Below are 55604 nucleotides of genomic sequence, written 5' to 3' on the forward strand. Positions count from 1 at the left end.
GGTGGTGGGGCGGCGGGCTGGGGCGGGGGGGGGGGGCCCGGGGGGGGGGGGGGGGGGGGGGGGGGGGGGGGCCGCGCGGGGGGGGGGGGGGGGGGGGGCCGCCCCCCCCGGGGGGGGGGGCGCGGGGGGGGGGGGGCCCGCCCCGCGGGCCCGGCGGAGCCGAGGCAGCGTCAGAACGCCTCTTCGAGGAAGCCGGTGAGGCCGGCCCGCACCCGGGCGAGCAGCTCGTCCAGGTCCTGGTCGGTGTACACCAGCGCGGGCAGCAGCTGCACGCAGCCGGGCCCCGGGTGGACCAGGGCTCCGGCCTCCCTGATCCGGCCCACCACCTCCGGCACCCGCGACTGGTCCAGCGGCGTGCCGTCCGGCCCGGTCAGGTGGACGGCCCGCAGGCAGCCCGCTCCGGTGGTGGAGCCGACCAGCGGCACCTCCTCGACCAGGCGGGCCAGCTCCACGTCGAGCCGGGCCGAGACCTTCGCGCTGGACGCCACGGCGTCCAGCCTGAGCGTCTCCGCCACGGTGGCCGAGATGACGGCCCCGGCCACCGAGCTGCCGGCCTGGGTCTCGGCGTGGCCCAGCAGCGCCCCCCGGGCGTCGAAGACCTCCGCGACGGCCCGCGAGACGATCAGGGCCGAGGCCGCGATGGTGCCGTTGGTGAGCCCCTTCGCGGTGACCAGGACGTCCGGCTGCTCGGGCCAGCTCCGGCTGGCGAAGACCTCCCGGCCCAGCCGCCCGAAGCCCGTGGAGACCTCGTCGACCACGATCAGGAACCCGTGCTCGCGGCGCAGCCGCAGCAGGGCGGCGATGTACGCGTCGGTCAGCGGGAGCGCCCCGGTGCCGAGCACCGGCTCCACCACCACGGCGGCGATCCGCTGGCCCAACTGCTCCATCAGAAGCTCCAGTTCGGCCACGTCGTTGGGCTCGACGTGGCGCACCAGCCGGCGGTCGACGCCGTACATCCGCTGCCCGAGCTGAGCATCCGTCAGCGCGAAGGCGCCGAAGGTCAGGCCGTGGAAGCCGCCGTTGAGCCCGACCACGCCGCGGCGCTCGGCATGGCCGGTCAGCGACTGGTGGTGCCGGACCAGCTTCATCGCCATGTCGTTGGCGGCGCCGCCGGAGGTGGAGAACAGCACGCGTCCGTAGTGCTCGGCCCCGGCCAGCTCCACCAACTCCCGGGCCGCCTGGCGCGCGTGGACGTTCTCGTACCCCCAGGCGGTCAGGTAGGAGGCTTCGCGCAGCACCCGGGCCGCGGCCTCGGCGATCGCCTCGTTGCCGTAGCCCAGGTTGGTGTTCCACAACCCGCTGGTCCCGCACAGGCGTTCGCTGCCGTCGGCGAAGCGGATCCGCACGCCCCGCGCCGAGACCGCGCACAGGTCCTCCCGGCCCTGCCGGTCCGGCGGCAGCATCAGCGGCCAGAGCTCTTCGGTCGTACGGGTCATGCCGTGCCCTCCTTCACGCTTCACGAGACCTTCTCGTTCAGGTAGTCCGAGCGCTGGAAGTCGGCCCCGTCGGTGAAGGCCCGGGAGACGTCGACCGCCCACATGTAGGTGCCCCAGAGGTCGGCGCCGCGGAAGGCGGTCCGGTCGCACCCGGCCTCGCGCAGGTCCGCGTGCCGCAGGTCGGCCCGGCAGAGGCTGGCCTCGGTGAGGTCTGCCTTCTGCAGGCTGGCGCTGAACAGGTTCGCCCCGTCCAGCACCGCTCCGGTCAGGTCGGCCCCGGACAGGTCCGCCTTCTCCAGGTCGGCCCGGGAGAGGTCGGCGTCGGCCAGGTCCGCGCCGGCCAGGCCGGCCCCGCGCAGGCCGGCCCCGGAGAGGTCGGCGCCGCGCAGGTCGACCCCCGATCCGTGGGCCCGCAGCAGGGCCCACCCGTCCACGATCAGCAGGTCGGCCGGCCCGAACTCCCGTGCGCCGGGCCGGATCAGCAGCAGGGTCCGCAGGCCCGCACCGTCCGCCCGCAGCTCCACGGCCGTCCGGTGCAGCCGCCCGGCGGCGACCGCGGCCGCGGCCAGGGCCGGGGCTCCGGCCGCGCCCAGCTCGGCCGCGTCCACCGCTGCCAGACGGTAGTCCCCGGCCGGGCCCGGCACGCCGCACGCCTCGGCGGCGACCTCCAGCAGGGTCCGCCGGCCCGCGCCCTCCACCGCGCTCACCGGTCCGCGCCGACGAGGCCCGGACGGACGAGGGGGTGGACCGCCCTCCCCGGGTCAGGACGCTCGTTGAAGAAGAAGATGTGGGTCAGCCGCGCGTTCTGCGGGCCGTCGCCGCAGCCGCCCAGCGGGGCGTGGTAGAACTCGCTGCCGCGGAACAGGACCAGCCGGTTGAACACCGGGCCGACCCTGGTGGTCTCCTCCCACTTCGACAGGTCCGCCTTGTCGGGGCGGACCACCGCGTCGTCGAACTCGGACGCGTCGGCGAAGCCCAGCGCCCGGGCCTGACGGTCCGTCGGCGGGGTGTCGAAGCCGGTCGCCCGGTGCCGGTAGAAGGCGGTGCCGGTCTCCATCGGCGCGTCCGGGGTGAGGTACACCATCCCGGCCCAGTCGGCGGCGACGTCCGCGTGCACCTTCGGCGTCCGGCCGGACTCGGCGGTGATGAACCGGAATCCGCCCCAGGTGAAGCGGGCGGTGTCCACGTAGAGGCCGGAGCCGATCAGCTCGCTGAACCGCAGTTCCAGGCTCTTGGTGTTGAGCCGCAGCCGGCTCGCGTAGCCCGGGTAGTCGGTCGGCCCGATGTCGGCGTACCGGGAGGTGAGGGCCCGTTCCCGGACCGCCTCCGGCCGGGAGTAGAAGTCGTCGACGATGATGATCTTGCTGTTCACAGCTGCCCCTCCGATCCGTTGCCGGGACTGTCGAACCGGTGCACCAGGGCGAGCCCGCCGTGCGCCGGATCGCTGCCGGAACCGTACGTCGCGCGGTGCGGGAGGACCGCTCCCTCGAACAGCACGAGCCGGTTGTGCCTCATCGGTACGTACATCGTCTCCTCCCAGTCCGGCTCCCGACCGGGCTCCGCCGGTCGCTGCCGGAGGAAGGAGATGCCTCCCTCGCAGTCCTCGGGACGGGTGAGCCAGACCACGGCGAGCCACCGCGAGGCGCTGGTGCGCGGCGCGGAGTGACGGCCCGTCACCTCCCCCGCCCACTCGAAGCGGCTCGTCACCCGCGGCCGGCCCTCGGCCGGCCAGGCCAGCAGCCCCGCGAGCAGCCCGGCCGTCTCCGGATCCGCGGGCACCTCCTCGGTCCGCGCGTCATGCCCCTCCCGGCCGTCGCCGGCCAGCCAGTGGCCCGCCGCCAGGGCACGCTCCCGGACCGCCGCCGGATCCCGGAGGAAACCGTCCACGACCTCGATCGACTTGCGCATCACACCGCTCCTCCTGACCGGGGCCCGTGCGCCCCCTCCTTGTAACTGACCGCCAGCCCGTTCTCCGTGCCGACGAAGGCCGAGAACAGGCGCGGGCTCCCGGACACCGCGCGGTTGTACGTGTGGACGGCCCGCCGCTCCCGTTCCCCGGCCTCCGCCTCGCCGTCCACCGGGCCGTCGGCGGCCTCCCGGCTGAAGTCGCCCTGGAGGAACACGTCGTCGGCGATCAGCAGACCGCCCGGTTCGAGGGCGGGGAAGGCGAGCTTGAGGTACCGGGGGTACGACTTCTTGTCCGCGTCGACGAAGACCAGGCCCACGCTCTCCGGGGCCAGCCCGGCCAGGTGGTCGGCCGCGTCCCCCACCACCACGTCCACCCGGTCGGCGACCCCGGCCGCCGCGAGGTTGCGCCGGGCCAGGTCGGCCGTCCGGGGGTCCGACTCCAGTGTGGTCAGCCGGCCGCCGGGGGGCAGTCCGCGCGCGATGTGGATGGCCGAGTACCCGAAGTAGGTGCCGATCTCCACCGCTCGGTGCGGCCGCTGAACGAGCGTCAGCAGCTGCAGCACGCGCGCCGCGTTGTCGTCGACCTGCATCGGGACCAGCCCGTGGCCCAGCAGCGACCCCCGGAGCACCTCGTCCAGCACGGGTTCGCGCGGCCCGCGCAGGCCGCGCAGGTAGCCGCTCGGGATCGTGGTCATCCGCGCTCCCCGTCCGTCGCCCCGTCCGGCCGCCGGTAGAAGCCGAACACCGCGTCCAGGCCCGGCTCGACGCTGGGCGCGTCGTGGTCGAAGCAGGCGGAGAAGTCCGGCGCCCCGGCCGGACTCCCACCGTCCCCGTCCTCCAGGAACGGCGCGAACCGCTCCGCGCTCTCCGCCGCGCCCCAGAGGTAGCTGAAGTAGGCGCCCGGGTTGGCCTGGAGCATCGGCCAGGTGAAGTAGCCCGGGAAGTCGCCGGGAGCGCAGAACCGCGCGACGCCGAAGCGCTCGTCCAGGTCGGCGAAGGCCTCCGCGAGGCCGGTCCCCGGGCGGCGGTGGACGCCGAGGTCGAGGGCGGCCGTCACCGAGCGGTCCACGTGGGTCCGCCGGTACTCCAGCCGCTTGACCTGCCGGCTCACCGCCAGCCCGGCACGCTCCTGCTCGGTCAGCGAGAGCGAGCGGTCGAAGTCGGGGTGGTAGACCCACTTCTCGAACCACATGCTCAGGTTCTCCAGCCGCTCCAGCGGCAGGTACTCCAGACCCGACTGGTTGGGCAGCCGCTTGCGGATGAGCAGGTGGTTCACCGCGTGGCCGAACTCGTGGAACAGGCTGTGCGCGTTCTGGAAGTTGATCCGCCGTCCGCCGTCCGGGGCCCGCTGGAAGCGGCAGGACACGTAGGCGACCGGCAGCTGCACCACGCCCGGCCAGTCCGTGCGGTTGCGCACCCCCAGGGTCTGGTTGGCGCTCTTGGGCCGCTCGGCGCTGTCCCACAGGTCGAAGTTGATCCGGCCGACCTCCCGGCCGCCGGAGCTCACCTCCACCGTGGTGACGTGCGGCCTGGCGTCACCGACCCGGCGCACCTCCAGCCCGAACACCCGCCGGGCGACCTGGAAGGCGAAGTCGAGGCACTCGTCCAGCGGGACCAGCGAGGTCCGCCGCCCCGCCACCAACTCCCGTACGTGGCGGCCGAAGTGGTCGGTCGGACGCGCGAGCGGCCCGAGGGCGCCGCGGATCTCCTGCTCCAGCCGGTCGTGGTCCTCCAGCGCGCGCAGGAGATAGCCCTCCAGGAAGGCCTCGGCCGTCTCCTCGGTGACGCCGCAGAGCCGGAAGGTCCGGGCCGCCGCGCTGCGGTGGCCCAGGGCGGCGGCGGCGCGTCCGCGCAGCGCCACCATCTCGTCGACCGTGCCGAGCAGTTCGGGCAGCCGGCGGTCCCGGAGCACCGTCCACGCCCTGGTCAGCTTCTCCCTGGTCGTGGCGCTCGCGGTCCCGCTCACCAGCGTGTAGAACGCGGCCGCCGGCCGGACCGCGCCCGCCACGCCCAGCCGATCCAGCAACTGCCGCTGCTCGTACTGGACTTCGGCCAGCAGCACCCTCGCGGCCGTCTGGAGCTCGTCGGCCGCCGGGTCCGGCCGTCCGGAGCCGTCCTCGGCCCACTTGGCCTCCAGGTACCGGACGTAGGCCTGCCGGGACGCCTCGGCGTCGGGGTGCGCACAGCTCAACTCCCGGAGCCTGCCCAGCAGCCGGGCGTCCAGCGCGGGGTCCGCCTGGAATGCCTCCCGCCAGGGCAGCAGGGCCCGGTGGTCGACGTGCACCTCGTTGGAGTCGAGGTAGAGGAAGACGTAGGAGACGTTGTCGAGGACGGCCGCGACCTCCACGAAACCGGCCTCGGTCAGGGCCGGTGCGTCCAGGAGCTCGTTCAGCCGGCTCATCATCAGGGCGAGCGAGGCCTCGGTCTCCACCAGGCTCTCGTGCTGCGGTGCGGTGACCGCTTCCACGGCCATACGGGTACCTCCCGGTCGGTTCGGATCGGTCGCGGCCGGGCTCACACCAGGGATCCGGAGGAGCCGCCGTCGAGCCGGCAGAGCATGCCGTTCGCGGCCGGGCCGAGCCCGGCGATGTACTGCAGGCTCTGGAAACAGGACTCCAGGTCGATCAGCGAGTCGACGACGAAGCTCGGGTTCGACCTGCGCAGGTAGGCTCTGGTGATCTCCGCCTCGGTGACGCCGCGCCGCTCGGCGACGGCCCGCAGCTCGGCGAGCTTGCGCTCGTCCGCCAGCGGCCCGAGCAGCAGTGTCGCCACGCTCGCGGAGCGTCCCCGGCAGGAGGCGGCCAGCGTGGTGGTGAGCACCCGCAGGGCCGCCTTGCCGGCCGCGTAGACGCCGGAGTGCTCGTTGGCGTGGTAGACCGAGTCGGAGTTGACGACCACGCAGGTGCAGCGGTCCGCCGGGTCGAGCGACCGCAGGTGCTCCGCCAACAGGCGGTACGGCGCCAGGGCGTTGACCCGGAAGAGCCGCTCCAGCTCCGCCAACTCCGGTGGGTCGTCCGACCGTTCGCCGTAGGTCACGGCGTTCATCACGATCAGCTCCGGTGCGAGCAGGGCGAGTTCGCCCGCCAGCCGGGCCACCGAGGCCGGATCGGCGAGGTCCGTCCGCAGGTATCCGAAGCCACGTCCCCGGGCCTCCTCCTCGAACGGCCGGCGGCCGGCGCCGGTGACCTCCCACCCCTCCTCGGCGAGCCGGGTCGCCAGGTGCAGGCCGAGGCCCTGGCCGGCGCCGATCACCATCGCGCGTCTCATCCGCCCACCTCGCTCCCGGCCTCTACCGCTGCCCCCGCCAAGCGGTCGTACAGGTCGAACAGCGCGCCCACGTCCGCCGGAGCGCTCGGCAGGCCCGGGTCGAAGCAGGGCGCGAGCGCGGCCGTGCACGCGGCCGGGCCGATCCCGTCCAACGGCCGGTCGTACAGCGGCCGGAACAGCTCCGCGCCGACCACCGCGCCCCGCGCGTAGGCCAGCCCGGCGGCGCCGGGCCGGGCCCGGAACAGCGGCCAGGTGAAGTGGCCGACCACCGCGTCGAAGTCGCAGGCCGACGCCAGGCCGAAGCGCTCGTCCAGCTCCCGGTAGGACTCGCGCAGACCACCGGCGCGCCGGGTGTGCACGTCGAAGTCGACGGCGGCGACCACGGCGCGCTCGGCTACCGACCCCAGGAACTCGAGCGCCTTCAGCCGCCCGCAGAGCGCCAGGAGCTCCCGCTCCCGGGCCGGGAGACCGGTCCTGGCCGCGAACCCGGGGTGGTGAACCCACTTCTCGTACCAGCAGCTCAGGTCCTCCAGCCGCTCCAACGGGAGCTGGTCCAGGCCCGACCGGCTGGGCCGCGGCGGCCGGGCCAGTACATGCGTCAGGGCGTGGCCGAACTCGTGGAAGACGCTGTGCACGGCCTCGAAGGTGGCCAGGCGCTCGCCGTCCGGCCCGGACTGGACGCGGCACAGGACCCGGCCGGTCGGCACGATCCGCCCGCCCGCCCGGGGCTGCCCGCCCGCCGGTCCGCCCGGCCGCGCCGAGGCGGAGCCGGTCTCCAGCAGGTCGAACACGACCTCGCCGCACGCGCCGTCCGGGCCGCCGACCGCCATGGTGACGCCGGGCCGGCCCGCCCGCCCACCGGTGGACGGGGTCGGCGTCAGGGTCACGCCGAGGACCCGCCCGGTCACCTCCCGCAGGTAGTCCAGGCAGGCGTCGAGCGGCAGCAGCGGCAGACCCTCCGGCGGCACCTGGGCGCGCAGGTGGTGGCCGAAGTGGTCCATCGGACGGTCCGTCACCCCGAGCGACCACGCCACCTCCTCGGCCAGTCCGGCGTGCTGACGCAGCGCCGATTCCAGGAAGGAGTCGAGCAGCTCACCGGCCTGCCGCTCGGAGATCCGGCAGTGCCGCATCGTCCGCGCGGTGACACCGGCGAAGCCCGCCGCCTCCGCCGCGCGGCGACGCCGGTCGATCACCCGGTCGACCGCCAGGGCCAGCCCGTCGGTGTGCCGGTCGCGCTCGCGGTTCCAGGCCCGGTGGAGCTTGCCCCGGGTGACGGTGCTCCCCGAGGTGTTCAGCAGCCGGTGGAAGGCCGGAGCGGGATCGGCCGCGCCGACCTCGACGCCGAGCCGCCTCAGCAGGCCGGCCCTGGTCCGCCGGACCTCCGAGGCGGTCCGGCGGGCCGCCTCCACCAGCGGCCGCTCCCCCGGATCCCCGCGGCGGGTGCCCGCCACGGACTCCGCCAGCCAGTCGGCCCAGCGCCGGAACTCCCGTACGGCGTCCGGGTCGGAGGCCGTCGGCGGCTCCAGCGCCCCCAGCACCCCGGCCGCGGTCTCCGGGTCGTCCAGGAGCTCCGCGAGCCGGTCGAGCAGGGGCGCGCAGTCGTAGTGCCGCTGGTTGCCCTCCAGATGGGCGAGCAGGAAGGCGGCGTTGGCGTACCCGGCGGTCACCTCGGCGTACCGGCCGGCCGGGTCGTCGGAGGGGCCGGCCAGCTCGCGCAACCGGGCGCGCAGGGAGGCGAGTTGCTCCTCGACGGCGGTCAGGGCAGCCGGGACGGCGGTCTCGGTGGTGGTCACGGGGCGCTGCCCCCTCTCCTGGTCGGCGGGAATCGGAAGTGGTACACCGTCCCGGAGTACGAACCGCAGTACATGCTCCCGTCGGGCCCCGCCACCGGAGTGGTGTCCAGGCCCGGGTCGTGCTCCGCCAGGCCCAGCAACTGGCTGGACTCCCAACGGAAGCGGCCGTCCTCGCGGCCGATGGCCAGCACGTTGCCGCGCACCGAGGTCGAGACGAAGGAACCGTCCGGCAGCACGCTGAACGAGGTGTGGTCCCGGGGCGCGCTCGCGGCGGCGGACCAGAGGATCCGCCGGTCCGCCACGTCGACGCCGAACGCGGTTCCGGTCTGCGTGCCCACCGCCAGGACGCCTCCCGAGACCGCCGGGCTCGCGGTGACCTTGCCGTCCAGCCGGACCTCCCCGCGCTGCTCGCCCGAGCGGCTGTCGAGGAAGAGGCACCGACCGTCCACCGGGCAGAGCGCCACCTCGCCGGTGGCGTGCAGGGCGACCGGCGAGGAGCGGACGGCGTGACCGACCGGGGTCCGCCACAGCTCGCCGCCGTCCGGGCCCAGGCAGAGCACCTCCTCCGCACAGGCCACCACCACGGTCCCCTCCCCGGTGGCCACCGGGGAGGCGTACGGGTCGCGGTGGGCGGCGCTCCCGCCGAGGGCGGCGTGCCACGGCCGGGGCAGCTCGCGGTCGAAGACCACCCGCCCGGAGCCGAGGTCCAGGCCGGTGCAGCGGCTGCCGAAGGCGGCCAGCACCACGAGGCCGGCCCCGGGCAGAAGGGTCGGAGTGGCGTACAGCGGTGCACCGGTGACGGCCGACCAGACCGTGCGGCCCCGCAGGTCGAAGCAGACGACCCGGCCGTCGGTGGTGGCCACCAGCACGGTCCCGCGCTCCTGGTCGACGACCGGCGAGGCGTAGACCGGGCCACCGGTCCGCCGCTCCCAGTAGACCTTGCCGAGGTCGCGGGAGAGGAAGCGGACGCGTCCGTCGTAGCCGGCCACCACCGCCCCGGCCCCGGTCACCGCGACCGGTGTGCCGCATACCGGGACGGGCCGCACCGTGCCGTCCGGCGCCCGGTGGGTGAGCCGGCGGTGGCCGCAGACGGCGGGCTCGCGGCCCCAGTCGGACCCGCCCTCCGCCGGGGTGAGCACCAGGACGGACTTCAGCGGGTCATGACGGAACGTCGGCGCGCGCAGCACGAGCGGTCCCGCCTTCCGTGCCGTCGGCGGACGCGGGGCCCTCGCCCGGCTCGGGGCCGTCGGCGAGTTCGAGCCCGCGCCGGAGCGCGGCGCGCGCCGGGTGGGCCAGCCGTTCGGCCAGCTCCAGCGCGCCGGTCAGCACCGTCCGACTGCCCGGCAGCCATCCGGCGAGGGTCAGGTGGTGCTCCAACGCCCTTTCGTCCTCGCCGAGTTCGGCCCGGGTCCGGGCCGCCCGCAGCAGGTGGACGGCGACGTACGGCGGGCCCGCCGCCGCGGCCCGCTCGTAGAGCTCGGCGGCCCGCCGCAACTCGCCGAAGTGCCGGTGGGCGTCCGCGAGTTCGCCGTAGCTGGGCGACCAGGCCGGGTCGAGGGCGATCAGTGCCGCTCCCGCCGCCTCGGCCGCCTCCCGGTCGCGGGTGACGTACATGTGCTCCTTGAGGGAGGACTCGTGGTACGTCTTGACGGTGTTCAGCTCGAAGGCTCCGGGCCGCTCGCCGACCGTCTTCTCGGCCGCCTCGCGGGCGAGTTCCATGGAGGCGCGGGTGCCCGCCCGGTCGGCCCGGGCCGCGGGCAGCATCGCGATGCCCCGGTACCAGGAGGAGACCGTCCCGAGGTCGAGCCGCTCCGGTGCCGCGACCATCGCACCGCCGGTCCGCACGGCCCAGTCGAAGGTCTCCTTCGACACCTCGCGCCGCTTGAGGTACCAGACCACCGCCTGCGTGCAGGCGTCGAGCACCCGACCGTCCGGCACCCGGCCGGTGGCCGCGGCCGCCCGCATCCGGTCGAACGCGCCGGCCGAGCGGGCGCCGTCGTCCGTGCGGTTGGAGACCAGGAAGTCCAGCCAGGCGATCTCGAAGCGCTCCCGGTCGTCGGCCGCCCCGGCGGCCGCCCGCCGGAGCACCCGCTCGGCGGCGGACAGCCGGGAGACGCTGATCAGCGCCGAGGCCAGGTTCACCGCCTCGGTCACCGAGAGGTCCGCGACCGCGTCCGCCATCGCGGCCAGCCGGGTCATGGCCGCGGTGGGCCGGTGTTCCAGCTCCGCCAGCGCCTCCGGGCCGACGCCCTCGAAGAAGGCGACCTCCCGCAGCACCGCCGGCTCGAAGAGCTGGGTGAAGAGGTATCCGAAGCGCGACCAGTCCGCCTCCCGGTAGGAGTCGACACAGGCCCGGGAGAAGATGTCCGCGTCCCGTCCGGTGTCGAACTCCAGGCCCACCAGGGTCTGTTGGAAAGCGTTGCGCTGCACGGTGAGTTGCTCAGGCACGGCGGTCCCCCTGTCCGCTCCGATCCGGTCCGTGGCGGGTCGGGCGGGGGCAGGCCGGCCGAGCGCCTGCCCCCGCCCACAGGTCACGCGAGGTCGAGGATCGCGTCGAGCTCGGCGTCCACGTCCTGAACCGGCGTCAGGAACTCGGTGACGTCACCCTCGGCGGCCTCGGCCTCGAAGAAGACCTCGGCACTCACGAACGGGAAGAAGGCCGGCTTCTTCTCCAGCATGCTGTCCATTTCGTACTCCTCTGCGATGTCGTGCTGACTGGGACTGCCGGAGGACGGCACGGAACGGGTCGCGAACCTCCGCAGGAGGCCGGGATCCCACCCGGCACCGCGCTGAACCCTCCGACGCATGAAACGACCGCACCCATTCCGGAGATCGGAAGCGATCCGGTGGCCCGCACTGCTGACTCGCCTCCCCCATTCGATCGGGGGGGCTGTTATTGCCGTGGCCACTGGTGCTGGGTGGGGCGGTGTGACTGAAGCATCGCACAGACGTCCGGAGTTGGACCACAGCGAAAATCGGGTGACGCGCTTTCAGGCCATGATGATCAGCCATGTCCGGGAATTGCCGCGCACATTGAGTGAGGGATTCCGCAACCGGCCGCCACAGCAGCCCCATTGGGCCCACGAACGGCGCCGCGACCCACTGACCTCGGCGTTCCCGCTCTCCGGCCACCGCCCCACAGTACGATGTCACATGTGACGCGCCTTCGACCCGGCCCGGTGGGGCCTCACGGTCGGTCACCGCGAGGGTGGTGAATCCACCCGGAACGGACCCTCGGCCCGATGGCCGAACAGCGCGCTCACTGGGGGGCGGTCACCGGCCGGCCAGCACAATGGACCACGCCGCGCCGTCGAGCCCCGGGCTCTGACCGGCCGTCATGTTAGGCTCGCCACGCGCGAGTTGATCTCGGGCGGGCAGCAGTACTTCGAACGCGGAGGGGCCGGACATGCGGCAGTGCCACGGAGACACCAGGTCGTCCGCAACTCCCCCCGCCCCTGAGGACTGCTGTGCCCGACTCCACCCTGAACCTCGGCATTCTCGCGCACATCGATGCCGGTAAGACCAGCCTGACCGAGCGCCTGCTCTTCGACCACGGAGTCATCTCCGAGTTGGGGAGCGTCGACTCCGGAAGCACCCAGACCGACTCCAACGAGCTCGAACGCGAGCGCGGCATCACCATCCGCTCGGCCGTGGCCTCGTTCACCTCGGGCGACCTGCAGATCAACCTGGTCGACACCCCCGGCCACCCGGACTTCATCGCCGAGGTCGAGCGGGCGCTGTCGGTCCTCGACGGTGCGGTCCTCGTCGTCTCCGCGGTCGAAGGGGTCCAGGCGCAGACCCGGGTCCTGATGAGGTCACTGCGCCGGCTCGGCCTACCCACCCTGGTCTTCGTGAACAAGATCGACCGTCGCGGCGCGCGGGAGGAGAGCCTGCTCGCGGAGATCCGGGCCAAGCTGGCCCCGTCGATCCTGGCCCTGAGCACCGTGTCCGGCATCGGCACGGCCGAGGCCCGCAGCCTCCCCCGGTCGATGGACCGGGACGCGATGCGCACCGAGGCCGCCGAGGCCCTGGCCGAACGCGACGACGAGCTGCTGGCCCGGCTGGTCGACGGCTCCCGGCCCTCGGCCCGGGAGCTGGAGACGGTGCTCGCCGCCCAGGTCTCGGCCGGCCTGGTCCACCCCGTCTACTTCGGCTCGGCCGTCACCGGCGAGGGCATCGCCGCGCTGACCGACGGGGTGCGCCGGCTGATCGGACCGGCCCGCCGCACCGGGGCGGCCGGGGTGGCCGGGACGGACGGGACGGACGGGGTGGTTGGAGCGGCCGGGGCCGAGCCCAGCGGGACGGTGTTCGCGGTCGAGCGCGTCGGGGCCGGCGAGAAGGTGGCCTACCTCCGGCTGTTCTCCGGCGAGGTGCGCGAGCGTCAGCGCCTCACCCTCTGGCGCCACGAACCGGACGGCACGGTACGGCAGTTCACCCATCGGGTGACCGGCCTCGAAGTGGTCGGGAGCGCGCCCGGGACCGCGAACGCGGCAGGGGCCGGGGCCGGGGCGAGGAACGGGCACCGGCTCGGCGGCGGCAGCATCGGCAAGGTGCGGGGCCTGCCGCAGGTCCGGGTCGGGGACCGGCTGGGTGACCCGGCCGGGCACGCCGGACAGCTGCACTTCTCCCCGCCCAGCCTGGAGACCGTCGTCCGCGCCACCGCGACCGGGCAGGACGCCCGGGTGCACGCCGCCCTGATGAGCATCGCCGACGAGGACCCGCTGATCCAGGCCCGCACCGCCGCCGACGGGGGCACGTCGGTGCTGCTCTACGGCGCGGTCCAGCAGGAGGTGATCGCGGCCCGCCTGCAGCGCGACTTCGGCGTCGAGGTCGAGTTCGAACCCATCCGCCCGGTGTACTTCGAACGGCCCCGCTCCCGGGGCGAGGCGGTGACGGAGTTCGAACGCCGGGGCCCCAACGAGTTCTGGGCCACCGTCGGGCTGCGGGTCGAACCACGGCCGGTCGCCAGCGGCGTGGAGTTCCGCCGCGAGGTCGAGTGGGGCGCCCTGCCGCGGGCCTTCCACCGGGCCATCGAGGAGGCCGCCCTGCAGTCGCTCCGGCAGGGCCTCCAGGGGTGGGAGGTGACGGACTGTGCCGTGACGGTGACCCACATCGGCTACGACGCGCCGATCACCGTGGCCGCCGACTTCCGGCACCTCACCCCGCTGGTCATGATGCGGGCGCTGCGGGCCGCGCAGACCCAGGTCTTCGAACCCTGCCACTCGCTGGAGGTGGAGATCCCGCCCGACGCCCTCAACGGCGTGGTCGGCTGCCTGATCTCGCTCGGCGCGGACATCACCCGCTCCGAGGAGTCCGGGGCCGCGTGGCTGGTCACCGCCGAGCTCCCCGCGCGGCGCGCCCAGGAGTTCGCCCGCGCGCTGCCGGGGCTCTCCGCCGGCGAGGGCGTGGCCTGGTCCCAGCAGGGCAGCGACCGCGCCGTCCGCGGCGAGGTACCGACCCGCGAGCGCCGCGACGGGAACCCGCTCAACCCCGAGGAGTACCTGCGCTACCTCGCCGACCGCAGCCTCAACCGGACCGCGGACAGCCGCAGCTGACGGCCCGGTGGCCCGGTGGCCGCACCGTCCGGCGGCCGGCGGCGTGGTGCAGCCGCCGGCCGCCTCCGCGGCTACACCTCGCCGGCGACCAGGACCGCCAGCCGGTCGGCGCTGGAGGCGGCCAGGACGTCGTGCGCGGTGAGCCGGACCCCGAAGCGGTCGGAGAGCCGCACCGCCAGCTCCATCGCGCTCAGGGAGTCTCCGCCGAGGCCGATGAAGTCCGCCTCGCCGTCCAGCGCGGCGACGTCGAGCACCTCCCGCATCTCCGCCTCGACCGCCTCGACCGCCTCCCGGTCGGGCGACGGGGCCCGCTCCGCCCCGGCCGAGGGCCCGGTGGCCCCGGCCTTGGCGTTCGGTGTCATCGCCAACTCCGCCACCAGGTCGATGCGTTCGGGCACCGCCGGGAGGTCGAGGCGGCCGAGGAGCGCCGCGCGCAGGCCCTGGGCCGTCACCGCCGGATCCCGGGTCGCCACCACCGCGCGCAGCGCCGTCGGCCGGTCCGCGACACCGGTCGGCTCGGCCCGGACGACGGCGTCGTCCACTCCGGGCAGGGCCCGGAGGTGCGCCTCGACCGCGGCGGGCTCCACCCGGAGACCGGCGATCTTCACCTGCCGGTCGGCCCGGCCGAGGACCACGACCGAGCCGTCCGCGAGCACCCTGCCCCGGTCCCCCGTGCGGAACGACCGTACGCCCCGAGCCCCTTCGACGCCCTCGGTGGTCCCGAACGCCGACCCGTCGACACCCGGCCCCGGCAGGTAGCCCTCCGCCACCTGCGCCCCGACCACGGTGATCTCACCGACCCCGCCCGGGCCCACCGCCCGCGTCCCGTCCGTCACCAGGACGGCGGTGCCGGGGACGCCCCGGCCGATCGGCAGGGGCGTGGTGGGGTCGCCGCCGGCGTCGAACTCCGTGACGTCCTGCTGGGAGACGGTCTGCGGCGTCTCGGTGGCGCCGTACGTGTTGTGGATCCTCGCCGCCGGGGCAAGCTCGCGCAGGATCCGCAGGTCCGCGGCGGTGGCCGGCTCGCCGCCGAGGAAGATCCGGGCCACGGCGGGCAGCCCGACCGCCGGGCTCCGTCCGAGACGGCGCGCCGTCGTCGGGGTGAGGAACACGGTCGTGCAGCCCGTGTCGGCGAGCCAGGAGAGCAGCCCTGCGGGGTTCGCCCACACCCGGGGCCGCGGCACGTCCAGCCGGCCGCCGACGGACAGCGGTGTGAGGATCTCGCGCAGCAGCGGATCGTGCCCCAGTCCTCCCAGCAGCGCGAACCGGTCCTCCGGACCGTAGCCGAACTCGGCGATGCTCCAGTCCAGTTGGCGCAACACCGGAGCGTGGGCACCGAGCACCCCGCGCGGGGCGCCGGTCGTGCCCGAGGTGAAGGCGACATAGGCGAGCGGAGCCGCCCCGCCCGCTCCGGGCCGGGCCGCGCCGGTGGCAGCGGCGGTGGCAGCGGCGGCGGCGCCCGGTGAGACCACGTCCGGCCGGGCGCCGCGCAGGGTCTCCCCGTCCGCCCCGAGCCGCAGGACCGGCACCCCGGGGGCCGGCGCCTCGGCGTCCGCCGCCTCCCCGCAGACCACCAGCGCCGTCGGCCCGCTCGCGGTCAGCACGGCGGACCGCTGCGCCGCCGAGGCGTCCTGGCCGACCACCACGAAGGCGGCCTCCGCGTGCAGCACGGCCAGCAGGGCGAGGACCAGTGGACCGCAGCGGTCGGCCAGGACCACCACCCGGTCACCCGGCGCCACCCCGGCCGCCGTCAGTTCGGCGGCCAGTTCCACGACCCGGTCGCGCAGTTGCGCATACGTCCAGCCGCGGTGCTGATCGGCCACCGCGATCCGGTCGGGGAAATTCCGCGCCGACCGGTGGAAATGCCGGTCCATTCCCCTCACGAGCGGACTCGCCGACGATTCATCAGATTCCCCCTGCACCACTTTCGTACATTCCCGCACCAGCATGATCCGACGGCCCGTCAGAATCAAGCACGAAATCCCGCGTTCGCGCCGATCCGGGGACCGGCGCCATCGGCCTCCCGCTCCGGCGGCTGAGCCCGACCTCGGGAGGGCAGGGCCGCCTGCCCGTTCGGGCAGTGTCGGAGGGCGGTCCGCGACCGTCGGCGGTACGGCGTTGACAGCCGAGTTGGTCTAGTCCATTTTGGTGGGACAAGGTCACCTCGCGTACCTCAGCGCGGCTTTGATCAGACGGAGAGTCCCGCAGCATGCAACGAGTCTGCCTCGCCCTGCCCACCATGCGCCCCTGCCCCGAGACCATCGTGGACCTCGCCGAGGAGGCCGCCTACGCCGTCGCGACCTTCGGGGTCGAGGTGCACCTCCTGGTCCTCGACACCACCGCCGCCGAGGCGTTCGCGCAGAACGCCGAGGCCGTGGCCTCGTTGGCCACCGCCCCCGGGGTGTTCGTCCACCACCTGAGCGAGCGTCAGCAGCGGGACTGGCTGCGCGGGGTGGCCGAGCGTTCGGGCTCCGCCGCCGACCCGGAGCTGCTGCTGGAGCTGATGCTGCCGCCGGCCGTCGCGTACGGCTCCTGCGTCAACCGGCTGTTCCTGGGCGCGGCCGCGCTGGGCTGCACCTCGGTGCACCTGCGCAACGACGACTTCGAGTACCAGAGCGCCGACGGGCAGAAGCTCTACCCGATCCACCACGAGCTGCTCTCGGTCGGCAAGCCGGCCGGCGAGGCGGTCGCCGGAGTGACCGTCTCCGAGCTGGACCCGGCCGACGCGGCGATGCCCGTGATGGTGGTCAGCGGCTCGTTCATCGGCGAACTCAACGTGGACATCGGCGAGATCCGCGAACTCGACCCGCAGGTCTACCACGACCTGGTGCGCCTGTGGACCCCGCCGGTCTGGCCGGACGAGGACCGGGACGCGATGGTCGACCTCTCCTTCAAGGGCGTCGGCGCCGAGCCGTTCGACACCGACCGCTCGGTGCTCGGCGTGCCCGACATCTGGAACGTCTACATGTGCAACGTCGCCCTGGACCACCGGGCGTACGAGGTGCTGCCGCTGCTGCCCTCGGTCGACACCCTCGGCTGCGACTACGCGCTGCTGCACGCCCTGGTCCACTCCGGCACGCCCGGCGTCGTCCACAACCGGCACATCGTCAACTACTACACGCCCGAGCGCCGAATCGGCGCCGGTTTCGTCAACTACCAGCTGCGCTTCGTGAAGCTGCTGCTCTCGATGCTGTACCTGTACCCGGTCTACGGCGGGATGATCGACCTCGGGCGCGGGCTGCTGAACGAGCGCGACGAGCTGAAGGTCGAGCCGATCCTGGAGCTGGTGCGCGGTACCTTCGACTGGGACCGGGCCGGGAACGAGCACTGCCTGGACGTCGCGGAGAGCTCCTACCGCAAGCTGGGCGGCCAGTACGCCGAGCTCGCGGACGTGGTGGCCGAGCGGCGGCAGCAGCTGCTGGACGAGGCCCAGGAGGACGCGGAGCGCTGGGCGGTGCTGATCGAGTCCTGGGCCGCGATGGTGGCGGCCACCCGGGACAAGGGCTTCGACGCGGTCGGGGCCACGGCGTGAGCGCGGAGTACCTGATCCGCCAACTCGCCGACGGGGACTGGGACGCCGTGGTCGCGCTGGAGCACGACGCCTACGCGGCCGACGGCCTCTCGGAGGGCCGGGAGGCGCTGCAGTCGCGCGCCCTGGCCTCGCCGGGGACCTGCTTCGTGCTGGAGCAGCACGGCGAGGTCCGCGGCTACCTGCTGAGCCTGCCGTACCCGCCGCTGCGCTGCCCGGACCTGGCCCGGGCGGAGTCCACCGTCTTCGAGTCGGCCAACGTCCACGTGCACGACATGGTGATCGCCGAGGACCTGCGCGGCCGGGACGTCGCGGAGGCTTTCATGCGCTACTTCCAGGCGCGGGCTGCGGAGTTGGGCTTCGAGGAGATCTCGATGGTGGCGGTGCGCGGCACCGACATCCTGCTGCGGCTGATGGGCTACCGCGCGCACCGGGAGGTGGCCGTCCCCGCGTCCTACGGGCGGCGGGCGGTCTACATGTCGATGCCGGTGGGCTGAAGGCCACCGTGCGGACAGGGCCGGGGCCTCCGGGAGGAGGCGCCCCGGCCCTGTCCGGGTTTCATGTCAACTCCGGTGCGCTCCAGATGTGTTGACGGACCGTGAAGGGCCGGCCGAGGTCAGCGGCGACCGCCGCGCGGAACGGGCCCGGCACCGGGACGTCGGCCAGCCACAGCGGCCCGGGGCCGAGCGCGCCCGCGTCGGGCAGGCGCAGCGGCGAGGGGCCGGCGAGCGCGAGGCCGAGCCCCTGCGCCAGCCTGCCGCCGTGCACCTTGACGCAGGCCTCGCGGCGGCACCAGAGCCGGGTGAACTGCTCGGCGGCCTCGGCGGGGGTGGGGGCCTCCAGGACCAACGCCGCGTCCGTGGGCGGGAAGTGGCGCCGGGCGATCCGCGCGCCGACGCCGGGCGGACGGAGCTCCTCGACGTCCACGCCGACCCGGCGCCCTTCGGCGACGGCGAGAACGGCGAGCGCCCCCGACCCGGACCAGTTGACCTGGACCGGGCCGGAGGCGGGCGGGAGCGCGGGGGCGGGTTTGCCGTGCGGGCCGTGCTGCCAGGCGAGTTGGGCCGCCCCGATGCCGGCGCGGTCGGCGACCAGCAGGCGGACGGCGCCCCGGGCGACGGTGAAGCGCGCGCCCTGGACGGGGTCGTGGGCGGCGTCGGCACGGGCGAGCTCACCGGGGTCGAGCAGCCCGCGCAGCAGGCGCACGACGGCCGGGGGCTGGTCGGTGGGGATCACCCACAGGTCGACCGGATCGGCGGCGCTGGACAGAAGTTCGGCGTTCACGGGAGCGTCAGGGTGCTGAGCCGCCCCAGCCGCCGGTCGTGGTCGGCCACCAGCAGCGGGGCGCTACGCCGCGCAAGGTGCTCGGCCAGCAGCGTCCAGACGCCGGTGAAGGGCTGCCCCGGCGGCGCCGTCGCGGCGGCCTCCGGAGCCTCGTCGGAGCGCAGGCCGTCGGCGAGCAACAGCCGGGCGTCGGATCCGAGTTCGCGATGAGCGGCGAGCACCGAGGCCAGCGCCGAGGCGCTGGCCGGCTCGGCCTCCTGGCGGACCCTCAGCCCCGGCCCCTCGCCCTCCTCGCAGACCAGCACCACGGCCCGGTGCTCCTCCGGCAGTCCGACCGGCTCCGGGGTCTCGTAGTGCAGGACGCTCTGCTCGGCGAGGACGACCACGGCACGCCGGCAGCCGCCGGTGCGGTGGTGGGCGGCGGCGATGCGCAGGGCGGTGAAGGCCGCCGCGCTGCCCTGGTCGCAGATCGCGAAGGCCGTCGGCCGCCCGGGGCAGTGGCGGCTGAGATACAGGGCCGAGGGAGCCGCGGGCCGGACGTCGTGGGAGGAGAAGGCCAGGATCAGCAGGTCGGCGGGCCCGTCCTCGGTGAGGACCGCGCCGAGCAGGCCGGAGGCCATCTCCCCGTAGTCGTGGCCGGCGCCCTCGCTCAGCAGGTCCTCGCGCAGCGGCAGGCCGTACGGGCGGACCAGGTCGGCGGTGAAGGTGCGCAGGTCGGGGTGGAGCGAGGCCTTCGAGCGGCCGTCGAACCCGGCGGAGAGCGCCTTGGTGACGCGCAGTCCGCGCGCCGGGGTACCGGCCGGCACCGGGTCAGTCCTCCTCGACGATGTGCCCGACGACGTAGTCGGTGAGCCGGTCGATCGAGCGCAGGTCGTCCAGGCCGAGGCGCTCGACGTTGACCTGGATGTCGAGCGTCTCCTCGATCTCCAGGACCAGTTCGATGGTGCCGACCGAGGTGAGGCCGAGGTCGTCGAAGAAGCAGACGTTGTCGAGGTTCTCCGGGAGCTCGACGGTGAGGACGCGCGGCAGCGCCTCCTCGATTCCCCGCCGGATCCTGGTGCGCAGCTCGGCGTCGACCGGTTCGGCGGTGGTGGAGAGGGCGGAGTCTGACATGGGTGAACCGTCCGTGGTGGGCGTAGGGAGAGCGGGGTGCCAGGGGTCGCCGCGGGCCCGCTGACGGCGCGTCAGTGCCGTAGGACCATGGCCGAGAAGGTGGCGCCGATGCCTGCGGCGGCGATCAGGTAGTGATCGCCCGGCCGGAGCGCTCCGCTCGTGGTGGCGGTGCGGAGGTTGACGAAGGCGTCTGCGGCCAAACTGTGCCCCACTGCGGGCACGTTGTCCAGCATGACCCGCTCCACAGGATAGTCCAGTTCTCGGCAAATCATGCGCCAGGAAGCCTGGTTGACGTTGTGCGGAAGCAGTAGAGAAATCTCGGAGAGGTTTAGACCAGCCTGGTCGACGGCGGCCAGCAGGGTCTCGATCATGGTGGGCTGGTACTCGCGTTGGTAGCGGGTCAGCAGCTCCGGGTCCTCGGCCAGCCGGCCGTCGAACTCGGGGCGCTGGCGCACCACGTAGGAGAGCACCCGGTCCCGGGTGCCGCCGAGGCCGACCAGGCAGGCGGCCGAGGCCTCCGCGCAGATCGAGGTGTCGGGGACGAGCTGGGCGTCCCGGGTGAAGGTCTTCTCCCCCGCCACCACCAGGGCAAGCGCCGAGGGGTCGCCGTCGTCCGCCAGCAGCCTTCCGGCCAGGTCCACGGCCAACAGCGAGGTGGCACAGGCCTGTTGGGTGACGGTGAAGGCGGCGGCGTGGCCGAGGCCGAAGCGCTCCGCCAGCTCGTGCACGGGGTTGAGCGGGTAGGGCACGGTGACCGGCATGCCGCGTGCGTGCAGCAGGTACCGGACCCGGTGTTCGTTGCCGCGCAGCTCGGGCAGGGCCCGGACGGCGGCGTCCAGCAGGTCGAGCAGCGTCCCGTCCGGGTCCAGGCGGACCTGGTCCAGGCCGTGGAAGCGGCGGAAGAGTCGAAGTTGACGTGGGGTCAGGCCGATCCGGGCGCCCACGTCCTCGATCGGTTCGAGTCGCGGGGGGAGATGGACGGCCACTGCCTCCAGTGCGGTCACCGGGCTAGTATTCCCACGCCCGGCAGGTCGCACAAGTGATCAACGACCCGGAGCCCTCCCCCTCCGCCCCCGTGCCGTCGAGCAGGTGGAGGCCCTTCATGCCCGATCCGTGGAGCCCCTTCGTGCCTGATCCGCAGACTTCCTTCGTACACCCCGGACTTGATCCGGAGCTGGTGGCCGCCTTGGTCGAGGCCGCCGACGCTCTGCCCGAATGGGCAGAGTCGGTGGTCCCCGAGGCCCGACTCGACGCCGATCTGGCGCTGGACGAGAGCGAGTTCGCCGTCCTGGACACCCTGCTGCGCGAGCGCTTCGGCGCCGAGCTGGCCGCCCTTCGGGCCGGCCTGGACCTGGACGGGCTCGCCGCGCTGACCGTCGCCGACCTGATGGAGCTGGTGGCGCGGAGCGGGCAGGTGCGCCGATGAGCCGCTTCCTGCTGGTGATGCCCCCGCTGGCCGGGCACGTCAACCCGGCCGCCGGGATCGCGGAGGAGCTGGCCGCGCGCGGCCACGAGGTGGCCTGGACCGGCACCGAGACGGTGCTGGAGCCGCTTCTCGGGCCGCGGGCCCGGGTCTTCGGCACCGGCACCCGGGCGTTCCGGGCCCTGGGCGGCCACGGGCTGGCCTCGGTGCGCTCGCTCTGGGAGGGCTTCGTCGTCCCGTACGCGAAGTTCACCATGAAGCCGCTGGACGCCGTGGTCAGCGAGTACCGGCCCGACGTGCTGCTGGTGGACCAGTACACCCCGGCGGGCGCGCTGCTGGCGCACCGTCACGGACTGCCCTGGGCGAGCTTCGCGCCGGGGGCGATGGAGCTGGGCCGCCCGTACCGGGCCGTGCCGCAGGTGGAGGCCTGGATGACGGGCCATCTGGAGGCGCTCTGGAGGCGGGCCCGGCTGCCGGAGGAGGAGTTCACCGACCCCCGGTTCTCGCCGCACCTGGTGGTGGCCACCAGCGGCCGGGCGCTGCTCGCCGAGGACCTGCCGGACACGCCCCGCTACGCGCTGGTGGGGCCGGTGCTGACAGAGCGTCCGCCGGACCCGGCCTTCCCCTGGGAGCGGCTGGACCCGTCCCGGCGCACCGTGCTGGTCACCATGGGCACCCTCTCGGACGCGGTCGGCGCGGACTTCCTGGCCCGCACCGTCCAGGCGCTGGCCCGGCACGGCGAGGGCATCCAGGCGGTGGTGGCCGCGTCCGCCGGGGCACTGCCGGCCGCCCTTCCGGACAACGTGGTGGTGGTGGAACGGGCACCGATCCTGGAGCTGCTGTCGAAGGGCGCGTTGGACGCGGTACTTTGCCATGGTGGGATGAACACCGTGGGCGAAGCACTGGCCCACGGCGTGCCCCTGCTCCTGGCGCCGATCCGCAATGACCAGCCCTTCGTGGCCCAGCGGGTCGCCGAAGCCGGGGCCGGTCTGCGGGTGCCCTTCACCCGGGCCACCCCCGCGACCATCGCCGAGCGGCTCCGACGGGTCCTCGACGAGCCCTCCTTCCGCGCGGCCGCCCAGCTGATCCGGCGTGAACTGCTGGCCGGCGGCGGCGCGGTGACGGCCGCCGACCGCCTGGAGGCCCTGGCCCCGGCCGCGCCCACATCCCCTTCGCACTGATCCGTTCCACTGTTCACGGGAGTTCTGGTTGATCGAGACCAAGGGGCTTCGCAAGTCCTATCCGTCCGGCAGACGCGGCCGCACCGTCGTCGACGCAGTCCGCGGCATCGACCTGGACGTCCGGGGAAGTGAGATCTTCGGACTCCTGGGCCCCAACGGGGCCGGGAAGACCACCACGCTGCGCATGCTCGCCACCCTGATCCGCCCGGACGGCGGCGAGGCCCGGATCGCCGGGGCCGACCTGCTCGCCGACCCGGCCGAGGTCCGCCGCCGGATCGGCTACGTCGCCCAGGGCGGCGGCACCGCCGACACCGTCACCGCCCGCGAGGAGCTGGTGCACCAGGCCCGGCTGCACGGCAGCTCCAAGGCCGACGCCCAGCGGAGGGCCGAGGGCGCGCTCCAGGCCTTCGAGCTCGCCGAGTTCGCGGACCGCGCCTGCCAGACCTACTCGGGCGGCCAGCGCCGCCGGGTGGACATCGCCCTCGGGGTGATCCACTCCCCCCAGGTGCTCTTCCTGGACGAGCCGACCGTGGGCCTCGACCCGGCCAGCCGGGCGGGCGTCTGGGAGGAGATCCGCCGGCTTCGCACCGAGGGCATGACGGTGGTGGTGACGACCCATTACCTGGACGAGGCCGACGCGCTCTGCGACCGGGTCGCGATCGTCGACCACGGCCAGGTCGTGGCCGAGGGTACCCCCGAGGAGCTCAAACGGGAGGTCTCCGGGGACGTGGTGGTGCTCAGCGGCCTCGACGCCGAGGACGCCGCCAAGGCCCTGGCCGACGCCCCGTACCTGCACCGCACCGAGACACCCGCCGAGGGCGGCCTGCGGCTGTACGTCCGCGACGGCGCCAGCGCCATCCCGCAGCTGCTGCCGACCCTCGCCGAGGCCGGGCTGACCCCCGCCACCGTGCAGCTCCAGCGCCCCAGCCTGGACGACGTCTTCCTGGCCCGCACCGGCCGCTCCATCGACCAGTCCTGACGATCCATGAGGTCCCTTCGTGAAGCTCGCCCGTGACACCTGGCTGGTCTTCCAGCGGCAACTGCTGCTGATGTGGCGCACCCCGATCTGGCTGGTCGTCGGGCTGGTCCAGCCGGTCTTCTACCTGCTGCTGTTCGCCCCGCTGCTCAAGCGGGCGCTGGAGCCGATGGGCGCCACCACCTACGCCCAGGCCTACCAGGTCTACGTACCGGGCCTGTTGGCGGTGCTCTGCATCTTCGGCGGCCTGTACACCGGGTTCAGCCTGCTCGGCGAACTCAAGGCCGGCATCATCGAGCGCTCCCGGGTCACCCCGGTCAGCCGGCTGGCCCTGCTGCTCGGCCGGGCCCTGCGCGAGGTCGCGGCGCTGCTTGCCCAGGCGGTGGTGATCACCCTGCTCGCCCTGCCCTTCGGCCTGCGGGTCGGGCCGTTGAACCTGGCCCTGGCCTACCTGCTGCTCGGCATGCTGGCGCTGATGACCTCGGCCATCTCCTACGGCATCGCCCTGGTGCTCCCCAACGACGCCGCGATGGCGCCGGTGGTCAACACCGTCGCGCAGCCCATCGCCCTGCTCTCCGGCACCCTGCTGCCGCTGGCGCTCGCCCCGCTCTGGCTCCAGACCGCCGCCAAGTGGAACCCCTTCTACTGGGCGGTCGAGGGCATGCGCTCACTGTTCTCCGGCCGCCTCGGGGACAGCGTGGTCTGGCAGGGCCTGCTGGTGGTCACGGTCCTGACGGCCGCGGCCGTCTACTGGTCGGCCCGCCTGTTCTCGGCCCGGGTCCGGTAGCGGGCGTCCCGCAGGGCGGTAGGTTCGTACACCCCGGGGCGGGGCAGGAGATTGGCATGCATCCTTCATCCGGGCGTATCCGAACGCTCCTGGCCGCCCCGGCCGCCGCCCTCACCCTGGTCGCCGCCGGCTTCACCGCGGGTGCCACCCCGGCGTCCGCCGAGGTCTTCTGCGGGTCCCACTCGGTGGACGGCGCCATCTGGACCGAATACACCCAGACCCCCGGCGTCCAGCGGTCCTTGGGCTGCCCCACCACCGACGAACTCGGCACCCCCGACGGCGTCGGCCGCTTCCAGGTCTTCACCGGCGGCTCGATCTACTGGACCCCCGACACCGGCGCCCACGCCGTCTGGGGCCTGATCCGCCAGCACTGGGCCGATCTCGGCTGGGAGCGCGGCTACTTGGGCTACCCCCTCAGCGACGAGCTCACCAATCCCGACGGCTACGGCGTGCGCCAGCAGTTCCAGGGCGGGACCGTCTACTGGAGCCAGTACACCGGCGCCCACGCCGTCCACGGCATCACCGGCTGGTGGTGGGGGGAGAACGGGTTCGAGAGCGGCTTCTACGGCTACCCGACCTCGGACGAGTACCGGGAGGAGTACGTCGGAGGCGTCGAGAGCGGCAACATCGGCGTGCGGCAGAACTTCCAGAACGGCCGCTACATCCTGTACAGCGGCGGCCAGCCCAACGCCTACGAGAGCTGCCACACCGCGTGCGTCGGCTACGGCGGCATCACCAACACGAAGTGGGTGAAGAAGACCGAGGTCTACATGAACCTGGCGGACCAGAACAAGCGCTCCACCCACGTCACCCCGACCGACGCCGCGTTCGCGAGCACCACGCACTCGGACACCGCCTCCAGCGACTCGGCGGACAACTGGAAGCAGGTCTGGTCCAACACCCTCAGGTTCCCGCACGCCTCGCAGGGCGAGCTGAACTCGACCTACGAGCAGTTGTACTGCCACGCCTCGTACTCCTACTCCAACGGCAGCGGCGGCCACTGGGGCGGCGCCACCTGGGACTTGGAGGCCTGGCACTACGAACTGGTCCCCTACGACGCGGGCAAGGCGCTCCAGACCAAGTGCAACTGGGGCGAGTGACCCACCCCCGACCCACGTCCCCCTGCCCTCGGGGCTGTCTCGAGCGGGCAGGGGGACGCCGTCGTCTCCGCTACCCGGACGCCCGGATGAAGTCCGCCAGGCGGGCCACGCCCTCCACGATCTGACGCTCGCTCAGGGCGCTGATGGAGAGCCGTAGGCGGCGCTCGCCGCCGCCCGCCGGGTAGAACGGGGCCATCGGGGTCCAGAGCACCCCGTGGTCGCGGGCGCAGCGCTCCATGGCCGCCTCGTCGGCGGTGAACGGGACGTCGAGCACGGCGAAGAAGCCGCCCTCGGGCTCGTTCCAGGCCACGCCCAGGCGGGCCCGCTCGGCGGCCGGGAAGTGGCGCTCCAACTCCCGCAGCAGCACGGTGAGGTTGGCCGCGTAGTGGGCGGTGGCGGGCGCGTTGGCGGTGCGCAGCCGGCAGTCGTGGGTGAGCAGCATGCCGCCGATCACCGCCTGGCTGAGGGCGGGGGTGTTCACGGTGGTCATGCTCTTGAGCTTGGACAGCTGGTCGGCGAGCAGGCTGGTGGAGCCGTCCGGGGCGGTGACCGGCTGGTCGGCGACCACGTAGCCGAGGCGGGCGCCGGGGAAGCAGGTCTTGGCGAAGGAGCCGAGGTAGACCACCTGGTGGTGGCGGTCGAGGGCCTTCAGGGTGGGCCGTTCGCCGGGCTCGCGGGCGAAGAAGCCGTAGGGGTTGTCCTCGATGACCAGCAAGCCCTCGGCGGCCGCCGCCTCCAGGAGTTCGCCGCGGGCCTCGACGGGCATGCTGGCGCCCGAGGGGTTGGCGAAGTCCGGGACCACGTACAGCGCCCGGGGGCGGCGGCCTTCCGCGCGCAGGCGGCGCGCGGTCGCGGCCAGCGCGGCCGGGTCGCCCTCGGGGACGGGGACGGTGGCGATGTCCAGCAGCCGGGCCGCGCCGGTGACGCCGACGTAGCACGGGGAGCTGACCAGCAGCACGTCCTCGGGCCCGGCGCAGAGCGCGCGCAGCACCAGCAGCATGCCCTCCTGCGCCCCGACGGTGACGACGACCGAGGCCGGATCGACCGTCAGGCCCTCGTCGTTGGCCAGGGTGCGGGCGATCAGGTCGGCGATGATGCCCTTGGTCGGGCCGTACTGGAACAGCGCGGTGCGGACCTGGCTCTCCGTCAGGCCGCGTCCGCCCAGGTGGTCCAGGTAGACGTCGAGGTACTTCGCCACCTGGTCGGTCTCGAAGAAGCCCTCGTGCGGGCGGCCGGGGGCGAAGGAGAGGGCGTTCGGGTAGCGCTCGGTGACCTCGTTGAGGAAGGTCATCGCGTCCAGCAGCGGGTCGGAGAGCGAGCCGTGCAGGTCGGTCAGCAGCAGGGAGTTCATGCGAAGGCCTCCCGCAGGCGGCCGGCGGCGTACTCCTGCGCGGCGCGGCCGTCGTCCAGCGCGCCGGCCATGGCGAAGAAGCCGTGCGGCATGCCCTCGTAGCGGCGGGTCTCGACCGGGACGCCGGCGGCCCGCAGGGCGGCGGCGTAGGCCTCGCCCTCGTCGCGCAGCGGGTCGTACTCGGCGGTGATCACCGTGGCCGGCGGCAGTCCTGACAGGTCGTCGGCGCGCAGCGGCGAGGCCAGCGGGTCCGCCCCGTCGGCCTCGGCCTTCAGGTAGTGGCCCCAGTACCAGGCCACCGAGCGGCGGTTGAAGAGCAGCGGGTCGTCGTGCTCGCGCACCGACGGGGTGTCGGCGCCGTGCTCGGTGTTGGGGTAGACCAGCAGTTGGTGGCAGAGGGCCGGGCCGTCCCCGTCGCGGGCCAGCAGGGTGAGCGCGGCGGCCAGGTTGCCGCCGGCGCTGTCGCCCGCCACGGCCAGCCGGGCGGGGTCGACACCCAGTTCGGCGGCGTGCGCGGCGGTCCAGCGGGCGGCCGCGGCGACGTCGTGGACGGCGGCGGGGAAGGGGTGTTCGGGGGCGAGGCGGTAGCCGACCGCGACGGTCACGCAGCCGACGGAGTTGGTCAGGCGGCGGCAGATCGCGTCACCGGTGTCCAGCGAGCCGAGGGTCCAGCCGCCGCCGAAGAGGTAGAGCAGGGCGGGCAGCGCGGGGGCCTCGCTCGGGCGGTAGACCCGCAGGGTGAGCGGGCCGCCGGGGCCGGGCACGGTGAACTCCTCGACGGCGTGGACCGGTTCCGGGTTCCCGGCGGCGGCCTGGATCGAGGCCAGGTCGGCGGCCCGGGCGGTGGCCAGGTCAAGGGTGTAGAGCGGGGGCGTACCGGCCTCGGCGCGCTGTCTGCGCAGGGCTTCGGCCTGGGGGTGCAGTGGCATCGGTGCTCCAGGGAGTCGCGGGTCGTTCGGTGGCGCGGGTCGGTCAGCGGTCGGCGGGCTAGTGCCGGGCACGGCACTAGGTCACTGCCGTGGGGTCGAGGTCGGCCAGTCGTGGGCGGCCCAGCAGGGCCATGGTGTCGTCGAGTTCGCCGCTCAGCAGGTCGAGCACCCCGGCGACGCCGTCCTCCCCGTCGGCGGCCAGGCCCCAGAGGACCGGACGGCCGATCAGGACGGCCCGGGCCCCGAGGGCGAGGGCGACCGCCACATCCGTGCCCGTCCGGACACCTCCGTCGAGCAGGACGGGCAGGTTCTGCGGTGCGGCGGCGGCCACTTCGGGCAGAGCTTCGAGAGCCGGGAGGGCACCGTCGAGCTGGCGTCCGCCGTGGTTGGAGACCACGATCGCGTCCACTCCGTGCTCGGCGGCCAGCCGGGCGTCCTCCGCCGTGAGGATCCCCTTGAGGACGATCGGCAGGGTGCTGCGCTCGCGCAGCCAGGCCAGGTCCGCCCAGCTCAGGGTGGGGTCGAACTGCTCCTTGGCGTGGCCGGCGATGCCCGAACTCCCCTGCTCCGCACGGTGGCTGGCGGCCATCACGGAGTGGTCGAGGTTGACCGCGCGGACGTGCCCGGGGACGGCGAAGCCGTTGCGGGCGTCGCGCAGGCGGCGGCCGATCCGGGGCGCGTCCACGGTCAGCACCAGGGCGCGGTAACCGGCCGCCTCGGCGCGCTCGATCAGGGCGGCCAGCGCGTCGCGGCGGCGCAGCCAGTACAGCTGGAGCCAGAGCGGGCCGGTGGCTGCCTCCGCGATGGATTCCAGCGTCCGGCTGGCGAAGATCCCGGCGACCATCAGCGCCCCGGCCCGGCCCGCCGCACGGGCGGTGGCGACCTCGCCCTCGGGGTGGAACAGCTGGTGGTAGGCCATGGGGGCGATGCCGACCGGGGTCCGCAGGGGGCTTCCGAGCAGGGTCAGGCCCTGGTCGGTGGCGGAGACGTCGACCAGGGTGCGCGGGCGCAGCCGGGACCGTTCGAACGCGTCCCGGTTGGCGGCCAGGGTCCGCTCGGCGCCGCTGCCGCCCTGGACGAAGTCCCAGAGCTCCTCGGAGAGTCGGGCACGGGCCGCGCGTTCGACGTCGGCGAGTTCGAGTGGCTGCACGGACTTCCCTTCCGGGCAGGCCTCACGCGGGCCGGTCCCGATTCGGCAGCGTAGCGCCGATTGGTATAGACCTTGCCTTGGCTCGATCGTCTGTGCAATCGTCAGAAACCGAACCGGCCCCGTCGATCGAGGTCGGTGTCCATGCAACCAGCCCCTCGTGGAGTGGCGTTGACCGGCTCTTCTTCCCAGACTCCCCTGCCGGCCGGGACCTCGAACACCAAGGCCCCGCGTGGCTGGGTGGATCGATTCCTCCTGGCCGGCCCCGATGACGAGGAGTGTCTGCACTTCGGCACTCCCGTCGACCGCAGGACCCTGCGCGCGCTCGTCGCCGAGCAGGCCGCCCGGCTGACGGCCGCGGGCCTGTCGGCCGGCGGGCGGGCCGCGCTGCGGCTGGCGCCCTCGCTCGGCTACACCGCCGCGCTGCTGGCCTGCTGGCAACTGGGCGCCCAGGTGGTCCTGTTGGACCACCGGCTGACCGACCACGAGGTGGCGCTCGCGGTCGAACGGCTGGCACCCCAGGTGCTGGTGGAGTCGGCGCACCGCTCCGCGGGAGCCGCGCTGCGCGGCTTCGCCGAGACCGACCCCGAACCGATCGCCCTCCCCGGCGGCCGCCCCGCGGCCACCGGCCACGCCCTGCTCCAGCTGAGCTCGGGCTCCACCGGCCCCGCCAAGGTGATCGCCCGCACCGCGGACGACCTGCTGCGCGAGCTCGACTGCTACCGGCGGCTGGAGGCCTTCCCGAAGGCCGGTGAGCGGGTCGTCCTGCTCTCCTCCGTGGTGCACGTCCTCGGCCTGGTCGGCGGGCTGCTCAACAGCCTGTACGCCCACGTCCCGCTGACCGTCCCCGAGCGGATGACGGCGGCCGGGATCCTGGCCGCCGTCGGGCAGGACGACCGCCCCACCACGCTGATCGGCGTGCCGTTCCACGCCGAACTGCTGGCCGCCGCCACCGCTCCCCCGCCGCTGCCGCAGCTGCGCCGGATGATCGTGGCCGGCGAGCTGGTCCGCCCCGGGCTGCCGGCCGCCTTCGCCGCCCGCTACGGTGTGCCCCTGGGCACCATGTACGGGATGACCGAACTCGGTGTCATCGCCACCGACTTGGACGGCAGCCTGTACCCACGGGCCCGTCCGGTGCACGGCACCGACCTGCGCGAGGACGGCGGCGAGCTGCACATCGCGATGGCCGCATCGCCCTACCCGGGCCTCACCGACCCCACCCGCTGGTCGGACGGCCTGCTGCACACCAGGGACGCCGCCGTGGTCGACCCCGACGGCCTGGTCACCGTGCTCGGCCGCCGCGACTCCCAGGTCTCCATCGGCGGCCTCAAGGTCGACCTCACCGAGGTCGAGCAGACCCTGGCGGCCCTGCCGGAGGTCAGCGAGGCCGTGGTGGTCTTCGCCGACGGCGCCATCGAGGCCTACCTGACCACCGGTCAGACCGCGGACCCGTCCGCCGACCAGGAGACGGTCCGCCAGGCGTTGGTCCGCGAACTGGCCGCCTACAAGCGACCCCGGCGGCTCTCCTTCCTCCCGGCGCTGCCCCGCACCGCCACCGGCAAGCTCGTGCGCGACGTCACCGTCCTGCACGAGGCCGCCGCCCGTTCCCTCTGATCCACCGCACCACCGCACCACCGCACCGACACCCCGACACAGCACGAGGAGTACCACCATGCAGGAGCGCATCCACCAGTTCGTCCTGGCCGCCCTCGCCGAGATGAACTACGACGTCGCCGAGGTCACCGGCGAGACCGACCTCGGCCCGGCCGGGCTGGACCTGGAGTCGCTGGCGCTCGCCGACCTGTCGGTGCAGGTCGAGGACGAGTTCGGGGTCAAGTTCGACCTCGACGAGATGGAGACCACCGCGCTGATGACGCTCGACCAGTTCACCGCCGACGTGGCCCGGCGGGTCGCCGAGGCCTCCGCCACCGCGGCCACGGCCGGCAGCGCCGCGTGAGCACGCCCGCACTGCCGGACCGGGCCGCGGTGGTGGAGATGCTGGCCGCCTTCGGGCAGCGCTCCGCCGACAGCGTCCCCGAGGCGCTCGGATCGCTCGAACTCACCTGGCTGACCGCCGAGTTCGAGCAGCGCTACGGGGTCGAACTGGACCTCTCCGACGAGCAGTTCGAGGCCGTCCGCACGGTGGACGACGCCGTCGCGGTCCTGGGCGAGGCCGTACGCGCCGCCAGGACCACCGCTGGAGCCACCGCCGGGGTCGCCCGGTCATGAGCACCAGCGCACCGCCGGACGCCCGTCCGGTGTTCACCGGACTCGGGGTGCTCAGCGCCTTCGGCTCCGGGCTCGCACCGCTGACGGAGGCGGCCGCGCACGGCCGGACCGGCTTCACCGAGGTGACCCGCTTCGACGTGTCCCGGCGCGGCACCACCCGGGCGGCCCTGCTGCCCGAACCGCCGCCGCTGGAACGGGCGTTGCTCGACGTCCTCGCCGACGCCCGGCGGCAGGCCGGCCTGCCCGCCGGGGCGGGTGACACGCCGCTGCTGCTCGCCCTGCACAGCGACCTGCGCACCGGCGAGGTGGCCGAGGCCGTGGGCAAGGGAGCAGCCGCGCTCGGCCTGCCCGAGGTCACCCGGGTCTACACCGGCGCCTGCGTGGCGGCCGCCACGGCGGTGGCCGACGCCGCCGCGCTGGTCGCCTCCGGGCGCTACCCCCGGGTGGTGGTCGCGGCCGGGCACCTGGTGGAGCCCGGTGTCTTCGCGGCCTTCGACGCCGGCCGGGCCCTGGCCCGGGACGGCGAGCCGCGGCCGTTCAGCAGCGGGCGCACCGGCACCGTGCTCGGCGACGCCGCGGTGGCGGTGGTCGTCGAGGCGCAGGCCGAGGCCGACCGGCGCGGCGTCCGCCCACTGGCCCGGCTGGCCGGCTGGGGACGGTCCGGGGACGCCCACCACGTCTGCCGTCCACGGCCCGATGGGGAGGGCGTCGTCCGCGCCGTCCGGGCCGCGCTGGCCCGGGCCGGGGTCGCCCTGGCCGAGGTGGGCTACGTGAACGCCAACGGGACCGGCTCGCCGCTCTCCGACCTGGCCGAGGCACGGGCGCTGCGCGAGGTGTTCGGCAGCTCCCTGCACCGACTGCCCGTCAGCTCCAGCAAATCCGTCCACGGCCACGCCCTGGAGGCCTCCGCCCTGCTCGAACTCGCCGTCACCATCGGCGCCTTGGAGAGCGGACGGCTACCGGTCAACGCCGGCTGGCTGGGCACCGACCCGGAGATCGGCCTGAACCTGGTGCTCTCCGGGCCCCGCAAGGACCGTCCGCGCTACGCCCTGAGCCTCAACTCGGCTTTCGGCGGGGCGAATTCGGCACTCCTGGTCGCCGCCGCATGAACGACCTCCGCATGAACGACCTCCACATGAACGACCTCCGCGCGACCGGTCTCCGCACCCTCGCCACCGCGACCTGGCCACCGCCCGAGGGCGCCGGTGAACTCCCGCCGCTGCCCGGCTTCGTGGTCTCCAGCTTCAACCCCCTGGTCGCGGCCGTCGCCGAGCTCTGCCTCACCCGGCACCGCGACACCACGGGGGCCGCCCCCGGGGCCGGCCGCACCGCACTCCTGCTCGCCAGCGCCGGGGGCGACCGCGCCACCGCGCTGGCCATCGACACCGCCGCCGCCTCCGGGCGCCGGATGCCGCCGCTGCTGTTCTTCCAGTCCAACCCCAACGCCGTCCTCGGGCACGTCGCCGCCCGCTGGGAGCTGGCCGGCCCGGTGGTCGCCATCAGCCCCCGCGAGCCCGCCGCTCCTGGTGAACTCCCGCCGGACGCACTGGAGTTGGCCGCCCTGCTGCTCGCCGACGGCGACGCCGACCAGGTCCTGGTCATCGCCGCCGAACAGGCCGTCCACGCCGGCGAGGCCGACCACGGCACCGCCGCCCTGGTCGCCGCCGCCTGACGAAGCATCGACCCCACCCCGAACCCCGACCGACCGCGTCCCCGACGCCGCACACCGCACCCGCATGGCCAGCGCCATGGGAGGGATCAATCACCGTGAGCATCCGCACCATCCGCAACATCCTGGCGAACGACCCGGACGTCGGCGCCGGGAACGTGCTGACCACCCGGATCGCGCTCGGCATCGGTCTCGACGACCCGCTGCTGACCTTCGACACCCCGGTGGACGACCACGCCGCCTGGGAGCCGTTCACCCTGCGCGAGTTGGACCGCGCCGTCCGGGCCCGGGCCGCCGCGCTGCACGCCCTCGGGGTCGGCCGCCGCGACCCGGTGGCGGTGTACGCGACCGCCGCCGCCGACCACGTCCTCTCCTTCCTGGCCCTGGCCCGGCTCGGCGCCATCCCCGCGCTGCTCAACCCCAAGGTGGAGGGCGAGCGCGCCGCCCGCTACATCGCCCGCCTGGGCGCCGTCGGCATCCTCACCGACCCCGAGCACCGGGCCGAGCTGGCCGGGTACGACCCGCTGGCCCCGGTGCTGGCCGACGCCGCCGAACTCGGCTCCGGCGACCCGGACTCCGCGCCCGCGCCGTACCGGCACTCGGAGCAGGACCCGGTGGCGATCACCCACTCCTCCGGCACCACCGGGATGCCCAAGGCGGTCGTGCACTCGCACGCCAGCCTGTACGCGGCGATCCGCCACCGCGCCACACTGCCCCGCCCGCAGGGCGGCGACCGGATGCTCTCCGCGCTGCCCGCCCCGCACGCGGCCACCCTCATCGCGGTGAACTTCGCGCTCAGCACCCACGGTGAACTCGCGCTGCTGTCAAGGCAGTCGGGGGACGGCGTGCTGGACGCCATCGAGAGCTGGCAGCCGCGCGGCGTGATCGGCTTCGCCGCCACCTGGGCCGACCTGGCCCACCACGACCTGTCCGCCCGGACGTTGGACACCGTCGCGCTCTGGTGGAACACCGGCGACTGCGCGCACGAGGCGCACATCCGACGCCTGATCGCCGCCGGCTCCCGCGAGACCGTCACCCGCCAGGGCCGCGGCCGCGAGCCGGGCTCGGTCTTCGTCGACGGCCTGGGCTCCACCGAGATGGGCCACTCGCACTTCTTCATCACCCACGCCCCCGGCACCGAGAAGTACGGCCGCTGCGTCGGCCGCCCGCACACCTTCGTGGACTGCGAGGTGGTCGGCCCGGACGGCGAGCCGCTCGGCCCCGGCGAGGTCGGCGAACTCGCCACCGCCTCACCGACCTTGGCGCCGGGCTACTGGAACGACTCGGTCACCACCTACCGCACCCGGCTGCGCGGCCGCTTCCTCACCGGCGACCTGATGTACCGGGACGAGGAGGGCTACTACTACCACGTGGACCGCCTGGTGGACTCGGTGGACCTCGGCAACGGGCACCGGCTGTACACCGCGATGTCCGAGGAGCGGGTGCTGGCCCGGGTCCCCGGCGTGCTGGACTGCACGGTGGTCGCGGTGAGGGACGGCGACCAGGTGGTCACCGACGTGCTGCTGACCCTGGAGGACGGCGGCGACCCGGCCGCCGACCGCACCGCCGAGGTGGTCGCCGCACTCGACGAGCACACCGCCGCCACCGTCCGCTCGGTCCTGGTGGTCGGCGGCGACGACATCCCGCTCGGCCCGACCGGCAAGGTCCGCAAGGTCCTGCTCCGCGAGCGCTACCTCGCCTCGGCGGTCGCCCGATGAACGCCGCCACCACCGCCTCCGCAAGCACCAGGCGTCCCGGCGCCGTCGTCACCGGGATGGGCCTGCTCACTCCGCTGGGCCGCAAGCCCGCCGAGGTCTTCGAGGCGCTGACGGCGGGTCGGAGCGGGATCGTCGCCGTGCCGGAGGGCCATGCCGCGCACGGCTGGCTGCCGTTCGCCGGGATCGCCCCGCACATCGACGGCACCGAGGTCCTGCCGCCCACCGAGACCCGCTGCGTGGACCGCTTCGTCCTGCTGGCCCTGGCCGCCGCCGACGACGCGCTGGCCGACGCGGGCCTGGTGGTCGGCCGGGACGTCGACCCCCGCCGCACCGCCGTGGTGCTGGCCACCGGCGGCGGCGGTCTGGAGACCTTCGAGCAGCAGTCGCACCGCCGTCTGGAGCGCGGCCGCCCCGGCGTCAGCCCGTACCTGCTGCCCGGGATGCTCTCCAACATGGCCACCGCCCGGGTGGCGATCAAGCACGGGATCCGGGGCTTCAGCACCGCGATCGTGACGGCCTGCGCGGCCGGGGCCCAGGCCGTGGCCGAGGGGCTGCGGCTGATCCGGGCCGGCGACGCGGACGTGGTGGTGTGCGGTGGGACGGAGTCCTCGCTGCACCCGACCATCGCCGCCGCCTTCACCAACGCCCGTGCGCTCGCCCAGGGTTGGGACGACCCGGCCCAGGCCAGCCGTCCCTTCGACCTGCGCCGCAACGGCTTCGTGCTCGGCGAGGGCAGCGGGGTGCTGGTGCTGGAGAGCGCCGAGCACGCCGCCGCCCGCGGCGCGGCCGGCTACGCCGAGCTGGTCGGCTGGGGCTCGACCACCGACGCCCACCACCCGACCATGCCCCGCCCGGACGGCGAGGGCGCGGCGGACGCCATGCGCACCGCGCTGGCCAACGCCGGGCTGGACGCCGCCGACATCGGCTACGTCAACGCGCACGGCACCGGCACCAAGATCGGCGATGTGGCCGAATCGGCCGCTCTGCGGGCGGTGTTCGGCCCGGACGGACCCGCCGTCAGCTCCACCAAGGGCGCCACCGGCCACCTGCTCGGCGCGGCCGGCGCGCTGGAGGCGATCGTCTCGGTGCTCGCGGTGGCCCGCGGACTGCTCCCGCCCACGCTCAACCTCGCCGAGCCCGACCCGGCCTGCGCCCTGGACCACGTCCGCGGCGCGGCCCGCCCGGCCGAGCTGCGCTACGCGCTGAGCAACGCCTTCGCGTTCGGCGGCCACAACACCAGCCTGATCTTCGGCCGGACACCCACCAGCGCCGCCAGGTAGCCGCCGGGCAGGCCACCGCACCCCGCTCCCCTCTGCACCCAACTCCTCCCGACAGGAGCCCCGTTGTCCATCCAGACGATCGCCCACGTCGAGTACCACTGCGCGGACGCCGCGCAGACCGCCTCCGACCTCCAGGCCGCCTACGGCTTCCGGCGCGACGCCGAGCAGCCCGCCTGGCACCCGGGGGCGCGCGCCGTCCACCTCCACCAGGGCAGCGCCCGCATCCGGCTGCGCTCCAGCGAGAACACCGACCACCCGGTGGCCCGTTACGTCGAGCGGCACGGCGAGGGCGTCGCCGCACTGGCCCTCGGCTGCACCGACCCGCAGGCCGCGCTGGAGCGGGCCGAGCGGCACGGCGCCGCGGTGCTGGACCGGGAGGCCCGGCTGATCGCCGGCTTCGGCGACACCGCGCTGCGCTTCGTCCCCCTGGACGAGGCTCCCACCCCGGCCGGCGGCGGGCTGCTGGACGCGCTGGACCACGCCGCGATCTGCGTCCCGGCCGGTCAACTCGCCTCCGCCGTAACGTTCTGCGAGGCCGCGCTCGGCTTCCACCGGATCTTCGGCGAGTACATCGAGGTCGGCGAGCAGGCGATGGACTCCAGCGTGGTGCAGAGCGCCTCCGGCGAGGTCACCTTCACCCTGATCGAGCCGGACACCAGCCGCCGGGCCGGCCAGATCGACCGCTTCCTGGCCGACCACGACGGCGCCGGGGTGCAGCACCTGGCCTTCCGCACCGGGGACATCGCCACCGCCGTCCGCGCCGCCAGGTCGCAGGGCGTCGAGTTCCTCTCCACCCCGGGCACCTACTACGACGCCCTGACCGAACGTCTGGGCGGCACCGCGATCCCGGTGGAGACCCTGCGCGAGCTGGACGTCCTGGTGGACCAGGACCACGGCGGCCAGCTGTTCCAGATCTTCGCCCGCTCGACCCACCCCCGGCGGACCTTCTTCCTGGAGCTGATCGAGCGTCAGGGCGCGGGCACCTTCGGCACCGCCAACATCAAGGCCCTCTACGAGGCCGTCGAGCGCCAGCGCGCCACCGCCTCCGCCGCCGTCTGACGCGCCGTCCGCCCTCCCGAGAGGAACCCCGCATGACCACCACCGCATCCGAGTTCGTCCTGACCGAGGCCGAGCGCGCCCTGCTGCCCACGCCCGAGGAGGTGGCCGGCTACCAGGAGCACGGCTGGTACCTCTCGAAGAAGCTGTTCACCGACCAGGAGCTGGACACCCTCCAGGCCGCCACCGAGACGTACTACGAGGGCCACCGCGACCGCACCCTCGCCGTCCGCCCGCCGCGCCTGGCCGCCTGGGAGCCCGCGCACGGACCGGTCCAACGGCACAACGACTACGTGCACTTCGAGAGCGACGCGATCGGCGCGATCCTGCGCAAGCCGCTGGTCGGCGCCGTCGCCGCGCTGCTCGCCGGCGCGGAGGAGATCCGGGTCTTCCAGTCCACCCTGATCCTCAAGCCGCCGATCGCCGGTGAGCCCTCCAACCACGTGCCGTGGCACTTCGACAAGCACTACTGGCACACCTCGACCTCGGACGACATGCTGACCGCCTTCATCCCCTTCCACGACTGCGGGGTGGAGAACGGCACCATCACCATGGTCGACGGCAGCCACCGCTGGCGCGAGCTCCCCTCCGGGGAGGACGCCACCCGCCACTTCGCCCAGCGCGACCGCTCCGAACTGGACGAGATCCTCGCCGCCAACGCCGCGTACAACGGCGCCGAGGTGGTCAAGGTCCCGGTCGAGATCCCGCGCGGCCACGTCTCCTTCCACCACTGCCGCACCTACCACGGCAGCGGCGCCAACCTGGCCGACACCCCGCGCCGGGCCGTCTCGCTGCACCTCCAGGACGGCGCCAACGAGTACCGCCACGCCACCCGCACGGACGGCAGCCCCGCCTCCTACAACCACGACGTGGTGGTCCGCCGCACCCTCGACGGCCGCCCCGACTACGCCGACCCGGAGATCTGCCCCGTCGTCTGGACCGGCACCCCGTGACCGACCCCACCGACCTCGACTCCCCCACCGACCTCGACTCCCCCGCCGGGCGCTACCGGATGCTGCGGCTGATCCGCGGCTTCGAGGAGCTCGCGCTCGGCCTGGTGAGGTCCGGGGAGATCACCGGCGGCATCCACCCCTACATCGGGCAGGAGGCGGTGGCGGTCGGCGTCTGCGCCGCGCTGCGCCCGCAGGACCGGATCACCTCCACCCACCGGGGCCACGGCCACGTGCTCGCCAAGGGTGCGGCCCCGGACCGGCTGCTCGCCGAACTCCTGGGCCGCACCGGCGGGTTGAACCAGGGGCGGGGCGGCTCGATGCACGCCGCCGACTTCTCCCTCGGCATCCTGGGTGCCAACGGCATGGTCGGCGCGGGCGGCGCCATCGCGGTCGGCGCCGCCTGGTCCGCCGTGCAGGCCGGCGAGGACCGGGTCGCCGTCGCCTTCTTCGGCGACGGCGCCCTCAACCAGGGCGTCCTGCTGGAGGCCTTCAACCTGGCCGCGATGTGGCAGCTGCCGGTGCTGTTCGTCTGCGAGAACAACGGCTACGCCACCACCCTCCCGGCCGCAACCGCCGTGGCGGGCAGCGCAGTCGGCCGGGCCGCCGCTTTCGGCATCCCGTCCGCCGAGGTGGACGGGATGGACACCGAGGCCGTCCGCGCGGCCGCCGCCGAGGCGGTCGAACGAGCCGCCGCCGGCGGCGGCCCCGGCTTCCTCGAGTGCCGCACCTACCGCTACGAGGGCCACCACACCATGGAACGGCTGATGAAACTGCACTACCGCACCCCCGAGGAGATCGACGGCTGGCGCGGCCTCGACCCGCTGCCGCGCGCCGCCGCCCTCCTGCCGCCCGGCCTCGCCGCGGAGTTGGACGCCTCCGTCGCCGAACAGCTGGCCGCCGCCTCGGAGTTCGCACTCTCCTCCGAACTCCCCTCCCCCGACGGCGCGTTGGACCACCTCTACGCCGACGGGCTGCGCCCGAGGGCGGGGGTGGCCGCATGAGGCTCTCCTACACCAAGGCGCTCAACCGGGCGCTCACCGACGCCCTCACCGAGGACCCGGCCGTCTGCGTGTTCGGCGAGGACATCGGCGCGGGCATGGCCGGCCCCACCCTCAACCTGCTGAAGCAGTTCGGCCCCGGCCGGATCGTCGACACCCCGCTCTCCGAGCAGGCCTTCACCTCGATGGCGATCGGCGCAGCGCTGACCGGGCGGCGGCCGGTGATCGAGTTCCAGATCCCCTCGCTGCTCTTCCTGGTCTTCGAGCAACTCGTCAACCAGGCCCACAAGTTCTCGCTGATGACGGGTGGTCAGGCGAGCGTGCCGCTGACCTGCCTGGTCCCCGGCTCCGGCTCCCGGGACGGCTGGGCGGGGCAGCACTCCGACCACCCCTACAGCCTGTTCGCCCACGCGGGGATGAAGACCGTCGTACCGGCCACCCCCACCGACGCCTACGGACTGCTCCGCTCGGCCGTCGCCGACCCCGACCCGGTCGTGGTCTTCGCCCCGGCCGCCGCCCTGGCCGTCCGCGAGACCGTCACCTGGGAGCTCGCCCCGATCCCGCTCGGCAAGGCCCGCGTCCACCGCGAGGGCACCGACGTCACCGTGGTCGCCGTCGGCCACCTCGTCCACGACGCCCTGGCCGTTGCCGAGGAGCTCGCCCCCGAGATCTCGGTCGAGGTCTTCGACCCCCGCACCCTCTACCCCTTCGACTGGGACGCCCTGGCCTCCTCCCTGGAGCGCACCGGCCGCCTGGTGGTGATCGACGACTCCAACCGCAGCTGCGGCATCGGCGCCGAGGTCCTGGCCACCGCCGCCGAGCAGATGCGCCTCACCGCCCCGCCGCGCCGCATCACCCGCCCCGACGGCACCGTCCTCCCCTTCGCCCCCGCCCTCGACCGCGCCCTCCAACCGCAGCGCGACCAACTCCGCGACGCCGTCCTCGCCGTCATGAAGTAGCGTGCGCCCGGCACCGGCGGTCAGCCCGCAGTGACCGTCCCCGCACGGCTGGTGACGGCCCTGCCCGCCGGGGCAGCCATCGCCCGTTCGGCCGACATAGGCTGACCTTCACCACCTCGCTCCACTCGCCGCCGGAGGGCCGATGACGGGACGCCGCCCCACCGCCCGCCGCAGCGCGGACGACCTGCTGACCGAGCTCGGCCGGCTCACGGCGTCCGCCCTGGAGCAGGCCGAGCTGCAGAAGGCCCGGGTGGAACTGGCCGAGGCGCTGCAGCGCGAGCTGCTGCCCGCCGCGCTGCCGCAGGTGCCCGGCCTCGGGGTGGCGGCCCGGTACGCCCCGGCCCGGCACGGGCTGAGCATCGGCGGCGACTGGTACGACGGCTTCCTGCTCCCGGACGGCTCGGTGGCGTTCTCGCTCGGCGACGTCCAGGGGCACGACGTGGAGGCGGCCGCCGTGATGGGCCAGGTCCGGGTCGGCCTGCGGGCCCTGGCGACCACCACCACCGACCCCGGCGAGGTCCTCGGTCGCGCCAACGACCTGCTGATATCCCTGGCCGTCCGGCGGTTCGCGACCTGCGTCTTCCTGCGCTACGACCCGGCCACCGGAGAGCTGTGGCACGCCCGGGCCGGGCACGTCCCGCCGGTCTGGGCCGACGACGACCAGCTCTCCCGCCCCGACGAGGGCGGCCCCCCGCTGGGCGTGCTGCCAGGCCAGCGCTATCCGGTCAACCACCACCGGCTCACCGGGTCCGAGGTGGTCGCCCTGGTCACCGACGGTGTGGTCGAGGGGCCGCGGTTCCCGATCGAGGCCGGCCTGGCGCAGGTCGCGGCCGTCCTGCGCGACCGCGGCCGGGCGGCCGACCCGGAGCAGCTCGCGGCCGAGCTGCTGGCGGTGGCCGAACTGACCGGGCACACCGACGACGCCGCCGTCCTGGTACTGCGCCACGGCTGAGCCGGCCGCCCTGCCCGTACCTGCGGCTCCGTACCCGGTCTCCGTACCCGCTCTCCGTGCGTGTCACCGGCCGGTCCGCCGCCCGACCGTAGTGTGATGGCTCCTGTGCCGCTACCCATCACTCCCCGCGCCCGCGACCTCCGCCGCCCGGCGGCCACCGGCGCCCTCCTGCTGGCCGTCACCGCCGTCTACCTCGCGGCCGGACGGCTCGGTCTGCTGCAGCAGGTGGTGATCGGCGGGGCGAAGGTCACCCCGCTCTGGCCGCCGACCGGGATCGCGCTCACCTGCCTGCTGATCTTCGGGCTCCGGTCCTGGCCCGGGGTGGCCCTCGGCGCCTTCCTGGTGATCGCCTCGTCGGCCGCCCCGCACTGGGGCTCGATCGGCATCGTGGCGGGCAACACCCTGGCCCCGGTCGCCGCGTACCTGATGCTCCGTCGGGTCGGCTTCCGCATCGAGCTGGACCGGCTGCGGGACGGGATGGCGCTGGTCTTCCTCGGAGCCTTCGCCGGGATGCTGATCAGCGCCACCATCGGCACCGCGGTGCTGGGGCTGAGCGGCAGCCTGCCCCAGGGCGGCTTCTGGCCCACCTGGTCGGCCTGGTGGGCCGGGGACGCGATGGGGGTCCTGGTGATCACCCCGCTGCTGCTCGCCCTGCGCGCCGCCCGGATCCCCGACGACACCGGGCCGCTCGACTGGGCGGAGCCGCTCGTCCTGCTGGCCGGGACGGCGACCGTCACGGTGATCGCCACCTCCACCAAGCTGAGCGTGCTGTTCCTGGTCTTCCCGTTCCTGATCTGGGCCGCGATCCGGTTCCAGATGCTCGGCGCCGCGCCCTGCGTGGCGGTGGTCTCCGTGCTCACCATCACCGCCGCCACCCGGCACGACGGCCCGTTCGCCGACCACGGGCTGGTCGCCGACATGGTGACCCTCCAGGCCCTCAACGCCTGCGCCGCGCTCACCGGCCTGCTGCTGTCGACCATCGTCGCCGAACAGCGCGACACCAACCGCCGCCTCGAACAGGCCTGCGTCGAACTGGCCGAGGTGGTCCGCCGCCTGGCCCCCGGCCTCCCCGGCGACCGACTGCCACCGGAGGACGGTTTCTAGGGGTTGCCGTCCGTCGGCTGCTGGTCCGTCAGGTCGACCCCGAGGGTACGGGCCAGCCCTTCGGCGCCCGCCTCGGTCAGCAGGACGACCCGCGGACTGGCGCCCCACCGCACCCAGTCGAGCGCGAACAGGCGCGCGGTGAGTGCGGCGCCGAGGCCGCCGGCCAGGTGGTGCTGGTGTTCGCTCCAGTCGACGCAGTACCGAACGGCGGGCCGGCGCGGCGCCAACTCATCGGGGTCGACGCCGAGTTCGGCGAGCACCATCCATCCGTCGGGCGCGATGACGTACCGGACATCGCGGCCGTAGGAGGACGGCCGGTCGTGGCGGGCCTCGGCGGGGCGGTGCACACCGTCGTGGCCGGTGAGCACCCCGCGCTCCAGCAGGCCGCGCATCAGGGCCACGCCGAGCCGGCCCGCCAGGTGGTCGTAGCAGGAACGGGCCCGGTGCAGCGCGTTGCTCCGGTTGCCCTGCTTCAGCGAGGTGATCGGCAGCGGCGGGGCGATCACGGCAAGAGCCTCCAGCGCGGCGCTCACCTCCGGGCCGGCGAGCCGGTGGAGGCGGTGCCGGCCGCGCCGTTCGACGGTGACCAGCCCGCCCTCCGCCAGCCTGGCCAGGTGCACACTGGCCGTCGCGGCGCCGATGCCGGCCTCCTCGGCCAGGGCGCCCGCCGCCAGCGGACGGCCGTCGGCGAGGCACTTGAGGATGGCGGCCCGCGAGGGATCGGCGATCAGCGCGGCGGCGCGGGCGATGTCGGTCTGCCGCCTGAGGGCGGGGGCCCGACGGGGGTCGACGGGTCGGCTGCTGGTGTTCGGCACGGACCCACCCTAGGACCATGACGTTTCGTCAGGCAACGAAGCGTCCGGCGCCGATGCTCGTGACCATGACCATCGCAGCGCCCCACCGCGACACCGGCATCCGCCTCCGCCGACGCCCGGCCCTGGCACCCCTGATCACCCTCAGCCTCGGCTACTTCCTGGTGATGCTGGACGTCACCGCCGTCAACGTCGCGCTCCCCTCCGTCCGGTCCGCCCTCGGCACCGGTTCCTCCGCGCTCCAGTGGATCGTCGACGGCTACAGCACCGTCTTCGCCGCCCTGCTGCTGCTCGGCGGCGGACTCGCCGACCGGTACGGCCCGCGCCGGGTCTTCCTCGCCGGGCTGGGGGTGTTCACCGCCGCCTCCGCCGGCTGCGGCCTGGCCGCAACCTCCGGCGCGCTGATCGCCGGCCGGCTCGGCCAGGGCGCGGGAGCGGCCCTGCTCGTCCCCGCCTCGCTGGCCCTGCTCCAGGCGGCCTTCCCCGGCGGCGCCGATCGGGCCCGGGCCGTAGCCGTCTGGGGTGCCGTCGCGGCGGTCGCCTTCGGCGCCGGGCCGGCGGTCGGCGGACTGCTCGTCGCGGCGGCGGACTGGCGCGCGGTGTTCTGGCTCAACCTGCCGCTCGGCGCACTCGCCCTCCTCCTGACCCTGCGACACTTCCCCTCCACCACAGCCCGTCTGACGGCCCGGAAGGCGGACCCGGCCGGCCAACTGCTCGCCGTCCTCGGCCTCGCCGGGGTGGCCGGCGGCCTCAACGAGGCGGGCTCACGCGGCTGGACGTCTCCCGTCACGCTCTCCGCCCTCGGCGTGGGCGCCGCGGCCCTGGCGGCATTCGTCCTGGTGGAGCGCGCCCTCTCCACCCGCGCTGCCGCCCGCCTGCCGCTGCTGAACCCGGCCCTCTTCCGCTCCCGCGCCTTCACCGCGACCACCGTGATCGGCCTGCTGATCAGCTTCGGCTACTACGGGATGCTCTTCCTCACCACCCTCTACTTCCAACAGCAGCGCCACCTCGGCCCGTTGGAGACCGGCCTGGCCCTCCTGCCCTCCGCCGGCATGGGCCTGCTCGCCGCCCCGCTCTTCGGCCGCATCGCCGCACGCACCGGCCCGCACCTCCCGATGCTCGCCGGCCTCCTCCTCGGCGCCGCCGGCTTCCTGGCCTGGACCTTCGCCGGCCCCGACACCCCCTACCCTGCCCTCCTCCTCGCCCTGACCGCCACCGGCCTCGGCCAGACCACCACCGCCCTCGCCGCCGTCGCCACCGTCATCACCTCCGCCCCACCCGCCGGCACCGGTATCGCCACCGCCGTCTTCAACGTCTCCCGCCAGATCGGCAGCACCCTCGGCGTAGCCCTCTTCGGCACCTTCGCCGCCACCTCCCCCGACCCCACCACCGCCCTCCACCTCTCCGCCACCCTCGCCGCAACCGCCTTCACCACCGCCGCCCTCCTCACCCGCTCACTCCGACCCCCACGGCACAAGAGCCCCTGACGGCCCGTCACCGCAGCCCACTGGGCTCCATGGGTCAGCGACCCGCCGTTCGCGGTGCTCCGCTTCGTCCGCGCCGTCGAGCGCGCCGCGTCAACCTGCCGCCGCCCCGACTGGCGCTCCCCGGCCCGCGCCGCCTGCCTGGTGCCACGGGATCGCTGCGGACCCCCTGCGGCTGCACGCCTGGGTGCAGACTGAGGACGGCGCAGCGGTGGCCGAACCACCTTCCACCCTCGCCTACACGCCCGTCCTCCCCCTCGGAGCCCGCCATCACCGCCACCGCTGAGCCGATCATCTAGTGCCGTGCCCGGCACTAGGTCCGCGACGACACCTGCGGCCTCGGCCCCTACCGCGCCGGGCTCGTGGAGACCTACTGGCGGTGGGAACAGGACCCGGCCCTGCTCGTCGGCTACGGCCGCCAGCAGCCCGAATCCCTGGAGGCCCGCACCGAGGGCACCGCCCACCAGCTCCGCGGCGACAACATCCGCTTCACCGTCTACGACCTCACCGGCGAAGTGCCGGTCCCCGCAGGGGTCACCACCCTGCTGCCCGACCAGGCCGTCCGCACCGCCGAGTACGTCGTCATGCTCGCCCCCGAGGCCCGCGGCAAGGGCCTGGGGACCGCCGCCACCCGCCTCACCCTCGACTACGCCTTCCACATCACCAACCTGCGGATGATCTGGCTCAAGGTCCTCGCTCCCAACAGAGCTGCCGTCCGCGCCTACGAGAAGGCCGGCTTCAAGGCCGCCGGAACGCTGCGCGAGGCCGGGTACTGGCTCGGCCGCGTCTGCGACGAACTGGTCATGGACGCCCTCGCCTCCGACTTCACCGGCCCCTCCGCCATCACGTTCCAACTGCCGCAGTAGCCCACCCCTGGGTTCAACTCGGTTACATCGCAGTCCACTTCAGCGTCTGTGCACGCCGCCAGGCCGCACCGGCCCGTACGGAGCCCCGGGCGGAACAGAGGACCGGCGGCCCATGTGCTCGGGACGGCGGGCGGGTGATGGTGGTGCGACTCCGAGGCCGACGGTCCGGAGACGCACCCGACACCCGGGAGGGAGGTGTCCCATGGCGATCGTCGTCCGCCGGCTCGAGAAGATCGAGACCACCGCCGGCTGTGAGCTGACCAACGACTGCTGATCCACTCCCGGGAGGGGAGCCGGCAACGGCGGTCGCGTGACGCCGGCTCCCCTCCCGGTCCGCGGACCGGAGAGGAAACACCGTGATACGGCCCAGAGTGAAGCCCGTCCTGCCTCCGATTCCGCTCGGCGGCGGCCGGATCCGGCTCGGCACCGACCTAGGCATCGCCGCCGACCTCCAGGACGACGCGCAGGGGCACGTCCGGCAGTTGCTGCGCCTGCTCGACGGCAGCCTGACGACAGCTCAGGTTTCGGAGGCGATGCTCCAATTCGACCCCACCGTGTCCGCGGCGGAGGTGGAGGCGGCCATCGCCGGGCTCGACGAGGCGGGCTTCCTGGAGGACGCCGCCGACGCGCCCCCTGCCGTGCTCAGCGAAGCCGAAGTGGTGCGCTACCGGCGCAACTTCGAGTTCTTCTCGCACTTCCACCAACCCGGCACCACCCGCTTCGACTACCAGGAGCGCCTGAAGCTGGCCAAGGTCACCGTGGTCGGCCTCGGTGGGCTGGGCACCTTCACCGCCCTGTCGCTGGCCGCGCTCGGCGTGGGTGACCTGGTCCTGGTGGACCACGACTCGGTCGATCCCTCCAACCTCAACCGCCAGGTGCTGTACGGCAGTTCGGATGTCGGCCGCCCGAAGGCGGAGGCCGCCGCCGAGCGCCTGGCCGCCGTGAACCCGCACAGCACCGTGACCGCGCACGTGGCCCGGGTGGCGGGGGTCGCCGACGCCCGGCGCTGGACCGCCGGCCGCGACCTGGTGGTCTGCGCGGCGGACCGGCCCCGGCTGCGGATCTACGAGTGGTTCAACGAGGCGGCCCTGGCCGAGGGCGTCCCGTGGGTGCGGGCCGGGAACTCCGGCCTGACGGTCAGTGCGTTCCTCCACGTGCCGTACGAGACGGCCTGCTTCGACTGCGTGCAGCGCACCGCGCGCGAGGAGTCGGCGGACTACGCCGCGGCCGCCACCTACATCGTCGAGCAGCTCGGCGAGACCGGGGTCAACCCCTGCACCGCCCCGGTCGCGGGTCTGGTCGGCAACATCACCGCGCTGGAGGTCACCAAACAGCTCACCGGCGCGGCCGTCCCGGCCATCAGGGGCCGCCGGCTGATCCTCGACCTCCAGCGGATGGAGGTCGACTACGCGGAGGGCGTCCGCCGCCCCGACTGCCCGACCTGCTCGGCCCCACCCACCGCCAACTCCCCGACGGAGCACCGGACATGACCGGCCCGCTGACCGACACCAGCACCGTCGCCCTCCACCCCCTGCACATCGGCCCGCCCGAGGACGGCGTGCACGAGGTGGGGCGCCCCGACACCGGGACCTTCATCGGCCTCCCCGGCGAGGGCGTGGCGATCATCGAGTGGCTGTCCGACGGCCTCACGCTGGCCGAGGTGGGCGAACGCTTCACCCAACGCTACGGCGCAGCACCGGAGTTGGCGGACTTCCTGGCCGCCCTGGAGGAGTGCGGCTTCGTCCGCGCCGTGGACGGACGGCCGGTGGCAGCCGAGGCCGCACCGGCCGACCCGGCCCGGCCACGCGGGTGGCGGCTGCTGGCCGGCCTCCCGCAGTCCGCCGTCGGCTGGCTGCTCGCGCCACCGCTGCGCGCGCTGTACGTCCTGGTCTGGCTCGCCGTCCCCGCCCTGCTGCTGGCCCGCCCCGAACTCCTGCCGCACTCCCGCGACGCCCTGGTCAACTCCCGCCCGATGACCAGCATGATCATCCTGACTCTGATCGGCTGGGCCCTGATCTTCCTGCACGAGCTGGCCCACCTCCTCACCGCCCGCGCCCGCGGCTGCGTCGGCTCCCTCTCGGTCGGCCGCCGGATGTACTTCCTGGTCGCCCAGACCGACATGACCGGCGTGCGCGCCCTCCCCCGCAAGGAGCGCTACGCGCCCTACCTGGCCGGCATCACCTTCGACCTGACCGTACTGCTGGCCTGCTGGTCGCTGCGCCTGGCCGGCCTCGACAGCGGCTACGCCCGGGCCGTCGCCTACCTGTGCGCCGTGCAGTTCGTCTTCCAGTGCGCGGTCTTCCTGCGCACCGACCTCTACTACGTGCTCACCAACTGGCTCCGCCTCGGCAACCTCAACGCCGACGCCCGCCTGATGCTGCGCAACCTGACCAACCGTCTGCGCGGCCGCCCCCAGCTCCCGTTGACCGGCATCCCGGAGCGCGAGCAGCGCATCGTCCGCCGCTACCTCCCCCTCCACGTCGCCGGAATCCTGGTCGCCCTCGCCAACCTCTGCTGGCTGGTCCTCCCCGCCACCGTCTCCCTGGTCCGCCGCTCCGTCGAGGCCCTGGCCTCCGACGACCTCCTCTCCCGCCTCGACGGCCTCGGCTTCCTCCTCATCCTGACCCTGAACCTCGGCACCCTCCTGACCGTCTCCGTCCGCGAACGCCGCTCCCGCCTCCGCCCCGCACCAGCGGACTGACGGGCCGTCAGAACCTGGGCGGCCGTCAGGAGCTGGTCGGCACGTTCGACGGCACGCCGAGGTCGGCGAGCAGGCCACGGATCCGGGCCTCGATCTGGTCGCGGATCGGGCGGACCGCCTCGACGCCCTGGCCGGCCGGGTCGTCCAGCTTCCAGTCCAGGTAGGTCTTGCCGGGGAAGAAGGGGCAGGCGTCGCCACAGCCCATGGTGACCACCACGTCGGACGCCCGGACGGCCTCGGCGGTCAGCACCTTGGGGGTCTCGGCGGAGATGTCGATCCCGACCTCGGCCAGGGCCTCGACCACCGCGGGGTTCACGGAGTCGGCCGGGGCGGAACCGGCGGAGCGGACCTCGACCCGGTCGCCGCCGAGATGGGTCAGGAAGGCGGCGGCCATCTGGGAGCGGCCGGCGTTGTGGACACAGACGAACAGCACGGACGGAACGGCGGGAGCACTCACGGCAGTTGGATCCTTCGCGGTCTGGACGGGGTCAGGCGGTGGTGGTGGCCGGGCGCGGCACCGGAGCGGGTTCGATCGGGGCGGGTGCCGGGCGGCCGAACAGCAGGACGAGGAGTGCGAGGCCGGCCACCAGGCCCACCAGTTGGGCGACGGCGAACGGCAGCACCGAGGCGGGGGCGATGCCGGCGAAGCTGTCCGTGAAGGCCCTGCCGATGGTCACCGCCGGGTTGGCGAAGGAGGTCGAGGAGGTGAACCAGTAGGCGGCGCCGATGTAGGAGGCGACCGCGGCGGGGGCGAAGCGGTCGCGGCCGGTCCGGGCCAGGCCGAAGATCAGCAGGACGAGGCCGGTGGTGGCCACGACCTCCCCCAGCCACAGGTGCGGTGACGACCGGTCATGGGTGGAGAAGGCCACCGCCGGCTCGGCGAACATCGCGTCCGCCAGCACCGCCCCCGCGATCGCACCGCCGGTCTGGGCGGCGGCGTAGGCCGCGACCTCACGCAGACCGGGGCCGCCTGAGCGCCGGCCGGTCCACCAGGCGGCCAGGGTGACCACCGGGTTGAAGTGGGCACCGGAGAGCGGGCCGAGCAGCAGGATCAGCACGCCGAGGCCGAACACGGTGGCCAGCGAGTTGGCCAGCAGCTGCAGTCCGACGTCCTGCGACAGCCGGCTGGCCTGGATGCCGGAGCCGACCACCACCGCGACCAGGGCGGCGGTCCCGACGAACTCCGCGGCGACCCGGCGGCCGAGCGGAACGGCGGCGGTCATCTCGCATCCTCGGACCGGCCCGGGGCCTCCAGCAGGGCGGACAACTTGGCCAGCGCCGCCGGGATCACCCAGTAGTAGACCCAGGTCCCGCGCCGCTCGGAGCCCACCAGGCCCGCTTCGCGCAGCACCTTGAGGTGGTGGGAGATCGTCGGCTGGGACACGTCGAACGGGCCGGTCAGGTCGCAGACGCACGCCTCGCCGCCCTCGTGGGAGGCGATCAGCGACAGCAGCCGCAGCCGCACCGGGTCCCCGAGGGCCTTGAACATCTTCGCCAGGTCGGCGGCAGCGGCCTCTTCGAGCGGCTCGCGCACCATCGGCGAGCAGCACGCGACGGCGTCGTCCTGCCCGAGCACCTCAAGTTCCAGATTCGACATGCGTCTATGTTGACAGCCATCTATCCCCAGGGGCAAGCTCCCTGTATCGAGAACTGTCGAATCAAGCATCCCGGATCGGGGAGACCGCCATGTCCCGCGTTCAGCTCGCCCTTCGCGTCGCCGACCTCGAAGGCTCCATCGCCTTCTACTCCAAGCTGTTCGGCACCGAGCCCGCCAAGCGCCGCCCCGGCTACGCCAACTTCGCCGTCACCGAACCCCCGCTGAAGCTCGTCCTCATCGAGGGCGAGCCCGGCGAGGACACCCGCCTGGACCACCTCGGCGTCGAGGTCGCCACCGCCGACCAGGTCGCCGCCGCCACCGACCGCCTCAAGGACGCCGGACTGGCCACCTTCGAGGAGAACGACACCTCCTGCTGCTACGCCCTCCAGGACAAGGTCTGGGTCCACGGCCCGGGCCGGGAGCCCTGGGAGGTCTACGTCGTCAAGGCCGACGCCGACACCCTGGGCAAGAGCGCCGACGGCGCCCCCAGCGCCTGCTGCACCACCACCGAGCAGGCACAAGCCGCCGCAGGATGCGCCTGCTGACCCACTCCGGCGCCCCGGCCGACCGTCAGATCCGCCGGTTCCCGGTGGCACTGACGGTCCGTCGAGCGTCGCGAGCGGTCAGGGCTCGGCACACCTGACGGAGGAGGCGCGGTCGGCGCCGGGGCCGGCCCAGTCGGCCCCACTGTGGCGCTCTCGGTGACAGCTTGCACGGCGAAGCGGATGCGACTCGCGCCCCCCGAAGGGGGCCTCCTTCCGGACTGGGTCCAACAGAAACAAGCAGGCATGCTTGATTTGTTCCTGAGGGCCTGTCAGGCTGCTGCGCGTCGGGCGGGGCCAGGCCAGTCGGAGGGGACTCGGGGTGCTGCGGATCGGGAACGCGTCGGGGTTCTACGGGGACCGCTTCGCGGCGATGCGGGAGATGCTGACCGGCGGGCCGTTGGACGTGCTGACCGGGGACTACCTGGCCGAGCTCACGATGCTGATCCTGGCGCGGGACCGGCTCAAGGACCCGGGGCTCGGCTACGCCCGCACGTTCCTGCGGCAGTTGGAGGAGTGCCTCGGCGAGGCCACCGACCGGAACGTGCGGCTCGTGGTGAACGCGGGCGGCCTCAATCCGGCCCGACTCGCCGAAGCCGTCCACGAGTTGGCGGCCAAGCAGGGGATCCCGCTCGCGGTCGGCGTGGTGGAGGGGGACGACGTCCTCGGACGGCCCGACCTCGGGCTGCCGCCCGGGCTGCTGGCGGCCAACGCCTACCTCGGCGGCCGCGGCATCGCCGAGTGCCTCAAGGCCGGCGCCCAGCTGGTGGTGACGGGACGTGTCACCGACGCCGCGCTGGTGAGCGGCCCCGCGCAGGCCCACTTCGGCTGGGGCGAGGGCGACTTGGACGCGCTCGCCGGGGCGGTGGTGGCCGGTCACGTGCTGGAGTGCGGGGCGCAGGCCACCGGCGGGAACTACGCCTTCTTCGGCGAGCACGACGTGACCCACCCCGGCTTCCCGATCGCCGAGCTGCACGCGGACGGTTCCAGCGTGATCACCAAGCACCCGGGCACCGGCGGTGCGGTCACCACCGAGACCGTCACCGCCCAGCTGCTGTACGAGACTTCGGGCGCGCGGTACGCCGGACCGGACGTCACCGCCCGCCTCGACTCCGTCCGGCTGAGCCAACAGGGCCCGGACCGGGTCCGGATCGACGGGGCACGGGGCGAGGCCCCACCCCCCACCCTCAAGGTCGGCCTCAACCGGCTCGGCGGCTGGCGCAACGAAGTGGTGTTCGTCCTCACCGGCCTGGACATCGAAGCGAAGGCCGAGCTGGTCAAGCGTCAACTCGCGCACCGCATCGCCGACATGGACGCCCGCTGGACGCTCGCCCGCACGGACCACCCCGACGCCGCCACCGAGGAGACCGCCTCCGCGCTGCTCCGCGTCACGGTCCGCAGCCAGGACCAGCACGCCGTCGGCCGGGCCTTCACCGCGGCCGCCGTCGAACTCGGGCTCTCCGGCTACCCGGGCTTCCACGTCACGGCCCCGCCCGGGCCGGCCACCCCGTACGGCGTCTTCGAGGCCGCCTACCTGGACGCCACGGCCGTCCCGCACACCGCCGTCCTGCCGGACGGCACCCGCCGCACCATCCAACCCTCGAAGATCACACAGATCTTGGAGCCCGCCACCGAGCCGCCTCTTCCACTTCCGCCGCCGCACGGCCCCACCCGCCGCACCCCGCTCGGCCTCGCCTTCGGCGCCCGCAGCGGCGACAAGGGCGGCGACGCCAACCTCGGCGTCTGGGCCCGCAGCGAGGCGGGCTGGCGCTGGCTGGCCCACCACCTCACCGTCGACCGCCTCCGCGAACTCCTGCCGGAGACCGCCGGGTTGACCATCCACCGCCACCTCCTCCCGCACTTGCGCGCCGTCAACTTCGAGCTGGTCGGCCTGCTCGGCGAGGGGGTCGCCTCCCAGCACCGCTTCGACCCGCAGGCCAAGGCCCTCGGCGAGTGGCTGCGGGCCCGCCACGTCGACCTCCCGGAGGAGCTGCTGTGACCACGCTGCCCACCCGCCTCGACCCGTCCTCCCCGGAGTTCGCCGAGCACCGCACCGCGATGCTCGGCAAGCTGGCCGAGCTGGACGCCGAGCACGCCAAGGCGCTGGCCGGTGGCGGCCCCAAGTACCTGGAGCGGCACCGGAGTCGGGGCAAGCTGCCGGCCCGCGAGCGGATCGAGCTGCTGCTCGACCCCGGCTCGCCGTTCCTGGAACTCTCGCCGCTCGCCGCCTGGGGCAGCGACTACCCGGTGGGCGCGGCGCTGGTCACCGGGATCGGGGTGATCGAGGGCACCGAGTGCGTGATCACCGCCAACGACCCGACCGTACGCGGCGGGGCCAGCAACCCGTGGACCCTGCGCAAGGCCCTGCGCGCCAACGAGATCGCCCTCGCCAACCGCCTCCCGCTGGTCAACCTGGTGGAGTCCGGCGGGGCCGACCTGCCCAGCCAGAAGGAGATCTTCATCCCCGGCGGGGCGCTCTTCCGCGACCTCACCCGGCTCTCCGCGGCCGGCATTCCCACCATCGCCGTGGTGTTCGGCAACTCCACCGCCGGCGGGGCCTACGTGCCCGGCATGTCGGACCACACCGTGCTGGTCCGCGACCGGGCGAAGGTCTTCCTCGGCGGGCCGCCGCTGGTGAAGATGGCCACCGGTGAGGAGTCGGACGACGAGTCGCTGGGCGGCGCCGGGATGCACGCCCGCACCTCCGGGCTGGCGGACCACCTGGCCGAGGACGAGCACGACGCGCTGCGCACCGCCCGACGGATCGTCAGGCGCCTGCGCTGGCAGAAGGCCGGGGCCTCCCCCGACCTCACCGCCGAGCCGCCGAAGTACGACGAGGAGGAGCTGCTCGGTCTCGTCCCCGCCGACCTCAAGGTGCCGTTCGACCCGCGCGAGGTGATCGCCCGCATCGTGGACGGCTCGGACTTCGACGAGTTCAAGCCGCTGTACGGGCCGAGCCTGGTGACCGGCTGGGCCGAACTGCACGGCTACCCGGTCGGCATCCTGGCCAACGCCCAGGGCGTGCTGTTCAGCCCGGAGTCCCAGAAGGCCGCCCAGTTCATCCAGTTGGCGAACCAGCGCGACATCCCGCTGCTCTTCCTGCACAACACCACCGGCTACATGGTCGGCCAGGCCTACGAGCAGGGCGGCATCATCAAGCACGGCGCGATGATGATCAACGCGGTCTCCAACAGCAAGGTCCCGCACCTCTCCGTGCTGATCGGTGCCTCCTACGGGGCCGGCCACTACGGCATGTGCGGCCGTGCGTACGAGCCGCGCTTCCTGTTCGCCTGGCCCAGCGCCAAGTCGGCGGTGATGGGCGCTCAGCAGCTGGCCGGGGTGCTCTCGATCGTGGCCCGGCAGTCGGCGGCGGCGAAGGGGCAGCCCTACGACGAGGACGCCGACGCGGCGATCCGGGCCATGGTGGAGCAGCAGATCGAGGCGGAGTCACTGCCGGTCTTCCTCTCCGGCCGGCTCTACGACGACGGGGTGATCGACCCCAGGGACACCCGCACCGTACTCGGCATCTGCCTCTCCGCGATCCACAGCGCCCCGGTGGAGGGCGCGCGCGGCTACGGCGTCTTCCGGATGTAGGCAGCAGCTACCAGAACAGAGGGACTGACGGATGATCACATCGGTACTGGTCGCCAACCGGGGCGAGATCGCCCGCCGGGTCTTCCGCACCTGCCGGGCGCTCGGCATCGCCACCGTCGCCGTGCACTCGGACCCCGACGCCGACGCCCCGCACGTCCGGGAGGCCGACGCGGCCGTCCGGCTGCCCGGTGCGACGGCGGCGGAGACCTACCTGCGCGGCGAACTGCTGGTGAAGGCGGCCCTGGCGGCCGGGGCGGACGCCGTCCATCCGGGGTACGGATTCCTGTCCGAGAACGCCGAGTTCGCCCGTGCCGTGCTGGACGCCGGGCTGGTCTGGATCGGGCCGCCACCGGAGTCGATCGCCGCGATGGGCTCCAAGACGGCGGCCAAGCGGCTGATGGCGGAGGCCGGGGTGCCGGTGCTCGCCGCACCGGCCGAGCCGACCGAGGCGGACCTGCCGCTGCTGGTCAAGGCGGCGGCGGGCGGCGGCGGGCGGGGCATGCGGGTGGTGCGCCGACTGGCCGACCTGCCGGGCGAGTTGGCGGCGGCGCGGGCGGAGGCGGGGCGGGCCTTCGGGGACGAGGAGGTGTTCTGCGAGCCGTACCTGCCGGACGGGCGGCACGTGGAGGTGCAGCTGCTCGCGGACGGTCACGGCACCGTCTGGGCCGTCGGCGACCGGGACTGCTCGCTCCAGCGCCGCCACCAGAAGGTGATCGAGGAGGCCCCGGCCCCCGGGCTCTCCGACGGGCTGCGCGCCGAGCTGCACCGCGCGGCGGTCGCGGCCGCCCGGGCGATCGGCTACCGGGGCGCCGGGACGGCCGAGTTCCTGCTCGGGCCGGACGGCCGGTGCTGGTTCCTGGAGATGAACACCCGGCTCCAGGTGGAGCACCCCGTCACCGAGTGCGTCACCGGGCTGGACCTGGTGGCCTGGCAGCTGCGGATCGCCGAGGGCGCCGCCCTGCCACCGGAGCCGCCGGCCACCCGGGGCCACGCGATCGAGGCGCGGCTCTACGCCGAGGACGCCGAACAGGACTGGCAGCCCCGCACCGGGCGGCTGCACCGGCTCGAAGTGCCGGGCGTGAGCGTGGAGTTCGAGGTCTCTTCAGCGGAGCGAGGCCTGCGCCTGGACTCGGGCGTGGACGACGGCACCGAGATCGGCCCGCACTACGACCCGATGCTGGCCAAGCTGATCGCCTGGGCACCGACCCGCCCCGAGGCGGCCCGGCTGCTCGCCACCGCCCTGGACCGGGCCCGGATCCACGGTCCTGGCAGCAACCGCGCCCTGCTCACCGCCGCGCTGCGCCATCCCGCCTTCCTAGCAGGCGAGTTGCACACCGGTTTCCTGGCCGCCCACGACCTGACGGGCCACCGCCCCGACCAGCCCCTGGCCGCCCTGGTGGCCGCCCTCGCCGGGGCCGGCTCCGGCCCGTTCCCGCCGGGATGGCGCAACCTCAGCTCCCAGCCGCAGCAGCGCCGTTACCGCTCCGAGGACGGCACCGAGCACCTGGTGCGTTTCCGGCTCGACCGCTCCGGCCTGCACGCCGAAGGCTTCGCCGACCTCGAACTCCTCTCCCGCACAACGGAGTCGGTGGCACTCCGGATCGCCGGAGTCACCCACCGCTGGCAGTTGGCCCGCTACGGCGACCGGCTCCACCTGGACGGCCCGACCGGAGCCGTCGCACTCACCGAACTCCCGCTCCTGCCCGAACCGGTGGCCACCCACGCCCCCGGCGCCCTGCTCGCCCCGATGCCGGGCACGGTCACCCGCACCGGCGCCGAACCCGGCGAGCGCGTCACCGCCGGGCAGCCGCTGCTCTGGCTGGAGGCGATGAAGATGGAGCACCGGATCAGCGCGCCCGCCGACGGCGTACTGGCCGAACTCCGCGTCACCGTCGGCCAGCAGGTCGAGCCCGGCACCCTGCTCGCCGTGGTCGAGAGCTGACCGCCACCTCATCCCTCTGTCGCACGGAAAGGACCACCCTCATGTCCGCGTCCGCACCGCTGCCCAGCACCGTCGAATCCGAGGAACACCAGGCCCTGCGCCGGGCCGTGGGCGACCTCGCCCGCCGCTACGGCCCCGAGTACTTCCGCCGCAAGGCCCGCGCCGGGGAGCCCGTAGAGGAGCTCTGGGCGGAGGCCGGCAAGGCCGGCTACCTCGGCGTCAACCTGCCCATCGAGTACGGCGGCGGGGGCGGCGGTATCACCGAACTCGCCATCGTCCTAGAGGAGTTGGGCGCAGCTGGGGCGCCACTGCTGATGATGATCGTCTCCCCTGCGATCTGCGGCACGGTGATCGCCCGCTACGGCACCC

54 protein-coding genes (1 of these 54 running past the window's edge) are annotated in these 55604 nt (G+C 74.1%); 31 read left to right on the forward strand and 23 right to left on the reverse strand.

What is annotated here, in order from left to right; all coding sequences use genetic code 11:
- Positions 1 to 170 precede the first annotated feature (170 nt).
- From mpaD to ACZ6ZR_RS32805, 11 genes are all read right to left on the reverse strand, one after another.
- Positions 171 to 1436, reverse strand: coding sequence for a daptide-type RiPP biosynthesis aminotransferase (gene mpaD / locus ACZ6ZR_RS32755; protein WP_465648631.1), 1266 nt, complete (start codon positions 1434 to 1436; stop codon positions 171 to 173).
- 20 nt (positions 1437 to 1456) lie between these two features.
- Complete coding sequence (locus ACZ6ZR_RS32760; RefSeq protein WP_465648633.1) at positions 1457 to 2143, reverse strand: pentapeptide repeat-containing protein; 687 nt, start codon at positions 2141 to 2143, stop codon at positions 1457 to 1459.
- Positions 2140 to 2808, reverse strand: a complete 669-nt coding sequence (locus ACZ6ZR_RS32765) for a DUF6445 family protein (RefSeq protein WP_465648635.1) — start codon at positions 2806 to 2808, stop codon at positions 2140 to 2142. The genes ACZ6ZR_RS32760 and ACZ6ZR_RS32765 overlap by 4 nt, the downstream gene beginning before the upstream one ends.
- Positions 2805 to 3344: a hypothetical protein gene (locus ACZ6ZR_RS32770; RefSeq protein WP_465648637.1), complete on the reverse strand. Its 540-nt coding sequence runs from the start codon at positions 3342 to 3344 to the stop codon at positions 2805 to 2807. The genes ACZ6ZR_RS32765 and ACZ6ZR_RS32770 overlap by 4 nt, the downstream gene beginning before the upstream one ends.
- Positions 3344 to 4039 carry an O-methyltransferase gene (locus ACZ6ZR_RS32775; protein ID WP_465648639.1) on the reverse strand — a complete coding sequence of 232 codons (696 nt, stop codon included), beginning with the start codon at positions 4037 to 4039 and terminating at the stop codon, positions 3344 to 3346. The genes ACZ6ZR_RS32770 and ACZ6ZR_RS32775 overlap by 1 nt, the downstream gene beginning before the upstream one ends.
- On the reverse strand, positions 4036 to 5817 hold the full coding sequence (locus ACZ6ZR_RS32780) for a M3 family metallopeptidase (RefSeq protein ID WP_465648641.1): 1782 nt from the start codon (positions 5815 to 5817) through the stop codon (positions 4036 to 4038). Before ACZ6ZR_RS32780 ends, ACZ6ZR_RS32775 begins: the two co-directional genes overlap by 4 nt.
- Before the next feature lie 41 nt (positions 5818 to 5858).
- Positions 5859 to 6611 carry an SDR family NAD(P)-dependent oxidoreductase gene (locus ACZ6ZR_RS32785; protein ID WP_465648643.1) on the reverse strand — a complete coding sequence of 251 codons (753 nt, stop codon included), beginning with the start codon at positions 6609 to 6611 and terminating at the stop codon, positions 5859 to 5861.
- Positions 6608 to 8404 carry a hypothetical protein gene (locus tag ACZ6ZR_RS32790; RefSeq protein WP_465648645.1) on the reverse strand — a complete coding sequence of 599 codons (1797 nt, stop codon included), beginning with the start codon at positions 8402 to 8404 and terminating at the stop codon, positions 6608 to 6610. The genes ACZ6ZR_RS32785 and ACZ6ZR_RS32790 overlap by 4 nt, the downstream gene beginning before the upstream one ends.
- The gene (locus tag ACZ6ZR_RS32795) at positions 8401 to 9591 is read right to left on the reverse strand and encodes an outer membrane protein assembly factor BamB family protein (protein ID WP_465648647.1); all 1191 of its coding nucleotides are present in this window, start codon (positions 9589 to 9591) and stop codon (positions 8401 to 8403) included. The genes ACZ6ZR_RS32790 and ACZ6ZR_RS32795 overlap by 4 nt, the downstream gene beginning before the upstream one ends.
- Positions 9563 to 10852, reverse strand: a complete 1290-nt coding sequence (locus ACZ6ZR_RS32800; protein WP_465648649.1) for a hypothetical protein — start codon at positions 10850 to 10852, stop codon at positions 9563 to 9565. Before ACZ6ZR_RS32800 ends, ACZ6ZR_RS32795 begins: the two co-directional genes overlap by 29 nt.
- A gap of 83 nt (positions 10853 to 10935) precedes the next feature.
- On the reverse strand, positions 10936 to 11091 hold the full coding sequence (locus ACZ6ZR_RS32805; RefSeq protein ID WP_465648651.1) for a hypothetical protein: 156 nt from the start codon (positions 11089 to 11091) through the stop codon (positions 10936 to 10938).
- A gap of 780 nt (positions 11092 to 11871) precedes the next feature.
- On the opposite strand from ACZ6ZR_RS32805, the gene ACZ6ZR_RS32810 reads away from it, so the two are divergent.
- Positions 11872 to 13959, forward strand: coding sequence for a GTP-binding protein (locus tag ACZ6ZR_RS32810; protein ID WP_465648653.1), 2088 nt, complete (start codon positions 11872 to 11874; stop codon positions 13957 to 13959).
- Between the two features lie 71 nt (positions 13960 to 14030).
- On the opposite strand, the gene ACZ6ZR_RS32815 is transcribed toward ACZ6ZR_RS32810, so the two are convergent.
- Positions 14031 to 15908 (reverse strand): non-ribosomal peptide synthetase, encoded by a 1878-nt coding sequence (locus tag ACZ6ZR_RS32815; protein ID WP_465648655.1) that lies wholly within the window; start codon positions 15906 to 15908, stop codon positions 14031 to 14033.
- Positions 15909 to 16168: 260 nt separating this feature from the next.
- Between ACZ6ZR_RS32815 and ACZ6ZR_RS32820 the strand changes: the two genes are divergently transcribed.
- Both ACZ6ZR_RS32820 and ACZ6ZR_RS32825 read left to right on the forward strand, forming a co-directional pair.
- The gene (locus tag ACZ6ZR_RS32820; protein ID WP_465648657.1) at positions 16169 to 17491 is read left to right on the forward strand and encodes a DUF6271 family protein; all 1323 of its coding nucleotides are present in this window, start codon (positions 16169 to 16171) and stop codon (positions 17489 to 17491) included.
- The gene (locus ACZ6ZR_RS32825) at positions 17488 to 17985 is read left to right on the forward strand and encodes a GNAT family N-acetyltransferase (RefSeq protein ID WP_465648659.1); all 498 of its coding nucleotides are present in this window, start codon (positions 17488 to 17490) and stop codon (positions 17983 to 17985) included. The genes ACZ6ZR_RS32820 and ACZ6ZR_RS32825 overlap by 4 nt, the downstream gene beginning before the upstream one ends.
- Positions 17986 to 18046: 61 nt before the next feature.
- Here the strand turns inward: ACZ6ZR_RS32825 and ACZ6ZR_RS32830 are convergent, their stop codons facing one another.
- The 4 genes from ACZ6ZR_RS32830 to ACZ6ZR_RS32845 all read right to left on the reverse strand — a co-directional run bounded on the left by ACZ6ZR_RS32830 (position 18047) and on the right by ACZ6ZR_RS32845 (position 20889).
- Complete coding sequence (locus ACZ6ZR_RS32830) at positions 18047 to 18772, reverse strand: 4'-phosphopantetheinyl transferase family protein (RefSeq protein ID WP_465648661.1); 726 nt, start codon at positions 18770 to 18772, stop codon at positions 18047 to 18049.
- A complete protein-coding gene (locus ACZ6ZR_RS32835; protein WP_465648663.1) occupies positions 18769 to 19578 on the reverse strand; it encodes a hypothetical protein in 810 nt (269 codons plus the stop codon). The genes ACZ6ZR_RS32830 and ACZ6ZR_RS32835 overlap by 4 nt, the downstream gene beginning before the upstream one ends.
- A 4-nt stretch (positions 19579 to 19582) precedes the next feature.
- The gene (locus ACZ6ZR_RS32840; RefSeq protein WP_465648665.1) at positions 19583 to 19885 is read right to left on the reverse strand and encodes an acyl carrier protein; all 303 of its coding nucleotides are present in this window, start codon (positions 19883 to 19885) and stop codon (positions 19583 to 19585) included.
- A gap of 71 nt (positions 19886 to 19956) precedes the next feature.
- On the reverse strand, positions 19957 to 20889 hold the full coding sequence (locus ACZ6ZR_RS32845) for a 3-oxoacyl-[acyl-carrier-protein] synthase III C-terminal domain-containing protein (RefSeq protein WP_465648667.1): 933 nt from the start codon (positions 20887 to 20889) through the stop codon (positions 19957 to 19959).
- A 122-nt stretch (positions 20890 to 21011) separates the two neighbouring features.
- Here ACZ6ZR_RS32845 and ACZ6ZR_RS32850 point away from each other — a divergent pair, with 122 nt between their 5' ends.
- From ACZ6ZR_RS32850 to ACZ6ZR_RS32870, 5 genes are read left to right on the forward strand one after another with little or no spacing between them, the layout of a single operon-like run.
- Positions 21012 to 21311, forward strand: coding sequence for a hypothetical protein (locus ACZ6ZR_RS32850; RefSeq protein WP_465648669.1), 300 nt, complete (start codon positions 21012 to 21014; stop codon positions 21309 to 21311).
- The gene (locus ACZ6ZR_RS32855; protein WP_465648671.1) at positions 21308 to 22489 is read left to right on the forward strand and encodes a glycosyltransferase; all 1182 of its coding nucleotides are present in this window, start codon (positions 21308 to 21310) and stop codon (positions 22487 to 22489) included. Before ACZ6ZR_RS32850 ends, ACZ6ZR_RS32855 begins: the two co-directional genes overlap by 4 nt.
- Positions 22490 to 22517: 28 nt before the next feature.
- Positions 22518 to 23468 carry an ATP-binding cassette domain-containing protein gene (locus ACZ6ZR_RS32860; protein WP_465648673.1) on the forward strand — a complete coding sequence of 317 codons (951 nt, stop codon included), beginning with the start codon at positions 22518 to 22520 and terminating at the stop codon, positions 23466 to 23468.
- Positions 23469 to 23487: 19 nt separating this feature from the next.
- A complete protein-coding gene (locus ACZ6ZR_RS32865) occupies positions 23488 to 24252 on the forward strand; it encodes an ABC transporter permease (RefSeq protein WP_465648675.1) in 765 nt (254 codons plus the stop codon).
- A gap of 56 nt (positions 24253 to 24308) precedes the next feature.
- Positions 24309 to 25352: an LGFP repeat-containing protein gene (locus ACZ6ZR_RS32870; RefSeq protein WP_465648677.1), complete on the forward strand. Its 1044-nt coding sequence runs from the start codon at positions 24309 to 24311 to the stop codon at positions 25350 to 25352.
- 70 nt (positions 25353 to 25422) lie between these two features.
- On the opposite strand, the gene ACZ6ZR_RS32875 is transcribed toward ACZ6ZR_RS32870, so the two are convergent.
- From ACZ6ZR_RS32875 to ACZ6ZR_RS32885, 3 genes are all read right to left on the reverse strand, one after another.
- On the reverse strand, positions 25423 to 26703 hold the full coding sequence (locus tag ACZ6ZR_RS32875; protein ID WP_465648679.1) for an aminotransferase-like domain-containing protein: 1281 nt from the start codon (positions 26701 to 26703) through the stop codon (positions 25423 to 25425).
- Positions 26700 to 27632, reverse strand: a complete 933-nt coding sequence (locus ACZ6ZR_RS32880) for an alpha/beta hydrolase (RefSeq protein ID WP_465648681.1) — start codon at positions 27630 to 27632, stop codon at positions 26700 to 26702. The genes ACZ6ZR_RS32875 and ACZ6ZR_RS32880 overlap by 4 nt, the downstream gene beginning before the upstream one ends.
- A 76-nt stretch (positions 27633 to 27708) precedes the next feature.
- Positions 27709 to 28782, reverse strand: coding sequence for an alpha-hydroxy acid oxidase (locus ACZ6ZR_RS32885; RefSeq protein ID WP_465648683.1), 1074 nt, complete (start codon positions 28780 to 28782; stop codon positions 27709 to 27711).
- Positions 28783 to 29019: 237 nt separating this feature from the next.
- Between ACZ6ZR_RS32885 and ACZ6ZR_RS32890 the strand changes: the two genes are divergently transcribed.
- From ACZ6ZR_RS32890 to ACZ6ZR_RS32950, 13 genes are all read left to right on the forward strand, one after another.
- On the forward strand, positions 29020 to 30393 hold the full coding sequence (locus ACZ6ZR_RS32890; protein ID WP_465648685.1) for a class I adenylate-forming enzyme family protein: 1374 nt from the start codon (positions 29020 to 29022) through the stop codon (positions 30391 to 30393).
- Positions 30394 to 30451: 58 nt separating this feature from the next.
- On the forward strand, positions 30452 to 30736 hold the full coding sequence (locus ACZ6ZR_RS32895) for a phosphopantetheine-binding protein (protein ID WP_465648687.1): 285 nt from the start codon (positions 30452 to 30454) through the stop codon (positions 30734 to 30736).
- A complete protein-coding gene (locus tag ACZ6ZR_RS32900) occupies positions 30733 to 31008 on the forward strand; it encodes an acyl carrier protein (protein WP_465648689.1) in 276 nt (91 codons plus the stop codon). The genes ACZ6ZR_RS32895 and ACZ6ZR_RS32900 overlap by 4 nt, the downstream gene beginning before the upstream one ends.
- A complete protein-coding gene (locus ACZ6ZR_RS32905) occupies positions 31005 to 32117 on the forward strand; it encodes a beta-ketoacyl synthase N-terminal-like domain-containing protein (protein ID WP_465648691.1) in 1113 nt (370 codons plus the stop codon). The genes ACZ6ZR_RS32900 and ACZ6ZR_RS32905 overlap by 4 nt, the downstream gene beginning before the upstream one ends.
- Complete coding sequence (locus ACZ6ZR_RS32910; RefSeq protein ID WP_465648693.1) at positions 32114 to 32680, forward strand: beta-ketoacyl synthase chain length factor; 567 nt, start codon at positions 32114 to 32116, stop codon at positions 32678 to 32680. Before ACZ6ZR_RS32905 ends, ACZ6ZR_RS32910 begins: the two co-directional genes overlap by 4 nt.
- 95 nt (positions 32681 to 32775) lie before the next feature.
- The gene (locus ACZ6ZR_RS32915; RefSeq protein ID WP_465648695.1) at positions 32776 to 34395 is read left to right on the forward strand and encodes a class I adenylate-forming enzyme family protein; all 1620 of its coding nucleotides are present in this window, start codon (positions 32776 to 32778) and stop codon (positions 34393 to 34395) included.
- Positions 34392 to 35675 carry a beta-ketoacyl-[acyl-carrier-protein] synthase family protein gene (locus tag ACZ6ZR_RS32920; protein ID WP_465648697.1) on the forward strand — a complete coding sequence of 428 codons (1284 nt, stop codon included), beginning with the start codon at positions 34392 to 34394 and terminating at the stop codon, positions 35673 to 35675. The genes ACZ6ZR_RS32915 and ACZ6ZR_RS32920 overlap by 4 nt, the downstream gene beginning before the upstream one ends.
- 63 nt (positions 35676 to 35738) lie before the next feature.
- Positions 35739 to 36734, forward strand: coding sequence for a 4-hydroxyphenylpyruvate dioxygenase (gene hppD, locus ACZ6ZR_RS32925; RefSeq protein WP_465648699.1), 996 nt, complete (start codon positions 35739 to 35741; stop codon positions 36732 to 36734).
- A 32-nt stretch (positions 36735 to 36766) separates the two neighbouring features.
- Complete coding sequence (locus ACZ6ZR_RS32930; RefSeq protein WP_465648701.1) at positions 36767 to 37684, forward strand: phytanoyl-CoA dioxygenase family protein; 918 nt, start codon at positions 36767 to 36769, stop codon at positions 37682 to 37684.
- Positions 37681 to 38685: a thiamine pyrophosphate-dependent dehydrogenase E1 component subunit alpha gene (locus ACZ6ZR_RS32935; protein WP_465648703.1), complete on the forward strand. Its 1005-nt coding sequence runs from the start codon at positions 37681 to 37683 to the stop codon at positions 38683 to 38685. The genes ACZ6ZR_RS32930 and ACZ6ZR_RS32935 overlap by 4 nt, the downstream gene beginning before the upstream one ends.
- Positions 38682 to 39641 carry an alpha-ketoacid dehydrogenase subunit beta gene (locus ACZ6ZR_RS32940; RefSeq protein ID WP_465648704.1) on the forward strand — a complete coding sequence of 320 codons (960 nt, stop codon included), beginning with the start codon at positions 38682 to 38684 and terminating at the stop codon, positions 39639 to 39641. Before ACZ6ZR_RS32935 ends, ACZ6ZR_RS32940 begins: the two co-directional genes overlap by 4 nt.
- 142 nt (positions 39642 to 39783) lie before the next feature.
- Complete coding sequence (locus ACZ6ZR_RS32945; protein WP_465648706.1) at positions 39784 to 40593, forward strand: PP2C family protein-serine/threonine phosphatase; 810 nt, start codon at positions 39784 to 39786, stop codon at positions 40591 to 40593.
- Positions 40594 to 40689: 96 nt separating this feature from the next.
- Positions 40690 to 41697, forward strand: coding sequence for an MASE1 domain-containing protein (locus tag ACZ6ZR_RS32950; protein WP_465648708.1), 1008 nt, complete (start codon positions 40690 to 40692; stop codon positions 41695 to 41697).
- Here the strand turns inward: ACZ6ZR_RS32950 and ACZ6ZR_RS32955 are convergent.
- Positions 41694 to 42512, reverse strand: a complete 819-nt coding sequence (locus ACZ6ZR_RS32955) for an ArsR/SmtB family transcription factor (protein ID WP_465648710.1) — start codon at positions 42510 to 42512, stop codon at positions 41694 to 41696. The two genes, ACZ6ZR_RS32950 and ACZ6ZR_RS32955, sit on opposite strands and share 4 nt — an antisense overlap.
- A 65-nt stretch (positions 42513 to 42577) precedes the next feature.
- On the opposite strand from ACZ6ZR_RS32955, the gene ACZ6ZR_RS32960 reads away from it, so the two are divergent.
- The 5 genes from ACZ6ZR_RS32960 to ACZ6ZR_RS32980 all read left to right on the forward strand — a co-directional run bounded on the left by ACZ6ZR_RS32960 (position 42578) and on the right by ACZ6ZR_RS32980 (position 47560).
- Positions 42578 to 43996 carry an MFS transporter gene (locus tag ACZ6ZR_RS32960; protein ID WP_465648713.1) on the forward strand — a complete coding sequence of 473 codons (1419 nt, stop codon included), beginning with the start codon at positions 42578 to 42580 and terminating at the stop codon, positions 43994 to 43996.
- Between the two features lie 184 nt (positions 43997 to 44180).
- Positions 44181 to 44279, forward strand: coding sequence for a hypothetical protein (locus tag ACZ6ZR_RS32965; RefSeq protein ID WP_465648715.1), 99 nt, complete (start codon positions 44181 to 44183; stop codon positions 44277 to 44279).
- Between the two features lie 76 nt (positions 44280 to 44355).
- Positions 44356 to 44859 (forward strand): GNAT family N-acetyltransferase, encoded by a 504-nt coding sequence (locus ACZ6ZR_RS32970; protein WP_465648717.1) that lies wholly within the window; start codon positions 44356 to 44358, stop codon positions 44857 to 44859.
- 356 nt (positions 44860 to 45215) lie between these two features.
- The gene (locus ACZ6ZR_RS32975) at positions 45216 to 46349 is read left to right on the forward strand and encodes a HesA/MoeB/ThiF family protein (protein WP_465648721.1); all 1134 of its coding nucleotides are present in this window, start codon (positions 45216 to 45218) and stop codon (positions 46347 to 46349) included.
- Positions 46346 to 47560 carry a PqqD family protein gene (locus ACZ6ZR_RS32980; RefSeq protein WP_465648723.1) on the forward strand — a complete coding sequence of 405 codons (1215 nt, stop codon included), beginning with the start codon at positions 46346 to 46348 and terminating at the stop codon, positions 47558 to 47560. The genes ACZ6ZR_RS32975 and ACZ6ZR_RS32980 overlap by 4 nt, the downstream gene beginning before the upstream one ends.
- Positions 47561 to 47585: 25 nt before the next feature.
- On the opposite strand, the gene ACZ6ZR_RS32985 is transcribed toward ACZ6ZR_RS32980, so the two are convergent.
- From ACZ6ZR_RS32985 to ACZ6ZR_RS32995, 3 genes are read right to left on the reverse strand one after another with little or no spacing between them, the layout of a single operon-like run.
- A complete protein-coding gene (locus ACZ6ZR_RS32985) occupies positions 47586 to 48017 on the reverse strand; it encodes an arsenate reductase ArsC (protein WP_465648725.1) in 432 nt (143 codons plus the stop codon).
- A gap of 31 nt (positions 48018 to 48048) precedes the next feature.
- Positions 48049 to 48783, reverse strand: coding sequence for an aquaporin (locus ACZ6ZR_RS32990; RefSeq protein WP_465648727.1), 735 nt, complete (start codon positions 48781 to 48783; stop codon positions 48049 to 48051).
- Entirely contained in the window at positions 48780 to 49157 is a 378-nt protein-coding gene (locus tag ACZ6ZR_RS32995; protein ID WP_465648729.1) for an ArsR/SmtB family transcription factor, read from the reverse strand. The genes ACZ6ZR_RS32990 and ACZ6ZR_RS32995 overlap by 4 nt, the downstream gene beginning before the upstream one ends.
- A gap of 89 nt (positions 49158 to 49246) precedes the next feature.
- On the opposite strand from ACZ6ZR_RS32995, the gene ACZ6ZR_RS33000 reads away from it, so the two are divergent.
- The 5 genes from ACZ6ZR_RS33000 to ACZ6ZR_RS33020 all read left to right on the forward strand — a co-directional run.
- Entirely contained in the window at positions 49247 to 49702 is a 456-nt protein-coding gene (locus ACZ6ZR_RS33000; RefSeq protein WP_465648731.1) for an ArsI/CadI family heavy metal resistance metalloenzyme, read from the forward strand.
- A gap of 370 nt (positions 49703 to 50072) precedes the next feature.
- Positions 50073 to 51698 (forward strand): acyclic terpene utilization AtuA family protein, encoded by a 1626-nt coding sequence (locus ACZ6ZR_RS33005; protein WP_465648745.1) that lies wholly within the window; start codon positions 50073 to 50075, stop codon positions 51696 to 51698.
- Entirely contained in the window at positions 51695 to 53293 is a 1599-nt protein-coding gene (locus ACZ6ZR_RS33010; protein WP_465648733.1) for an acyl-CoA carboxylase subunit beta, read from the forward strand. Before ACZ6ZR_RS33005 ends, ACZ6ZR_RS33010 begins: the two co-directional genes overlap by 4 nt.
- Positions 53294 to 53324: 31 nt before the next feature.
- Positions 53325 to 55235, forward strand: a complete 1911-nt coding sequence (locus ACZ6ZR_RS33015; RefSeq protein ID WP_465648735.1) for an acetyl/propionyl/methylcrotonyl-CoA carboxylase subunit alpha — start codon at positions 53325 to 53327, stop codon at positions 55233 to 55235.
- Between the two features lie 41 nt (positions 55236 to 55276).
- Positions 55277 to 55604, forward strand: the 5' end (the start) of a protein-coding gene (locus ACZ6ZR_RS33020; protein ID WP_465648737.1) for an acyl-CoA dehydrogenase family protein. It continues 851 nt past the right edge of the window; only the first 328 of its 1179 coding nucleotides appear in the window; the start codon lies at positions 55277 to 55279; its stop codon lies beyond the right edge, outside the window.

This window comes from Kitasatospora sp. NPDC088742, from assembly GCF_055584905.1.

What these genes read in the sequence shown, in the direction of transcription:
- mpaD (WP_465648631.1), bottom strand. Translation starts at nt 1,436, where the DNA reads ATGACCCGTACGACCGAAGAGCTCTGGCCGCTGATGCTGCCGCCGGAC.
- ACZ6ZR_RS32770 (WP_465648637.1), bottom strand. Translation starts at nt 3,344, where the DNA reads ATGCGCAAGTCGATCGAGGTCGTGGACGGTTTCCTCCGGGATCCGGCG.
- ACZ6ZR_RS32775 (WP_465648639.1), bottom strand. Translation starts at nt 4,039, where the DNA reads ATGACCACGATCCCGAGCGGCTACCTGCGCGGCCTGCGCGGGCCGCGC.
- ACZ6ZR_RS32780 (WP_465648641.1), bottom strand. Translation starts at nt 5,817, where the DNA reads ATGGCCGTGGAAGCGGTCACCGCACCGCAGCACGAGAGCCTGGTGGAG.
- ACZ6ZR_RS32785 (WP_465648643.1), bottom strand. Translation starts at nt 6,611, where the DNA reads ATGAGACGCGCGATGGTGATCGGCGCCGGCCAGGGCCTCGGCCTGCAC.
- ACZ6ZR_RS32805 (WP_465648651.1), bottom strand. Translation starts at nt 11,091, where the DNA reads ATGGACAGCATGCTGGAGAAGAAGCCGGCCTTCTTCCCGTTCGTGAGT.
- ACZ6ZR_RS32815 (WP_465648655.1), bottom strand. Translation starts at nt 15,908, where the DNA reads ATGCTGGTGCGGGAATGTACGAAAGTGGTGCAGGGGGAATCTGATGAA.
- ACZ6ZR_RS32820 (WP_465648657.1), top strand. Translation starts at nt 16,169, where the DNA reads ATGCAACGAGTCTGCCTCGCCCTGCCCACCATGCGCCCCTGCCCCGAG.
- ACZ6ZR_RS32840 (WP_465648665.1), bottom strand. Translation starts at nt 19,885, where the DNA reads ATGTCAGACTCCGCCCTCTCCACCACCGCCGAACCGGTCGACGCCGAG.
- ACZ6ZR_RS32855 (WP_465648671.1), top strand. Translation starts at nt 21,308, where the DNA reads ATGAGCCGCTTCCTGCTGGTGATGCCCCCGCTGGCCGGGCACGTCAAC.
- ACZ6ZR_RS32870 (WP_465648677.1), top strand. Translation starts at nt 24,309, where the DNA reads ATGCATCCTTCATCCGGGCGTATCCGAACGCTCCTGGCCGCCCCGGCC.
- ACZ6ZR_RS32875 (WP_465648679.1), bottom strand. Translation starts at nt 26,703, where the DNA reads ATGAACTCCCTGCTGCTGACCGACCTGCACGGCTCGCTCTCCGACCCG.
- ACZ6ZR_RS32880 (WP_465648681.1), bottom strand. Translation starts at nt 27,632, where the DNA reads ATGCCACTGCACCCCCAGGCCGAAGCCCTGCGCAGACAGCGCGCCGAG.
- ACZ6ZR_RS32895 (WP_465648687.1), top strand. Translation starts at nt 30,452, where the DNA reads ATGCAGGAGCGCATCCACCAGTTCGTCCTGGCCGCCCTCGCCGAGATG.
- ACZ6ZR_RS32905 (WP_465648691.1), top strand. Translation starts at nt 31,005, where the DNA reads ATGAGCACCAGCGCACCGCCGGACGCCCGTCCGGTGTTCACCGGACTC.
- ACZ6ZR_RS32910 (WP_465648693.1), top strand. Translation starts at nt 32,114, where the DNA reads ATGAACGACCTCCGCATGAACGACCTCCACATGAACGACCTCCGCGCG.
- ACZ6ZR_RS32920 (WP_465648697.1), top strand. Translation starts at nt 34,392, where the DNA reads ATGAACGCCGCCACCACCGCCTCCGCAAGCACCAGGCGTCCCGGCGCC.
- ACZ6ZR_RS32930 (WP_465648701.1), top strand. Translation starts at nt 36,767, where the DNA reads ATGACCACCACCGCATCCGAGTTCGTCCTGACCGAGGCCGAGCGCGCC.
- ACZ6ZR_RS32940 (WP_465648704.1), top strand. Translation starts at nt 38,682, where the DNA reads ATGAGGCTCTCCTACACCAAGGCGCTCAACCGGGCGCTCACCGACGCC.
- ACZ6ZR_RS32945 (WP_465648706.1), top strand. Translation starts at nt 39,784, where the DNA reads ATGACGGGACGCCGCCCCACCGCCCGCCGCAGCGCGGACGACCTGCTG.
- ACZ6ZR_RS32950 (WP_465648708.1), top strand. Translation starts at nt 40,690, where the DNA reads ATGGCTCCTGTGCCGCTACCCATCACTCCCCGCGCCCGCGACCTCCGC.
- ACZ6ZR_RS32960 (WP_465648713.1), top strand. Translation starts at nt 42,578, where the DNA reads ATGACCATCGCAGCGCCCCACCGCGACACCGGCATCCGCCTCCGCCGA.
- ACZ6ZR_RS32980 (WP_465648723.1), top strand. Translation starts at nt 46,346, where the DNA reads ATGACCGGCCCGCTGACCGACACCAGCACCGTCGCCCTCCACCCCCTG.
- ACZ6ZR_RS32990 (WP_465648727.1), bottom strand. Translation starts at nt 48,783, where the DNA reads ATGACCGCCGCCGTTCCGCTCGGCCGCCGGGTCGCCGCGGAGTTCGTC.
- ACZ6ZR_RS32995 (WP_465648729.1), bottom strand. Translation starts at nt 49,157, where the DNA reads ATGTCGAATCTGGAACTTGAGGTGCTCGGGCAGGACGACGCCGTCGCG.
- ACZ6ZR_RS33000 (WP_465648731.1), top strand. Translation starts at nt 49,247, where the DNA reads ATGTCCCGCGTTCAGCTCGCCCTTCGCGTCGCCGACCTCGAAGGCTCC.
- ACZ6ZR_RS33005 (WP_465648745.1), top strand. Translation starts at nt 50,073, where the DNA reads ATGCGGGAGATGCTGACCGGCGGGCCGTTGGACGTGCTGACCGGGGAC.
- ACZ6ZR_RS33015 (WP_465648735.1), top strand. Translation starts at nt 53,325, where the DNA reads ATGATCACATCGGTACTGGTCGCCAACCGGGGCGAGATCGCCCGCCGG.